The sequence below is a fragment of the Ramlibacter sp. genome (genome assembly GCF_036383835.1).
GTDB lineage: Bacteria > Pseudomonadota > Gammaproteobacteria > Burkholderiales > Burkholderiaceae_C > Ramlibacter.
Window position 1 is genome coordinate 1 of record NZ_DASVNN010000021.1, and the last position, 56,513, is coordinate 56,513.

The 56,513-nt window shown below is 67.9% G+C and carries 52 protein-coding genes and 1 tRNA gene (1 of these 53 running past the window's edge); 32 read left to right on the forward strand and 21 right to left on the reverse strand.

All coding sequences use genetic code 11. The features are described from left to right. From VF522_RS04100 to VF522_RS04125, 6 genes are all read left to right on the forward strand, one after another. On the forward strand, positions 1-352 hold a 352-nt coding region (locus VF522_RS04100; protein WP_330906952.1), incomplete at its 5' end, for a VOC family protein. Between the two features lie 132 nt (positions 353-484). Continuing rightward, entirely contained in the window at positions 485-2,374 is a 1,890-nt protein-coding gene (locus VF522_RS04105; protein ID WP_330906953.1) for an EAL domain-containing protein, read from the forward strand. Positions 2,375-2,513: 139 nt separating this feature from the next. Next, positions 2,514-4,349, forward strand: coding sequence for an FAD-dependent oxidoreductase (locus VF522_RS04110; protein WP_330906954.1), 1,836 nt, complete (start codon positions 2,514-2,516; stop codon positions 4,347-4,349). Then, positions 4,346-6,166 carry a 2-oxoacid:acceptor oxidoreductase subunit alpha gene (locus VF522_RS04115; RefSeq protein ID WP_330906955.1) on the forward strand — a complete coding sequence of 607 codons (1,821 nt, stop codon included), beginning with the start codon at positions 4,346-4,348 and terminating at the stop codon, positions 6,164-6,166. Before VF522_RS04110 ends, VF522_RS04115 begins: the two co-directional genes overlap by 4 nt. Next, on the forward strand, positions 6,163-7,218 hold the full coding sequence (locus VF522_RS04120; protein ID WP_330906956.1) for a 2-oxoacid:ferredoxin oxidoreductase subunit beta: 1,056 nt from the start codon (positions 6,163-6,165) through the stop codon (positions 7,216-7,218). Before VF522_RS04115 ends, VF522_RS04120 begins: the two co-directional genes overlap by 4 nt. A 68-nt stretch (positions 7,219-7,286) precedes the next feature. Beyond that, positions 7,287-7,727, forward strand: a complete 441-nt coding sequence (locus VF522_RS04125; RefSeq protein WP_330906957.1) for a cyclic nucleotide-binding/CBS domain-containing protein — start codon at positions 7,287-7,289, stop codon at positions 7,725-7,727. Here the strand turns inward: VF522_RS04125 and VF522_RS04130 are convergent. After that, a complete protein-coding gene (locus tag VF522_RS04130; RefSeq protein WP_330906958.1) occupies positions 7,724-7,999 on the reverse strand; it encodes a DUF2277 domain-containing protein in 276 nt (91 codons plus the stop codon). The two genes, VF522_RS04125 and VF522_RS04130, sit on opposite strands and share 4 nt — an antisense overlap. Before the next feature lie 39 nt (positions 8,000-8,038). Between VF522_RS04130 and VF522_RS04135 the strand changes: the two genes are divergently transcribed. After that, complete coding sequence (locus VF522_RS04135; protein WP_330906959.1) at positions 8,039-8,437, forward strand: VOC family protein; 399 nt, start codon at positions 8,039-8,041, stop codon at positions 8,435-8,437. Here VF522_RS04135 and rsxB read toward each other — a convergent pair. Beyond that, complete coding sequence (rsxB, locus tag VF522_RS04140) at positions 8,434-9,090, reverse strand: electron transport complex subunit RsxB (protein WP_330906960.1); 657 nt, start codon at positions 9,088-9,090, stop codon at positions 8,434-8,436. The genes VF522_RS04135 and rsxB overlap by 4 nt on opposite strands. Continuing rightward, positions 9,087-10,457, reverse strand: a complete 1,371-nt coding sequence (locus tag VF522_RS04145; protein WP_330906961.1) for a polyhydroxyalkanoate depolymerase — start codon at positions 10,455-10,457, stop codon at positions 9,087-9,089. The genes rsxB and VF522_RS04145 overlap by 4 nt, the downstream gene beginning before the upstream one ends. 185 nt (positions 10,458-10,642) lie before the next feature. On the opposite strand from VF522_RS04145, the gene ygiD reads away from it, so the two are divergent. Continuing rightward, entirely contained in the window at positions 10,643-11,488 is an 846-nt protein-coding gene (ygiD, locus tag VF522_RS04150; protein WP_330907016.1) for a 4,5-DOPA dioxygenase extradiol, read from the forward strand. Between the two features lie 65 nt (positions 11,489-11,553). On the opposite strand, the gene VF522_RS04155 is transcribed toward ygiD, so the two are convergent. Next, entirely contained in the window at positions 11,554-12,750 is a 1,197-nt protein-coding gene (locus VF522_RS04155) for an amino acid aminotransferase (RefSeq protein ID WP_330906962.1), read from the reverse strand. Positions 12,751-12,845: 95 nt separating this feature from the next. On the opposite strand from VF522_RS04155, the gene uvrB reads away from it, so the two are divergent. The 9 genes from uvrB (at position 12,846) to fdx (ending at position 20,999) form a co-directional block, all read left to right on the forward strand. Further along, complete coding sequence (gene uvrB, locus VF522_RS04160; protein WP_330906963.1) at positions 12,846-14,957, forward strand: excinuclease ABC subunit UvrB; 2,112 nt, start codon at positions 12,846-12,848, stop codon at positions 14,955-14,957. Between the two features lie 35 nt (positions 14,958-14,992). Next, on the forward strand, positions 14,993-15,475 hold the full coding sequence (locus tag VF522_RS04165; RefSeq protein WP_330906965.1) for a low molecular weight protein-tyrosine-phosphatase: 483 nt from the start codon (positions 14,993-14,995) through the stop codon (positions 15,473-15,475). Between the two features lie 223 nt (positions 15,476-15,698). After that, positions 15,699-16,235, forward strand: coding sequence for a Fe-S cluster assembly transcriptional regulator IscR (gene iscR / locus VF522_RS04170; RefSeq protein WP_330906966.1), 537 nt, complete (start codon positions 15,699-15,701; stop codon positions 16,233-16,235). A 31-nt stretch (positions 16,236-16,266) separates the two neighbouring features. After that, on the forward strand, positions 16,267-17,487 hold the full coding sequence (locus VF522_RS04175; protein WP_330906967.1) for an IscS subfamily cysteine desulfurase: 1,221 nt from the start codon (positions 16,267-16,269) through the stop codon (positions 17,485-17,487). 28 nt (positions 17,488-17,515) lie between these two features. Beyond that, positions 17,516-17,932 (forward strand): Fe-S cluster assembly scaffold IscU, encoded by a 417-nt coding sequence (gene iscU / locus VF522_RS04180; RefSeq protein WP_330906968.1) that lies wholly within the window; start codon positions 17,516-17,518, stop codon positions 17,930-17,932. A gap of 7 nt (positions 17,933-17,939) precedes the next feature. Beyond that, positions 17,940-18,263 (forward strand): iron-sulfur cluster assembly protein IscA, encoded by a 324-nt coding sequence (gene iscA / locus VF522_RS04185; RefSeq protein ID WP_330906969.1) that lies wholly within the window; start codon positions 17,940-17,942, stop codon positions 18,261-18,263. Positions 18,264-18,267: 4 nt separating this feature from the next. Continuing rightward, positions 18,268-18,786: a Fe-S protein assembly co-chaperone HscB gene (gene hscB, locus VF522_RS04190; protein ID WP_330906970.1), complete on the forward strand. Its 519-nt coding sequence runs from the start codon at positions 18,268-18,270 to the stop codon at positions 18,784-18,786. Between the two features lie 10 nt (positions 18,787-18,796). Next, positions 18,797-20,656 carry a Fe-S protein assembly chaperone HscA gene (gene hscA, locus VF522_RS04195; RefSeq protein WP_330906972.1) on the forward strand — a complete coding sequence of 620 codons (1,860 nt, stop codon included), beginning with the start codon at positions 18,797-18,799 and terminating at the stop codon, positions 20,654-20,656. A 4-nt stretch (positions 20,657-20,660) separates the two neighbouring features. Further along, positions 20,661-20,999 (forward strand): ISC system 2Fe-2S type ferredoxin, encoded by a 339-nt coding sequence (gene fdx / locus VF522_RS04200; protein ID WP_330906973.1) that lies wholly within the window; start codon positions 20,661-20,663, stop codon positions 20,997-20,999. A gap of 115 nt (positions 21,000-21,114) precedes the next feature. Here fdx and VF522_RS04205 read toward each other — a convergent pair whose 3' ends face one another. After that, on the reverse strand, positions 21,115-21,870 hold the full coding sequence (locus VF522_RS04205) for a glucose 1-dehydrogenase (protein ID WP_330906974.1): 756 nt from the start codon (positions 21,868-21,870) through the stop codon (positions 21,115-21,117). A 22-nt stretch (positions 21,871-21,892) separates the two neighbouring features. Here VF522_RS04205 and dnaQ point away from each other — a divergent pair, with 22 nt between their 5' ends. Together dnaQ and VF522_RS04215 are read left to right on the forward strand one after the other, a co-directional pair. Continuing rightward, positions 21,893-22,609 carry a DNA polymerase III subunit epsilon gene (dnaQ, locus tag VF522_RS04210; protein ID WP_330906975.1) on the forward strand — a complete coding sequence of 239 codons (717 nt, stop codon included), beginning with the start codon at positions 21,893-21,895 and terminating at the stop codon, positions 22,607-22,609. A 23-nt stretch (positions 22,610-22,632) separates the two neighbouring features. Further along, positions 22,633-22,707 (forward strand) — tRNA-Val (locus VF522_RS04215). A gap of 253 nt (positions 22,708-22,960) precedes the next feature. Here VF522_RS04215 and VF522_RS04220 read toward each other — a convergent pair. The 6 genes from VF522_RS04220 to VF522_RS04245 form a co-directional block, all read right to left on the reverse strand. After that, complete coding sequence (locus VF522_RS04220; RefSeq protein ID WP_330906976.1) at positions 22,961-23,782, reverse strand: hypothetical protein; 822 nt, start codon at positions 23,780-23,782, stop codon at positions 22,961-22,963. Positions 23,783-24,045: 263 nt separating this feature from the next. After that, positions 24,046-24,966 (reverse strand): patatin-like phospholipase family protein, encoded by a 921-nt coding sequence (locus VF522_RS04225; RefSeq protein ID WP_330906977.1) that lies wholly within the window; start codon positions 24,964-24,966, stop codon positions 24,046-24,048. A 13-nt stretch (positions 24,967-24,979) separates the two neighbouring features. Further along, positions 24,980-25,702: an FAD-dependent oxidoreductase gene (locus VF522_RS04230; protein ID WP_330906978.1), complete on the reverse strand. Its 723-nt coding sequence runs from the start codon at positions 25,700-25,702 to the stop codon at positions 24,980-24,982. A gap of 136 nt (positions 25,703-25,838) precedes the next feature. Next, positions 25,839-28,313: a calcium-binding protein gene (locus VF522_RS04235; RefSeq protein ID WP_330906979.1), complete on the reverse strand. Its 2,475-nt coding sequence runs from the start codon at positions 28,311-28,313 to the stop codon at positions 25,839-25,841. A 227-nt stretch (positions 28,314-28,540) separates the two neighbouring features. Continuing rightward, complete coding sequence (locus tag VF522_RS04240; protein ID WP_330906980.1) at positions 28,541-29,377, reverse strand: hypothetical protein; 837 nt, start codon at positions 29,375-29,377, stop codon at positions 28,541-28,543. A 202-nt stretch (positions 29,378-29,579) separates the two neighbouring features. Beyond that, positions 29,580-30,971 carry a D-alanyl-D-alanine carboxypeptidase family protein gene (locus VF522_RS04245; protein ID WP_330906981.1) on the reverse strand — a complete coding sequence of 464 codons (1,392 nt, stop codon included), beginning with the start codon at positions 30,969-30,971 and terminating at the stop codon, positions 29,580-29,582. Between the two features lie 129 nt (positions 30,972-31,100). Here VF522_RS04245 and VF522_RS04250 point away from each other — a divergent pair, with 129 nt between their 5' ends. The 6 genes from VF522_RS04250 to VF522_RS04275 all read left to right on the forward strand — a co-directional run bounded on the left by VF522_RS04250 (position 31,101) and on the right by VF522_RS04275 (position 37,049). Continuing rightward, complete coding sequence (locus tag VF522_RS04250) at positions 31,101-32,267, forward strand: MFS transporter (RefSeq protein WP_330906982.1); 1,167 nt, start codon at positions 31,101-31,103, stop codon at positions 32,265-32,267. 62 nt (positions 32,268-32,329) lie between these two features. Further along, the gene (locus VF522_RS04255; protein WP_330906983.1) at positions 32,330-33,358 is read left to right on the forward strand and encodes a uroporphyrinogen decarboxylase family protein; all 1,029 of its coding nucleotides are present in this window, start codon (positions 32,330-32,332) and stop codon (positions 33,356-33,358) included. A 36-nt stretch (positions 33,359-33,394) separates the two neighbouring features. Continuing rightward, on the forward strand, positions 33,395-34,246 hold the full coding sequence (locus VF522_RS04260) for an N-formylglutamate amidohydrolase (RefSeq protein ID WP_330906984.1): 852 nt from the start codon (positions 33,395-33,397) through the stop codon (positions 34,244-34,246). Then, entirely contained in the window at positions 34,246-35,373 is a 1,128-nt protein-coding gene (locus VF522_RS04265) for an NAD(P)/FAD-dependent oxidoreductase (protein WP_330906985.1), read from the forward strand. The genes VF522_RS04260 and VF522_RS04265 overlap by 1 nt, the downstream gene beginning before the upstream one ends. A 75-nt stretch (positions 35,374-35,448) precedes the next feature. Next, positions 35,449-36,729, forward strand: a complete 1,281-nt coding sequence (locus VF522_RS04270; protein WP_330906986.1) for a PQQ-dependent sugar dehydrogenase — start codon at positions 35,449-35,451, stop codon at positions 36,727-36,729. Then, positions 36,726-37,049: a c-type cytochrome gene (locus VF522_RS04275; RefSeq protein WP_330906987.1), complete on the forward strand. Its 324-nt coding sequence runs from the start codon at positions 36,726-36,728 to the stop codon at positions 37,047-37,049. The genes VF522_RS04270 and VF522_RS04275 overlap by 4 nt, the downstream gene beginning before the upstream one ends. Here the strand turns inward: VF522_RS04275 and VF522_RS04280 are convergent. Beyond that, the gene (locus VF522_RS04280) at positions 37,024-38,088 is read right to left on the reverse strand and encodes a quinone-dependent dihydroorotate dehydrogenase (protein ID WP_330906988.1); all 1,065 of its coding nucleotides are present in this window, start codon (positions 38,086-38,088) and stop codon (positions 37,024-37,026) included. The genes VF522_RS04275 and VF522_RS04280 overlap by 26 nt on opposite strands. 39 nt (positions 38,089-38,127) lie before the next feature. Here VF522_RS04280 and rpiA point away from each other — a divergent pair, with 39 nt between their 5' ends. Next, positions 38,128-38,799 (forward strand): ribose-5-phosphate isomerase RpiA, encoded by a 672-nt coding sequence (rpiA, locus tag VF522_RS04285; RefSeq protein WP_330906989.1) that lies wholly within the window; start codon positions 38,128-38,130, stop codon positions 38,797-38,799. A gap of 6 nt (positions 38,800-38,805) precedes the next feature. Here the strand turns inward: rpiA and VF522_RS04290 are convergent, their stop codons facing one another. Together VF522_RS04290 and VF522_RS04295 are read right to left on the reverse strand one after the other, a co-directional pair. Continuing rightward, the gene (locus VF522_RS04290) at positions 38,806-39,453 is read right to left on the reverse strand and encodes a DUF4124 domain-containing protein (protein WP_330906990.1); all 648 of its coding nucleotides are present in this window, start codon (positions 39,451-39,453) and stop codon (positions 38,806-38,808) included. Between the two features lie 32 nt (positions 39,454-39,485). Continuing rightward, positions 39,486-41,507 carry a M3 family metallopeptidase gene (locus tag VF522_RS04295; RefSeq protein WP_330906991.1) on the reverse strand — a complete coding sequence of 674 codons (2,022 nt, stop codon included), beginning with the start codon at positions 41,505-41,507 and terminating at the stop codon, positions 39,486-39,488. Between the two features lie 137 nt (positions 41,508-41,644). On the opposite strand from VF522_RS04295, the gene VF522_RS04300 reads away from it, so the two are divergent. Continuing rightward, a complete protein-coding gene (locus VF522_RS04300) occupies positions 41,645-41,848 on the forward strand; it encodes a hypothetical protein (protein ID WP_330906992.1) in 204 nt (67 codons plus the stop codon). On the opposite strand, the gene folD is transcribed toward VF522_RS04300, so the two are convergent. From folD to VF522_RS04315, 3 genes are all read right to left on the reverse strand, one after another. Then, positions 41,845-42,696, reverse strand: coding sequence for a bifunctional methylenetetrahydrofolate dehydrogenase/methenyltetrahydrofolate cyclohydrolase FolD (gene folD, locus VF522_RS04305; protein ID WP_330906993.1), 852 nt, complete (start codon positions 42,694-42,696; stop codon positions 41,845-41,847). The two genes, VF522_RS04300 and folD, sit on opposite strands and share 4 nt — an antisense overlap. A gap of 75 nt (positions 42,697-42,771) precedes the next feature. Continuing rightward, positions 42,772-43,398, reverse strand: a complete 627-nt coding sequence (locus VF522_RS04310) for a response regulator transcription factor (protein WP_330906994.1) — start codon at positions 43,396-43,398, stop codon at positions 42,772-42,774. Further along, the gene (locus VF522_RS04315; protein WP_330906995.1) at positions 43,395-45,932 is read right to left on the reverse strand and encodes a PAS domain S-box protein; all 2,538 of its coding nucleotides are present in this window, start codon (positions 45,930-45,932) and stop codon (positions 43,395-43,397) included. The genes VF522_RS04310 and VF522_RS04315 overlap by 4 nt, the downstream gene beginning before the upstream one ends. A gap of 183 nt (positions 45,933-46,115) precedes the next feature. Here VF522_RS04315 and aceE point away from each other — a divergent pair, with 183 nt between their 5' ends. From aceE to lpdA, 4 genes are read left to right on the forward strand one after another with little or no spacing between them, the layout of a single operon-like run. Continuing rightward, the gene (gene aceE, locus VF522_RS04320; protein WP_330906996.1) at positions 46,116-48,821 is read left to right on the forward strand and encodes a pyruvate dehydrogenase (acetyl-transferring), homodimeric type; all 2,706 of its coding nucleotides are present in this window, start codon (positions 46,116-46,118) and stop codon (positions 48,819-48,821) included. 53 nt (positions 48,822-48,874) lie between these two features. Continuing rightward, complete coding sequence (gene aceF, locus VF522_RS04325; RefSeq protein WP_330906997.1) at positions 48,875-50,536, forward strand: dihydrolipoyllysine-residue acetyltransferase; 1,662 nt, start codon at positions 48,875-48,877, stop codon at positions 50,534-50,536. A gap of 18 nt (positions 50,537-50,554) precedes the next feature. Beyond that, entirely contained in the window at positions 50,555-51,145 is a 591-nt protein-coding gene (locus VF522_RS04330; RefSeq protein WP_330906998.1) for an MFS transporter, read from the forward strand. Beyond that, the gene (lpdA, locus tag VF522_RS04335; RefSeq protein WP_330906999.1) at positions 51,146-52,930 is read left to right on the forward strand and encodes a dihydrolipoyl dehydrogenase; all 1,785 of its coding nucleotides are present in this window, start codon (positions 51,146-51,148) and stop codon (positions 52,928-52,930) included. Here the strand turns inward: lpdA and VF522_RS04340 are convergent, their stop codons facing one another. Both VF522_RS04340 and VF522_RS04345 read right to left on the reverse strand, forming a co-directional pair. Further along, complete coding sequence (locus VF522_RS04340) at positions 52,931-53,407, reverse strand: pilin (protein WP_330907000.1); 477 nt, start codon at positions 53,405-53,407, stop codon at positions 52,931-52,933. Beyond that, positions 53,404-54,006 (reverse strand): C40 family peptidase, encoded by a 603-nt coding sequence (locus VF522_RS04345; protein WP_330907001.1) that lies wholly within the window; start codon positions 54,004-54,006, stop codon positions 53,404-53,406. Before VF522_RS04345 ends, VF522_RS04340 begins: the two co-directional genes overlap by 4 nt. A gap of 136 nt (positions 54,007-54,142) precedes the next feature. Between VF522_RS04345 and VF522_RS04350 the strand changes: the two genes are divergently transcribed. Then, entirely contained in the window at positions 54,143-55,282 is a 1,140-nt protein-coding gene (locus tag VF522_RS04350; RefSeq protein ID WP_330907002.1) for a PQQ-dependent sugar dehydrogenase, read from the forward strand. A 98-nt stretch (positions 55,283-55,380) separates the two neighbouring features. On the opposite strand, the gene VF522_RS04355 is transcribed toward VF522_RS04350, so the two are convergent. Together VF522_RS04355 and VF522_RS04360 are read right to left on the reverse strand one after the other, a co-directional pair. Continuing rightward, a complete protein-coding gene (locus VF522_RS04355; RefSeq protein ID WP_330907003.1) occupies positions 55,381-56,034 on the reverse strand; it encodes a response regulator transcription factor in 654 nt (217 codons plus the stop codon). 24 nt (positions 56,035-56,058) lie between these two features. Continuing rightward, positions 56,059-56,513, reverse strand: the 3' end of a protein-coding gene (locus VF522_RS04360; protein ID WP_330907004.1) for a hybrid sensor histidine kinase/response regulator. Its footprint extends 643 nt past the window's final position; the window shows 455 of its 1,098 coding nt (coding positions 644-1,098); its start codon lies beyond the right edge, outside the window — the gene reads right to left on this strand; the stop codon is at positions 56,059-56,061.

Below are 56,513 nucleotides of genomic sequence, written 5' to 3' on the forward strand. Positions count from 1 at the left end.
CGAGAACGTCGACGAGGACATCTGCGCCATGGGGCAGGGGCCGCTGAGGGTGGAAGTGGACCTGATGCAGCCGCTGGACCCGGAGAAGAAGCCGGCGGTGCACGCCACGCCGCTGAACCATGTGGGCCTCTGGATCGACGACCTGCCCAAGGCCGTGGAATGGCTGTCGGCGCAGGGCCTGCGCTTCGCGCCCGGAGGCATTCGCAAGGGTGCGGCCGGCTTCGACATCTGCTTCGTCCATCCCAGGGGCAACGAGGACTTCCCGGTGGGTGGCGAGGGCGTGCTGATCGAGCTGGTGCAGGCTCCGCCGGAAGTCGTTCGCGCCTTCGACGCCCTCGCGGCACGCGATTAGCGCACATTCGCCGCCGTTGGTTCCATCCCGGGTGCCGCCGGGAGGTTGGCGCGCGTGTCCTCTCGTCCGAGCCCGACAATGATCTGGATGTAACAAGGGGTGCGCGCGGGAATGAAGGGGGCACATCCGGTGATGGAGGGTCTGCGGCGGGGCGGCATCGAGCACGAAGGCGCGGCGCCCGTGGACGTGCCGCTGCTGCAGGCGGGATGGTCCTCCCTGTCCGACGCGGAATCGCGGGCGCTGTCGCCCGACGACATGCCCTGGGCCCATCGCTCTGCCTCGGTGCTTGCGGACTCCCCCCTCTTGCTCCTGGACAACCGCGGCCCCGACCTGGACGCCGCGAGCAGCTTCCTCGGCGCGCTCGGCTATCGCTGCCTGGCACACGTCCACGATCCGGTGGAAGCGCTGGCCGCGGTCCGGCGCGAGGCGCCCTGCCTGATCGTGCTCGTCATGCGAGCCCCGGTCCTCGCCGGCATGACCGTCCTTTCGGCGTTGCGGGAGGATCCCGTGCTCCGCCACGTGCCCACCGTGGTGCTCGACGCGACCGGCCACCCGCAGGCCATGCAGCGCTCCCTGGCAAGTGGCGCCGCGGATTGCCTCGAATGTCCCGTGGCCGCATCGGAGCTCGCGCTGCGCGTCCGCAACCTTCTCGCGGCGCACGCCTATCGCGAATACCTGGGCCAGCACGACGTGCTGACCGGGCTGTCCACCAGGGCGGCCTACCGCCAGGCTGCCGCCAACGTGCTCGCCGAATCCAGCGCTGGCGCGCTGCTGCTGGTCGGCGCCGACGGGCTCGCCGACGTGAACGACGCGCTGGGCCAGGGCGTGGGCGACCAGCTGCTGCAGCGGATCGCCAAGCGCCTCGGCAGCTGCGTGCAGACGGAAGCGGGCGGCGAGCTGAGTTCCGAACGGCACGACCCCATGCTGTTCCGCATGGATGGCGACGAGTTCGCGATCCTCGTTCCCCACATGGAAGGGGGGCACAGCACCGCCGCCTTCATCAACAAGGTGCTCGAAGACGGCACGGCGACCCTCCATCCGCACGGCCGGCCCGAGCTGTTCGTGACCTGCAGCATCGGCGTGTCGGTGTTCCCGCGGGACGGGGACGACCCCGAGACCTTGCTCCGCCACGCGAGCGTCGCCCTGCGGCAGGCGAAGGAGGCAGGAGCCCATCGCTACGAGTTCTACGCGCCGGACTTCGGCGAACTGGCGCAACGCCGCCTCGACCTGAGCGCCGAGCTGCGTCACGCCGTGCGCCGGGACCAGATCGAACTGCTGTACGCACCGGTGGTCGACCTGGCGAGCGGCCGGCTGGCGGAGGCGCAGACGATCGTCGCGTGGCGCCACGCCTCGGGCCGCGTGATCGCCGGCGACGAGCTGATGGACCTTGCGGGGCGGTCCGAGATGGACGTCACGCTCACGGAATGGATGGTGGAGCAGGCCCGCAAGCACATCCGCAACTGGCGTGCCGCGGGATTGCAGCCCGTGCCGCTGGGACTGAAGGCCTCCCTGGCGCACATGCAGGTGCGCGACCTCGTGCACCTGGTGCAGGCCGCGACCTCCTCGGGCATCGAGCCGCAGCTGCTGCACCTGCAGTTGCAGCAGCTCGGGAACCTGGCCGCGCCATCACCCAAGGACGCATCGGCCCTGGTCGCCCTGCGCAAGAAGGGCGTGCACCTGGCGCTGGATCGCTTCGGCGCCTGCGGCACCGTGGGCGATCTGCGGCGCCTGCCGTACGACGAACTGAAAGTCGACGGCTCGCTGTTCGACGACGTGGAGCGCGACGGATTCCAGCAGGCCATGCTGCTTGGCATCAACGACCTCGCGAAGCGGTTGCGCCTCTCTTCCGTCGCCTGCGGGATCGACACGCCGCGCAAGCTCGACTTCGTGCGCAAGCACGGCTGGGACCGGGCGCAGGGCACGCTGTTCGGCGAGCCGCTGGAAGGGCTCGCGTTCGCGGCCCGGTGGCTCACGCGCAGCGGCAAGCCGCAGCGCGTCTCGATCCCCGGCGAGCTCGCCTGACGGCCGCTGGCGCGGCGCGCATCGGCTGCGCCCGCCAAGTCCTCGCGCTAGTGGAATCCACCGAGTAGGCAGCCGCGCCGGTCGAGGCGTAGACTGGACCGCGGCCCCGCATCCGGGGCCGCCCGTTCAGGAGGCCTTCTTGCTGCCGACGAACATCGCCAACCCGGCGTACTTCCACAAGGTGGTGGACTGCCAGTGGGCGTGCCCCGCGCACACCCCGGTGCCCGAGTACATCCGCCTGATCGCCCAGGGCCGCTACGGCGACGCCTACATGGTCAACTGGGTCTCCAACGTGTTCCCCGGCATCCTCGGCCGCACTTGCGACCGCCCCTGCGAGCCAGCCTGCCGCCGCGGGCGGGTGGAGCAGAGCAACACGGGAGATCCGGAACCGGTCGCGATCTGCCGCCTGAAGCGCGTGGCGGCCGACATGAAAGAAGACATCCGCCACCGCCTGCCGCAGCCCGCCCCGCACAAGAACGGCAAGCGCATCGCGTGCATCGGCGCTGGACCGGCTTCGCTCACCGTGGCGCGCGACCTCGCCCCGCTGGGCTACGAGGTGACGATCTTCGACGGCGAGCGCAAGCCCGGCGGCTTCATGCGCACGCAGGTGCCACGGTTTCGCCTGCCGGAGGAAGTGATCGACGAGGAGACCGGCTACATCCTGGAGCTCGGCGTCCGGTTCGCCGGCGACCAGCGCATCGATTCGATGAAGTCGCTGATGGGGCAGGGCTACGATGCCATCTTCGTGGGCTGCGGCGCGCCGCGCGGGCGCGACCTCGAGATCCCCGGCCGGCGCGAAGCCGCGGCGCAGGTCCACATCGGCATCGACTGGCTGGCTTCTGTGTCCTTCGGCCACGTCACCTCCGTCGGCAAGCGCGTCATCGTGCTCGGCGGCGGCAACACGGCGATGGACTGCTGCCGTTCGGCACGGCGCCTGGGCGGCACCGACGTGAAGGTGATCGTGCGCAGCGGCTTCGAGGAGATGAAGGCCTCGCCCTGGGAGAAGGAGGATGCCATGCACGAAGGCATCCCGATCCTCAATTTCCACGTGCCCAAGGCTTTCGTGCACGAGGGCGGGCGTCTGGCCGGCATGCGCTTCGAGGTGGTGCGGGCCGAGTACGACGCGCAGGGCCGCCGCACGCTGGTGCCCACCGGCGAGCCCGATCCCTTCTTCCCCTGCGACGAGGTGCTGATCGCCGTCGGCCAGGAAAACGCCTTCCCGTGGATCGAGCGCGACTGCGGCATCGCCTTCGACCGCTGGGGGCTGCCGCAGCTGGATGCGGTGACCTTCCAGTCCACGGTGCCCAACGTGCTGTTCGGCGGCGACGCAGCGCTGGGCCCCAAGAACATCATCACCGCGGTGGCCCATGGCCACGAGGCGGCGATCTCGATCGACCTCCTGCTGCACGGCGGCGATGCACGGGCGCGGCCCGCGCCCACCGTCAACCTGATGTCGCAGAAGATGGGCATCCACGAGTGGAGCTACGACAACGCCACCTCGCTCGACGCCCGCTTCAAGGTGCCCTGGGCCCAGGCCGAAAAGGCGCTGGCCAGCATCCGCGTGGAAGTCGAGCTGGGCTTCGACGTGCCCACCGCCTTGCGCGAAGCGCAGCGCTGCCTCAACTGCGACGTGCAGACGGTGTTCAACCAGAACACCTGCATCGAATGCGACGCCTGCGTGGACATCTGCCCGATGGACTGCATCAGCTTCACGGCCGACGGCGAGGAGCCCGACTTGCGGCAGCGGCTGAAGGCGCCTGCGCTCAATCTCGCGCAGGACCTCTATGTTTCCGGCGAACTGAAAACGGGACGCGTGATGGTGAAGGACGAGGACGTCTGCCTGCACTGCGGCCTCTGCGCCGAGCGCTGCCCCACCGGCGCCTGGGACATGCAGAAGTTCCTGTTCAAGTCGGCGATGGCGGGCGGGGGCTGCCGCGATCACGCGTCGCACCGGTCTGCGGAGGTTGCAGCATGAACCGCATCGAAGCCGTCAACGACTTCGTCGTCAAGTTTGCGAACGTCAACGGCTCCGGTTCGGCCTCCGCCAACGAGCTGTTCGCCAAGGCCATCCTGCGCATGGGCGTGCCGGTGAGCCCGCGCAACATCTTCCCCAGCAACATCCAGGGCCTGCCCACGTGGTACGAGGTGCGGGTCAACGAGCAGGGCTGGCTCGGACGCCGCGGCGGCGTCGACATGATGGTGGCGATGAACCCGCAGACCTGGGACGGCGACGTCGCGGAGCTGTCGCCGGGCGGCTACCTCTTCTACGACAACACGCGGCCCTTGCCGCCCGCGGCGTTCCGGCCCGATATCAACGTGATCGGCATGCCGCTCACCGAGATCTGCAACGCGGTCTATTCCGATCCGCGCCAGCGCCAGCTGTTCAAGAACATCGTGTACGTGGGCGCGCTGTCGGTGCTGCTGGAGATCGACCCGGCGGAGATCGAGAAGCTGTTCGGCGAGCAGTACAAGGGCAAGGAGAAGCTGCTGGCGTCCAACGTGCAGGCGCTCCAGCTGGGGCGCGAATTCGCGCAGGAGCACCTGCAGCATCCGCTGGGCATCCGCGTGCGCCGCGCCGATCGCGTGGGCCGACGCATCTTCGTCGACGGCAACAGTGCGGCGGCTTTGGGCTGCGTCTACGGCGGCGCGACGGTCGCGGCCTGGTACCCGATCACGCCGTCGTCCTCGGTCGCCGAAGCCTTCCAGCGCTATTGCGGCCGGCTGCGGGTCGATCCCGACACCGGCCAGAACCGCTACGCGATCGTGCAGGCGGAAGACGAGATCGCCTCCATCGGCATGGTGGTGGGGGCAGGGTGGAACGGCGCGCGCGCCTTCACCGCGACGTCGGGCCCGGGCATCTCGCTGATGACCGAGTTCATCGGCCTGGCGTACTTCGCCGAGATCCCGGTGACCATCATCAACGTGCAGCGCGGCGGGCCTTCCACCGGCATGCCGACACGCACCCAGCAGGCGGACATCCTGGCCTGCGCGCATGCCTCGCACGGCGACACCAAGCACGTGCTGCTGTTCCCGGAGGACCCGCACGAGTGCTTCGAGCACGCGGCGCGCGCGCTCGACCTCGCCGACCGCCTGCAGACGCCGGTGTTCGTGATGACCGACCTCGACATCGGCATGAACCAGCGGCTGTGCGAGCCTTTCGAGTGGAAGGACGCCGTGCCCTACGACCGCGGCAAGGTGATGAGCGCGGCGGAACTGGAGGCGGGCAAGGACTTCGGCCGCTACAAGGACGTCGACGGCGACGGCGTGCCCTGGCGCACTCTGCCGGGAACGCACCCCACCAAGGGCTCCTATTTCACGCGCGGCACCACGCGCGACCCGTACGCCCGCTATTCCGAGCGCGGGCCGGACTACGTCTACAACATGGAAAGGCTGCTGCGGAAATTCCGCACGGCGGCCGGCCTGGTGCCGCAGCCGCTGGTGCGCCGCGCGAATGTCGAAACGCCGCTGGGCGTCCTCTACTTCGGCTCGACCAGCCCGGCGATGCAGGAAGCGCTGGAGGTGCTCGCCGCCGAAGGCATCCACCTCGACGCGATGCGGCTGCGCGCCTATCCCTTCCCCGACAGCGTGGCGGAATTCATCGCGCGCCACGAGCGGGTGTTCGTGGTCGAACAGAACCGCGACGCGCAGATGCGCACGCTCCTGATCAACGAGCTGGAGTTCGGGCCGGACCGGCTGGTGAAGGTGCTGCACTACGACGGCACGCCCATCACCGCCCGCTTCATCACCGAAGCCATCGGCGCGCACGTGGCTGCGCGGGAGAACGTCGGATGACCTACATCGCCAAGCCGCCGCTGCATCATCCGACGCTGGAGAAGAACCGCGTCGGCTACACGCGCCGCGACTACGAGGGCAAGATCTCGACGCTGTGCGCCGGCTGCGGCCACGACTCGATCTCGGCGGCGATCATCCAGGCCTGCTGGGAGCTGGACATCGAGCCGCACCGCGTGGCCAAGCTGTCCGGCATCGGTTGCAGTTCCAAGACGCCCGACTACTTCCTGGGCGCCTCGCACGGCTTCAACACCGTGCACGGCCGCATGCCCTCGGTGCTCACCGGAGCGAACCTCGCCAACCGCGACCTGCTGTACCTGGGCGTGTCGGGCGACGGCGATTCGGCGTCGATCGGCCTCGGTCAGTTCGCGCATGCCATCCGGCGCGGCGTCAACATGGCCTACATCGTCGAGAACAACGGCGTGTACGGCCTCACCAAGGGCCAGTTCTCGGCCACCGCCGACAGCGGCTCCAAGAGCAAGAAGGGCGTGGTCAACAGCGACAGCCCGGTGGACCTGGTGGCGATGGCGCTGCAGCTCGGCGCGACCTACGTGGCCCGCGGCTTCTCGGGCAACAAGGCGCAGCTGGTGCCGCTGATCAAGGGCGCGATGACGCATGGCGGCGCGGCCTTCATCGACGTGATCAGTCCCTGCGTGGCCTTCAACAACCACCCGGGCAGCACCAAGAGCTACGACTACGTGCGCGAGCACAACGAGGCGGTGAGCCGCATCGACTTCATCACCGGACGCGAGGAGATCACGGCCGAGGCCGCGCCCGGCGAAGTGGTGGACGTGCGCCAGCACGACGGCGCGCTGCTGCGGCTGCGCAGCCTGCATCCGGACTACGATCCGACTGACCGTTATGCCGCCATGGCTTTCATGCAGGCCCACCAGGCACGTGGTGAAATCGCAACCGGGCTGCTGTACGTGGACCCGCTCGCCACCGACCTGCATACCGCGCTGAACACCACCGCGCGGGCGCTCAACACGCTGGAGGCGCCGGAGCTTTGTCCCGGCGGTTCCGTGCTGGACAGGATCAACGCGTCCCTGCGCTGACCTTCGCAACGCGGCCCCTTCGTGCCGGGCTGCCTGTGCCTTGCAGTACACCTCGAGAGGAGGATGCCATGGCCGAACGCACCGTCTTCCAGTCCATTCCCAAGCGGCACGTGCTGAGCCTGGGCCCGCACGCCAACGTGTGGGAGGCCGCCTGCGCGATGACGCGGGCCAATTGCGGCAGCATCCTGGTGATGGAGCCGCCGGACAAGCTGGCCGGCATCGTCACCGAGCGCGACCTGATGACGCGCGTGCTGGCGCGTGCGCTCGACCCGAAGCTGACGACGCTGGCGCAGGTGATGACGCCGCATCCGCAGTGCGTGCCGCCGGAGACGAAGGTGTCGGACGCCGTGCTGATCATGCTGGAGCGCGGCTTCCGCCACCTGCCCATCGTGGACGCCGACCGCAAGATCCTCGGCGTGTTCTCGATCCGCGACGCGCTGCCGCGCGAGATCGGCGCGGCGCTCAACGAGGCGGAGTTCAACGAGCAGGTGAACGACGTCCTGGGTTAGCGTTCGACGGCGAAGCGGATCGCCGTTTTCGCCTTCGCCTTGGCGGCCTCGACTTCACGGTTGCGCGGCGGCGCCTGCGTGACCAGTGCCTCCATGAGCCGCCTCGCCGAGCCTGCCACTTCCTCGACGGCCCGATCGAAGGCTTCCGCGTTGGCTTTCGACGGCACGCTGAAGCCGCTGAGCTTGCGCACGAACTGCAGGGACGCATCGCGGATCTCGAGCTCGGTCGCCGGCGGCTCGAAATTGAAGAGGGTCTTGATGTTGCGGCACATGCGGGTCATGGTACCTTTTGCCGCTCGAAGGAGTGCATCGTGAAGCTGGATGCCCTGATGGTTCGATACATCGTCGACGACGTCGATGCGGCGATCGCCTTCTACACGCAGCACCTGGGGTTCCGGGCGCAGGCCCAGTCGGGCCCGTACTTCGCGATCCTCGAGCGCGAGAACCTGCAGGTGGTGCTGAGCCCGCCGCACGGGCCCGGCGGCGGATCGCAGCCGATGCCCGATGGCACGCGGCCCGCGCCCGGCGGATGGAACCGGATCATCGTGAAGACCGCGCGCCTGGACGCCGACGTGGCAACCCTGAGGAAGGCCGGCGTCAAGTTCCGCAACGACATCGTGTCCGGTCCCGGCGGACGTCAGATCCTGCTGGAGGACCCTTCGGGCAACCTGGTGGAGCTGTTCGAGCCCGCGGATCCGGCTGCCGGCTAGGACCCGGCGCGTTTCGCCCGCGCGCGCGCCAGCGCCGCCTCGATCACCGCCTTCTTGCGCGCGAGCTCCTCGCCTTCGGCGTTCTTGGTGAGCGCTGGCAGGTCAGCGAGCTTGGCGCGCGCCTTCGCTTCCATGCGCTCCGCGTGCTCGGCTTCTTCACGCACCTTGCGCGCCTGTCGCGTCTCGTAGCGCGCAAGGGCCTCGTCGGCCTGTTGCTGCGACCAGGCGTCCCAGCCGGTCCGCTCGCCGGTGATGTTCTCCAGCGTGATGCAGTCGACCGGGCAGACCGGCACGCACAGCTCGCAGCCGGTGCAGTAGGGCTCGATCACGGTGTGCATGCGCTTGTTGCCGCCGAGGATCGCGTCGGTGGGACAGGCCTCCAGGCACAGCGTGCAGCCGATGCACCAGTTCTCGTCGATCACCGCCATCTGGCGCGGACCTTCGACGCCGTTCTCCGGGTTCAGGGGCAAGGCCGTGCGTCCGCCGATCTGCGCGAGCCGCACGATGCCCTGCGCGCCGCCCGGCGGGCATTGGTTGATCTCCGCGTCCCCGCTCGCGATCGCCTCGGCGTAGCCGGCGCAATCCGGATAGCCGCAGCGCGTGCACTGGGTCTGGGGCAGGGCGGCGTGCAGCCGCGCCGCCAGCGCGTTCACTTGCGGCGGGCGCGTGCCGTGCTGGTGGCCCGCGCCTGGACCGGAGCCTTGCGCGCCGCGGCCACGGCCGCCTTGCGCGCCGGCTTGCCTTCGCCGGCGGCCGGCTCGTTGAATTTCAGGATGAAGTCGCGCACCTGCGGGTACACCACCTCGCGCCAGCGGCGGCCGCTGAAGATGCCGTAGTGGCCCGCGCCCTTCACCTCCAGGTGCTTCTGGCGCGCCTTGGGCACGTTGAAGCACAGGTGGTGCGCGGCCTCGGTCTGGCCGGCGCCGGAGATGTCGTCCAGCTCGCCTTCGATGGTGAAGTGCGCCGTCGTCGCGATGTCCTCGGGACGCACGCGCTCGAGCTTGCCTTCGGCATTGCGCACGTCCCAGGTGCCGTGCACCAGCCGGAACTCCTGGAACACCACCTCGATGGTCTCGAGGTAGTAGTCCGCGTCCATGTCGAGCACCGCGTTGTATTCGTCGTAGAACTTGCGGTGCGCTTCCGCGCTGGCCTCGTCGCCGACGATCAGGTGCTTGAAGTAGTCGTAGTGGCTCGAGAGGTGCCGGTCGGGGTTCATCGCCACGAAGCCGGAGTGCTGCATGAAGCCGGGGTACACGCGGCGGCCGGCGCCCGGGAAACTGGTCGGAACGCGGTAGATCACGTTGTTCTCGAACCATTCGTAGCTCTTGTTCATCGCCAGGTTGTTCACCGCGGTCGGCGATTTGCGGGCGTCGATCGGGCCGCCCATCATGGTCATCGTCAGCGGCGTGGTCTCGCCGCGCGAGGCCATCAGCGACACCGCGGCGAGCACCGGCACGGTCGGCTGGCACACGCTGATCACGTGGCAGTTGCCGTACTGCGCCTGGAGGTGGCGGATGAACTCCTGCACGTAGTTGACGTAGTCGTCGAGGTGGAAGGGCCCCGCTTCCAGCGGCACCATGCGGGCGTTGCGCCAGTCGGTGATGTAGACCTTGTGGTCGCGCAGCATCGCGCGCACGGTGTCGCGCAGCAGCGTGGCGTAGTGGCCCGACAGCGGCGCGACGATCAGCACGGCCGGCTGGCCCTTGAGCCTGTTGAGGGTGTCGGAATCGTCGGAGAAGCGCTTGAAGCGCCGCAGCTCGCAGAAGGGCTTGTCGATCTCGACCTTCTCGTGGATCGCGATGTCGACGCCGTCGATGGACAGGGTGTTGATGCCGAACTCGGGCTTCTCGTAGTCCTTGCCGAGGCGATAGATCAGGTCGTACGCGGCCGCCATGCGCTGCGCGAACGGGTTCTGCCCGAAGGGCGAGATCGGATTGCTGTAAAGCTTGGACGCCGCCTGCGCAAAATCGGCAAAGGGCTCCATCAGGGAGCGCTGTGCCTCGTAGATCTGGTAGAGCATGGGGAGTCCTGTTGTTGCAGTGCAATATACCAGTGGCGGAACAAGGCCGCACAAGGTAAAACTACGGATGAGTGGGATCCTGGACCGTTCGTCAGGCTCCTACAAGCTCGTCCGGGACAGTAGAGGAAGAAACGTTGAACAGGCGCAACTGGATCGCCGCCGCGGGCGCGGCGATCGCGGGGGGAATGCCCCTCATGGAATCGGCAGCGGCGGCGGCCGGGCTGCAATCGCTGGCGAAGAGCCCGCGCATGCCGGTGCTCTTCGTGGGGCACGGCAGCCCGATGAACGCCATCACGGACAACGAGTTCCGGCGCGCCTGGCAGGCGCTCGGGGCGGAGTTCGGGCGAACCCTGCCGAGACCGCAGCTCGTCCTGTGCGTGTCGGCGCATTGGTTCACCAAGGGCTGGTACCTCACCGGCATGCAGGAGCCCAGGACGATCCACGACTTCGGCGGTTTCCCCAAGGAGCTGTTCGCGCAGCAGTTCGCGGCCCCCGGCGCACCGGCCGTGGCCCGGCAGATCGCCGCCGGGATCGCCGAGCCCGAAGTGCGGCTGGACAAGAAGGAATGGGGTTACGACCACGGCACCTGGTCGGTGCTCAAGCCGATGTTCCCGGCGGCGGACATCCCCGTGCTGCAGCTCAGCATGGACTATTCGCGGCCGCCGGCGGAGCACTTCGCGCTGGGACGGCAATTGCGGGCGCTGCGCGATCGCGGCGTGCTGATCGTGGGCAGCGGCAACATCGTGCACAACCTGCAGGCCACGCGGCGCGAAGCGGGACCCATGCAGGCCTATGACTGGGCGTACCAGTTCGATGCGGTGATCGCGAAAGCGATCGAGCAGGGCGCCTTGAAGGAGCTCGTCGATTTCCAGAAGCTCGGATCGGTGGCGCAGATGGCGCATCCGACCTATGACCACTACCTGCCGCTGCTGCATGCGGCCGGAGCGGTGGAGGCCGGGGAGAAGATGCGCTTCTTCAACGACCGCTTCCAGTCGGGGTCGATCTCGATGCGGTCGGTGGTGTGGGGATGAAAAAAGCGGCCAGTGGCCGCTTCCTCCGATGCCCTGGGCCCCCGCCTGCGCGGGGGTGACGGGTCTTAAACCACCTTCGAAATCGACTCGACCACGTAGTCGATGTTCTTGCTGTTCAGCGCCGCCACGCAGATGCGGCCGCTCTCGATGCCGTACACGCCGAACTCGTTGCGCAGCCGGAGCATCTGGTCCTTGTTCAGGCCCGAGTAGCTGAACATGCCGACCTGCTGGGCGATGAAGCCGAAGTCGCGCTTCACGCCCTTGGCCTTGAGCTTTTCCACCAGGGCCAGGCGCATTTCCTTGATGCGGATGCGCATCGCGGCCAGTTCCTTTTCCCACAGGGCGCGCAGTTCCGGCGTGTTGAGGATGGTGGCCGCGACCTGGCCGCCGTGCGTGGGCGGGTTGCTGTAGTTGGTACGGATCACGATCTTCAGCTGCGACAGCACGCGGGTCGCTTCTTCCTTGTTCTGGCACAGCACCGACAGGGCGCCGACGCGCTCGCCGTAGAGGCTCAGGCTCTTGGAGAAGGATGTGGAGACGAAGAAGTCCTCGCCGGAAGCCACGAACTTCTGCACGGCCAGGCCGTCTTCGGCGATGCCCTGCGCGAAGCCCTGGTAGGCCATGTCGAGGAAGGCGACCAGCTTGCGCGCCTTCACGGCGGCCACCACCTGGTCCCATTGCGCCGGGGTCATGTCGTAGCCGGTGGGGTTGTGGCAGCAGGCATGCAGCACGACGACGGTGCCGGCGGCCGCGGCGTTCAGCGCGGTCAGCATGGCATCGAAGTCGATGCCGCGCTTCTCGGCGTCGTAGTACGGGTACGTGCCGACCTCGAAGCCGGCGTCGCGGAAGATGCCGCGGTGGTTTTCCCAGCTCGGGTCGCTGATCAGGGCCTTGGCCTTGGGGTTGAGCTTGTGCAGGAAGTCGGCGCCGATCTTCAGGCCGCCGGTGCCGCCCAGGGCCTGCACGGTCGCGACGCGGCCGGCCTTGACGGGCTCGGATTCGGCCCCAAATACCAGTGTCTTGATGGCCGCGTCGTATGCCGCGATGCCGTCGATGGGCAGGTAGCCGCGCGCTGCGTGGGCCGCCATCATCTTCTCTTCGGCCTTCTGCACGCACTCCAGCAGCGGCAGCTTGCCGTTGTCGTCGTAGTAGACGCCGACGCCGAGGTTCACCTTCTTCGGGTTGGTATCGGCAACGAACTGCTCGGTGAGACCCAGGATCGGGTCACGGGGCGCCATTTCGACGGCGTTGAAGAGAGACATGGGGTTCCTTGGGATGCGGTGGCAAGAACTCCCGGCCTGTTGTACTCTGGCCGGCTGCCCGCAATTTTAATGGGTCGATTTCAGTACTTTCCCGAATGAGCGCAATTCCCGAGGCCGGCGAGGCCCAGCAGGACGAAAAAAAGGGCCGGTTCGTCACCTTTCCCGATTCCCCGTTCGAGCTGTTCGAACCCTATCCGCCCGCCGGCGACCAGCCGCAGGCCATCGAGAAGCTGGTCGAAGGGGTGAACGACGGCGAGGTCTTCCAGACCCTCCTGGGCGTGACGGGCTCCGGCAAGACCTACACCATGGCCAACGTGATCGCTCGGCTGGGCCGGCCCGCGATCGTATTCGCGCCGAACAAGACGCTGGCGGCGCAGCTGTACTCCGAGTTCCGCGAGTTCTTCCCGAAGAACGCGGTGGAGTACTTCGTGAGCTACTACGACTACTACCAGCCGGAAGCCTACGTCCCGCAGCGCGACCTGTTCATCGAGAAGGACAGCTCGATCAACGAGCACATCGAGCAGATGCGGCTGTCGGCCACCAAGAGCGTGCTGGAGCGGCGCGACACCGTGATCGTGGCCACCGTGTCCGCCATCTACGGCATCGGCGCCCCCGAGGACTACACGCAGATGCGTTTCATCGTGCGGGTGGGCGACAAGATCGGCCAGCGCGACGTCATCGGCCAGCTCATTCGGATGCAGTACAACCGCAACGAGCAGGACTTCTCCCGCGGCACCTTCCGCGTGCGCGGCGACACGATCGACATCTTCCCGGCGGAACACAGCGAGCTCGCGATCCGCGTCGAGCTGTTCGACGACGAGATCGAGACGCTGCAGCTGTTCGACCCGCTCACCGGCCGCATCCGGCAGAAGGTGCCGCGCTTCACGGTCTATCCGTCCAGCCACTACGTGACGCCGCGCGAGAAGGTCGTGTCCGCGGTGGAGTCGATCAAGCTGGAACTGAAGGACCGGCTCGACTTCTTCGTGTCGCAGGGCAAGCTGGTGGAGGCGCAGCGGCTCGAACAGCGCACCCGATTCGACCTGGAGATGCTCGCCGAACTGGGGCACTGCAAGGGCATCGAGAACTACACGCGGCACCTGTCCGGCGCGCCGCCGGGAGCGCCGCCGTCGACGCTGACGGACTACCTGCCCAAGGACGCGATGATGTTCCTGGACGAGAGCCACCAGATGATCGGCCAGCTCAATGGCATGTACGCCGGCGACCGCGCGCGCAAGGAGACCCTGGTGGAGTACGGCTTCCGGCTGCCCTCCGCGATGGACAACCGGCCGCTGAAGTTCGCGGAATTCGAGACGCGCATGCGCCAGGTGGTCTTCGTCTCGGCGACACCGGCGGACTACGAGAAGACGCACGCGGGCAACGTGGTGGAGCAGCTGGTGCGTCCCACCGGCCTGATCGACCCCGAGGTGGAAGTGCGGCCGGCCACCCACCAGGTCGACGACGTGCTGCAGGAGATCCGCCTGCGGGCGGACAAGAGCGAGCGCGTGCTGGTCACGACGCTCACCAAGCGCATGGCGGAACAGCTCACCGACTACCTCAGCGAGAACGGCGTGAAGGTGCGCTACCTGCACAGCGACATCGACACCGTGGAGCGGGTGGAGATCATCCGCGACCTGCGGCTGGGCCAGTTCGACGTGCTGGTGGGCATCAACCTGCTGCGCGAGGGCCTGGACATCCCCGAGGTGTCGCTGGTGGCGATCCTGGACGCCGACAAGGAAGGCTTCCTGCGCGCCGAGCGCTCCCTGATCCAGACGATCGGCCGCGCCGCGCGCAACCTGAACGGCAAGGCGATCCTGTACGCGGACCGGATGACCGACTCGATGAAGAGGGCCATCGACGAGACGGAGCGCCGCCGGGCCAAGCAGGTCGCGCACAACGAGGCGCACGGCATCACGCCGCGCAGCATCCAGAAGCAGATCCGCGACCTGATCGACGGCGTCTACAGCGAGAAGGCGAGCAAGGAACAGGAGAAGCAGGAACTGCAGCGCGCGATGGTCGAGGACATGTCCGAGAAGGACATCTCCAGGAAGATCAAGCAGCTGGAAAAGCAGATGCTGGAGCACGCCCGCAATCTCGAGTTCGAGAAGGCCGCGCGGGTGCGCGACCAGCTCGCGTTGCTCAAGGAACAGGCCTTCGGCGGGTCCGCGCACGACAATGTCGTGCCGATCGACGCTGCGAAGAAGAAATAGACTTCGTCATTCCCGCGAAGGCGGGAATCCAGAGCATGAAACGCTTTGCTGTCTTGTTCTGCTGCATGGGCAACATCTGCCGCAGCCCCACGGCCGAGGGCGTGTTCCGTCACGTCGTCCGCGAAGCCGGCCTCGCGGACCGCATCCACATCGACTCGGCCGGCACGCACGGCTACCACGTTGGTTCACCGCCGGACGAGCGCAGCAAGCATCACGCGAGCCTCCGCGGGTACGACCTGTCCCAGCTGCGCGCGCGGCAGGTCGCGGCCCCGGACTTCGAGCGCTTCGACCTGCTGCTGGCGATGGATTGGGAAAACCTCTCCCTGCTGGAAGAGGCGTGCCCGCCCGAACACAGGCATAAGCTCAGGCGATTGATGGAGTTCGCCCCGGAGGGACTCAGCGACGTGGTGGCCGATCCGTACTACGGCGGGAAGCAGGGCTTCGAGACCGTGCTCGATCACATCGAGGCCGCGAGCGAAGGCCTGTTGCGGCACATCCGCCGCGAGGCCGGCATCTGAGACAATGGTGCACCGCAGAAAAACCTGAGTACCCGAGAGAGGCACTGGGGTTTTCTGGTATACTTGACCGAAACAGTCAGGAACCCAAGAGAAAGTCAAGAACCGCCGGCGCGAGGTTGCCGGCCGAGGGCCGGCAACCAAGCCGGAGCATGGGTGGAGACGGCCTGTCGTGGCAGGGTGCCCGGCAGGCAAAGGAACAGCAAGCCAGCAAAAGGAGCTAGCGATGCGTCTCACTACCAAAGGCCGCTTTGCGGTCACCGCGATGATCGATCTGGCGCTGCGCCAGAACAATGGTCCCGTCACCCTGGCGGCGATCAGCCAGCGCCAGCAGATCTCGCTGTCGTACCTGGAGCAGCTTTTCGGCAAGTTGCGCCGGCACGAACTCGTCGAGTCCACCCGGGGCCCGGGCGGCGGCTACACGCTGGGCCGCAAGGCTGCGGAGATCACCGTGGCCGACATCATCGTGTCCGTCGACGAACCGATCGACGCCACCCAGTGCGGTGGCAAGGAAAACTGCCAGGGCGACGGCGGCCGCTGCATGACGCACGAGCTGTGGGCCGCGCTGAACCAGCGCATGGTGGAGTTCCTGGATTCGATCACCCTGCAGAAGCTGGTGGACGACCAGCTCGCCAAGGGCGTGCAGATCGAGGACAAGCCGCAGACCAAGCGCGCGATCTCCAGCGCGCCGGTGGTCAAGCCCATTCGCGTGAACGCGCCGAACTCGGTGTTCGCGCTGGGCAATACCTTCGCCAAGCAATAACGCAACGCCTGCCAGCAGAAGAACGCCAGCAATGGACATGACGCCCCATTTCCCGATCTACATGGACTACGGCGCGACGACGCCGGTCGACCCCCGCGTGGTCGACGCCATGATCCCCTGGTTGCGCGAGCACTTCGGCAACCCGGCTTCGCGCAGCCACGCCTGGGGCTGGGAGGCCGAGGAAGCCGTGGAGAAGGCGCGCCAGCAGGTGGCCGACCTGATCGGGGCCGACCCGCGCGAGATCGTCTGGACCTCCGGCGCGACCGAGTCCAACAACCTCGCGCTCAAGGGGGCGGCCCACTTCTACAAGACCAAGGGCAAGCACCTGATCACGGTGAAGACCGAGCACAAGGCCGTGCTCGACACCATGCGGGAGCTGGAGCGCCAGGGCTTCGAGGTGACCTACCTCGAGGTGCAGGAAGACGGCATGCTGGACCTGGAGGCGTTCAAGGCGGCCATCCGCCCGGACACCATCCTGGCCTCGGTCATGTTCGTGAACAACGAGATCGGCGTGATCCAGGACATCCCGGCGCTCGGCGCGATCTGCCGCGAGAAGGGCGTTCTGTTCCACGTCGATGCCGCGCAGGCCACGGGCAAGGTCGACATCGACGTGACGAAGCTGCCGGTCGACCTGATGAGCCTGGCTTCCCACAAGACCTACGGTCCCAAGGGCATCGGCGCGCTGTACGTGCGCCGCAAGCCGCGCGTGCGCCTGGAAGCGCAGATGCACGGCGGCGGTCACGAGCGCGGCATGCGTTCGGGCACGCTGCCCACGCACCAGATCGTGGGCATGGGCGAGGCCTTCCGCCTCGCCAAGGAAGAGATGCACAAGGACCTGGACCACGCCCGCAAGCTGCAGCAACGGCTGCTCAGTGGCCTGAAGGACGTGGAGCAGGTGTTCATCAACGGCAACCTGGAGCACCGGGTGCCGCACAACCTGAACATGAGCTTCAACTTCGTCGAGGGCGAGTCGCTGATCATGGGCATCAAGGGCCTGGCGGTGTCTTCCGGATCCGCTTGCACCTCGGCTTCGCTGGAGCCCAGCTACGTGCTGCGCGCCCTGGGCCGCAGCGACGAACTGGCGCACAGCAGCCTGCGCATGACGATCGGCCGCTTCACGACCGAAGAAGAAATCGACTACGCGATCACGACGATCAAGCAGAACGTCACGAAGCTGCGCGAGCTGAGCCCGCTGTGGGAGATGTACCAGGACGGCATCGACATCAGCACGATCCAGTGGACCGCCCACTAAGAGACAAGAGAGATCCAGGAGTACAGACATGGCCTATTCGCAGAAAGTCGTCGAGCACTACGAGAACCCGCGCAACGTCGGTTCTTTCGCCAAGGGCGACGAGTCGGTCGGCACCGGCATGGTGGGTGCGCCCGCCTGCGGCGACGTGATGAAGCTGCAGATCAAGGTGAACCCGTCCACCGGCGTGATCGAGGACGCGCGCTTCAAGACCTACGGCTGCGGTTCCGCCATCGCTTCCAGCTCGCTCGTGACCGAGTGGGTCAAGGGCAAGACGCTGGACGAGGCCGCATCGATCAAGAACGCGCAGATCGCCGAGGAGCTCGCGCTGCCGCCGGTGAAGATCCACTGCTCGATCCTCGCCGAGGACGCCATCAAGGCGGCCGTCGAGGACTACAAGAAGAAGCACCCCGTCGCGGCCGCCGCCGGCGCCGCGCAGGAGGCCTGACCGAGCGATGACTGTGACGCTGACCGAAGCCGCGGCGCGGCACGTCAACCGCTACCTTGCCAAGCGCGGCAAGGGCGTGGGCGTGCGCCTCGGCGTCAAGACCACGGGCTGCTCGGGCCTCGCGTACAAGCTCGAGTACGTCGACGAAGTGGCGCCGGAGGACATCGTGTTCGAGAACCACGGCGTGAAGCTGCTGGTGGACCCGAAGAGCCTGGCCTACATCGACGGCACCGAACTCGATTTCGTGCGCGAGGGCCTCAACGAGGGCTTCCGGTTCAACAACCCGAACGAACGCGACCGCTGCGGCTGCGGAGAGTCTTTCCGCGTCTGAGCCGGTGAACCTGCACTACAGCGATTTCGAGTTGTTCGGCCTGCCTCAGCGGTTCGCCCAGGACCAGGGAGCGATAGCCGAGCGATGGAAACAGCTGCAGCGCGAAGCGCATCCGGACAGGTTTGCCGCCCAGGGCGCCAGCGCCCAGCGGGCGGCGCTGCAGTGGTCCGTGCGCATCAACGAGGCCTACCAGCGCCTGAAGGACCCGCTGAAGCGGGCCAGCTACCTCTGCGAGCTGCTCGGCGCGCCGATCGAAGCCCACAGCAACACCGCCATGCCGCCCGACTTCCTCATGGAGCAGATCGAGTGGCGCGAGGCATTGGACGAAGCGCAGGCGGAAGACGAGCTCGAGGAGCTGTCGGAGCGCGTCACGCAGCGCCGGCGCGAGATGCTGGCGCAGATCGGCCAGCTGCTGGACCTGGAGGCGGACCCTCCCGCCGCGGCGCAGCAGGTGAGAGCCCTCATGTTCATCGAGCGCTTTGCGCACGACATCGAGTCCCGGCTCGCACAGCTGGGACAATAGCGGGCTGACCATGTCCCTGCTGCAGATTTCCGAACCCGGCGCCTCGCCGGACCCCCACCAGCGCCGCATCGCCGTCGGCATCGACCTCGGCACGACGCATTCGCTGGTGGCTGCCGTGCGCAACGGCGTCTCCGAATGCCTTCCCGATGGCGATGGCCGCGTGCTCCTGCCCTCCGTGGTGCGCTACCTCGGCGAGGGCCGCCGCCAGATCGGCCACGACGCGCAGGCCGCGCAGGCCGAGGACCCCGAAAACGCCATCGCTTCGGTGAAGCGCTTCATGGGCCGCGGCCTGGCGGACATCGCCAACCGCGAGAAGCTGCCGTACCGCTTCGCCGAACATCCCGGCATGGTCACGCTGCACACGCGCGAAGGCGAGAAGTCCCCGGTGGAAGTCAGCGCCGAGATCCTCGCCACGCTGCGCTACCGCGCCGAGGACACCTTCAACGACGACCTGTACGGCGCGGTGATCACCGTCCCCGCCTATTTCGACGAAGCGCAGCGCCAGGCCACCAAGGATGCCGCGCAGCTTGCGGGCCTGAACGTGCTGCGCCTGATCAACGAGCCCACCGCCGCCGCGATCGCCTACGGCCTGGACAACGGCAGCGAAGGCATCTACGCGGTGTACGACCTCGGCGGCGGCACCTTCGACATCTCCATCCTGCGCCTGTCGCAGGGCGTATTCGAAGTGGTGTCCACCGGCGGCGATTCCGCCCTGGGCGGCGACGACTACGACCGCGCGCTGGCCGACTGGCTGCTGCATCGCGCCAGCCTGCAGGCCGAGACGCCCGCGGAAAAGGCCACGATCAAGATGCTGGCGCGCCAGGTGAAGGAGCGCCTGTCGGACGAGGAGGCCATCACCGTGCCGGTGCAATTGGGTGGCCGCTCGGTCGAAGTGCGCGTGTCGCGCAACGACTTCGAGCTGGAAACGCGCGACCTCACGGCCCGCACCATGGGCGCGGTGCGCAAGGCCTTGCGCGACGCGAAGCTGGCGAAGGACGAAGTGCAGGGCGTGGTGCTGGTGGGCGGTTCCACCCGCATGCCGCAGGTGCGCCGCGCCGTCGCGGAGTTCTTCGGCCGCGATCCGCTGGTCAATCTGAACCCCGACGAGGTCGTGGCCCTGGGCGCCGCGATCCAGGCCAACCAGCTCGCCGGCAACAACCCGCAAGGCGACCTGCTGCTGCTGGACGTCATCCCGCTGTCGCTGGGCATCGAGACCATGGGCGGGCTGGTCGAGCGCATCGTGCCGCGCAACGAGACCATCCCGACCGCCAAGGCGCAGGACTTCACCACCTTCAAGGACGGCCAGACCGCGATGGCGATCCACGTGGTGCAGGGCGAGCGCGACCTGGTGGCCGACTGCCGCAGCCTGGCGCGCTTCGAGCTGCGCGGCATCCCCCCGATGGCGGCGGGCGCGGCGCGCATCCGCGTGACCTTCACCGTCGATGCCGACGGCCTGCTGAAGGTGTCGGCGCGCGAGCAGAGCACCGGCGTCGAGGCGCAGATCGCCGTGAAGCCGTCCTATGGACTGTCCGACGAGCAGATCGCGAAGATGCTGAGGGAAAGCTTCGCCACCGCCGAAGCGGACATGAAGGCGAGGGCGCTGACCGAGGCCCGCGTCGATTCCGAACGCATGCTGCTGGCCACGCAGAGCGCGCTGGATGCCGACGGCGACCTCCTGGAGCCGGAAGAGCGCCGCGCCATCGAGCAGCTCGTGGCGAGCCTGCGCGAGACCGTGAAGCACAGCGAGGATGCCGCCGTCGTCGAAGCTGCCGTCCAGGCGCTCGCCAAGGGCACGGAAGCCTTCGCCGCGCAGCGCATGAACGAGGGCATCCGCAAGGCCCTGGCCGGCAAGAATCTCGAAGCCATCTGATCCCATGCCCGTCATCAAGATCCTGCCCCATCCCGAGTACGCCCCGAACGGCGCGGAAGTGAAAGCGCCTGCGGGCACCTCGATCTGCGAGGCGCTGCTGGACAACGGCATCGAGATCGAGCACGCCTGCGACATGAGCTGCGCGTGCACCACCTGCCACGTGATCGTCCGCGAAGGGTTCCCCTCGCTCAACGAGATGGACGAAAACGAGGAAGACCTGCTCGATCGGGCGTGGGGGCTCGAGCCGAATTCGCGGCTGTCGTGCCAGGCGATCCTGGACCACAAGGACCTGGTGGTGGAGATCCCGAAGTACTCCATCAACCACGCGAAAGAGAAGCACTGAGTCTTCGGTCATCCCCGCGCAGGCGGGGAGCCAGGGCTTCCGGGGGAAAGCGGCCGCAGGCCGCTTTTTCAATGCCCTGGGTTCCCGCCTTCGCGGGAATGACGGCTTGGGTGGCTCAAGCCACCGAATACCCTCCATCCACCGGGATCGCCGTCCCGGTGACGAAATCGCTCGCCCTGCTGGCGAGGAACACCGCGATACCCGCCAGGTCCTCCGGCCGGCCCCACCGTGCCGCCGGCGTGCGCGCCAGAACGCGCTCGTTCAGTCCCGCGACCTGCGCCCGCGCCCCCACGGTGAGGTCGGTATCGATCCATCCGGGCAGCACCGCATTGGCCTGGATGTTGTCCTTGGCCCAGGCCAGCGCGATCGACTTGGTGAACTGCACGATCCCGCCCTTGCTCGCGCAGTAGGCCGGCGCGTAGGGGGCGCCGAAGATCGACAGGATCGAGGCGATGTTGACGATCTTGCCCGCGCCTGCCTCCAGCATCAGCGGATGCGCCGCGCGGCAGCACAGGAACATGCTCGTGAGGTTCACGTCCATCACCTGGTGCCATTCGGCCAGCGTGAAGTCCTGCGGCAGCTTGCGCACCGTGCTCCCCGCGTTGTTCACGAGGATGTCGAGGCGGCCATGCCTCGCGCGTACCTGGGCGAACAGGTCCTGCACCGCGGCTTCGTCGGTCACGTCGCAGGCGAGCGACTCGGCGCGCACGCCCAGCGACTGCAGTTCGCGCAACGCCGCCGCGGATTTTTCCGCGTTCCGGCCGACGACGATCACCGTCGCGCCGGCCTGTCCCAGGCCCCGTGCCATCCCGAGGCCGATGCCGCCATTGCCCCCGGTGACGAGGGCGATCCTGTCGGTGAGGTCGAACATGCGCTCAAGCATAATCCCGGCGATGCGCCAGATCGTCCTCGACACCGAAACCACGGGTTTGTCCGCAGAAGGCGGCGACCGCATCATCGAGATCGGCTGCGTCGAACTGGTCGCGCGCAAGCTCACCGGCAACAACAAGCATTGGTACCTGAACCCCGAGCGCGACTCGCACGAGGACGCCCTCAAGGTCCACGGCATCAGCAACGAGTTCCTGCGCGACAAGCCCAAGTTCGCCGTCATCGCCGACGAACTGATGGAGTACTGCGCGGGCGCCGAGATCATCATCCACAACGCCGCCTTCGACATCGGCTTCCTGAACAAGGAACTCGATCTCCTGAAGCGCAAGCCCTTCACGGGGCACGTGGCGAAGGTGATCGACAGCCTGGCCATGGCCAAGGAGATGTTCCCCGGCAAGCGCAACAGCCTCGACGCGCTGTGCGACCGCCTGGAGGTGGACAACTCCGGCCGCACGCTGCACGGCGCGCTGCTGGACGCGGAACTGCTGGCCGACGTCTACATCAACATGACGCGCGGCCAGGACGCGCTCCTGATCGACGACTCGGACGCCGGCGCGGTGGGTGCGATCGTCACGCGCGTCGACCTGCGCCAGTTCACGCTGCCCGTGCTGCTCGCGAACGACCAGGAGGCCGCCGCGCACGAGGAAGTCCTCAAGCAGTTGGACAAGGCCTCGGGCGGCAAGACAGTGTGGCGTCAGGCGCCCATTTCAGCTGTGGCATAATCGCGGTCTTGCCAAACGGCAACGGGTGATTAGCTCAGCGGTAGAGCACTGCCTTCACACGGCAGGGGTCGCAGGTTCAAACCCTGCATCACCCACCAATTTGAAAAACGCCACCTCCGGGTGGCGTTTTGTCTTTCATTTCCAGCCCCCGTTCGAGCCGGTGGAGTGCGGGGCTGCTTGGGTTTAGCGAAGCCAACCCATTAACCCGGCAATGAACGCCGCCACCGCAACGATGACTAGCTTCCAAAGCATGTAATCGGTGAATTCCACAAGTGGACTCCAGAAGCAGCCCGTCTCGCTCGCACAGAAGCGAAGGTAGGCAGAGACCTTGCCGCAACCGCACAGGGGAGCCTAGTACGGCATCTCGAAATGCTGCTCATGTGTGACGTCACGGATTCGCCGATCTTCTGGGGGGACAAGCTTCAGGCCGCGCTCTGTAGCTAGCTTGCGAATCTCGGAGCTCCAGCTCGATGCTCGCACACAATCGGCGCCAAAAATTCGTTGGTTCAGATATTCGATCTGTCGGTGAGTCAGCGGATGATCCAACCCGTACACGCCTCCTATCATGACGCGCTGCTGCGGGTGCTTCTGACGAATCGCTTCGGCAACCGGCCGCGGCAGGCGGACCAGCAGCCGCCAGAGCAGACCGTTGGGCCGGACCCGGTAATTCAGCCCTCTGAGGATGAAACTGTTCGCACTATGACTGGTGCGCGAATTGAACACGACCACGTCCCCGATCTCGACAGCGGGTGAGACATGTGTGCCGACTCTGTAGTTCGGAAAGAAGTGCGAGCCCTCCAGAATATCCAGTCCTTCCGGGAGCTCTCCGTGAGGTTGGCAATAGAGACAAAACTGGATCACTGGGTATCGATCCGTTTGCCAGTCTGGCGCGGCAGCCACGTAACGGTCTGAGTTGTCCTTGTGAAAGCCGCCAATCCTGTCGATTCCCACCACGGAGTAGGAATTGCAGAAGTACAGGGGCTGCCCTCCAAGGATCTCGCGGATTACGTGCAGCAGGCCAGGATGCAGGACCACCTCGGAAAGGACGGGATCGGACAGCAGGTCGGCTTTGCTATTCCGTTCAAGCGCGCGTTGACGCCACCTCTGGACCTCTTCGCGAGTGAAGAGGCCCTTCACCACCGTGTAGCCGTCGCGCCAGAACTGTTCCTGCATTCGTTTTCTCCGTGCTTCTCGTCTGACGCAGAGCGTCACCTGCGCGCGTGGCGGAACCCCGCGCGCGCAAGCATGTTGGTCCAAGTTGGACTGCAGTAGTGTTCGTCAATCGATCGATCCTCCTCAATTTGAAGGAGACCCAATCGCCTTCGAGATCGCGTGCCTCGTCGGAAAGGAGGATCAATGAAGCAGACAGTTGTTGCAGCCAGGTGGCGCGCGTCATTTCCATCCAACCGTCCTGCGGCCTTTTCGCCGCATTCGCTTCACGAATGCGGGACTACCGCTTGCTCCGATGCATCGCAGGCTTCGGCAACCCGCGGATCGTCGACGTGCGGGCGGAGCGCGCCCGGAATGCGCTGCTGCTCGAGTCCTCCGCTTTCGAGCCAGCGCCGCGTGCCCTGCGCGGCGCGCTCGATCAGCTCGTGTGCGCGGGAGAAGTCGTAGGCGGAGACTTCGAGCGGGCACAAAGGGGGCACCGTCGCGACTTCGACGAGGCCGGACAGCTGCTCCAGGTCGCGTACCAGCTGTCGGGCGACCAGCAGGTTCAGTGCGTGGAAAGCACTCGCGAGCGCTCCCGTCGGCGCCGTACTCAGGGCGCATGCGAACCCGGTGGGCAGGACCACCAGGCGCGTGCACCCGAGCGCCAGCGCCGCCATCACCGGCGTGTTGCTGGCGACGGCGCCGTCGATCAGGTAGCGGTCACCGATGCGCACCGGCGGGAAGGCGCCGGGAATCGCGCAGCTGGCCAGGACGGCGTCGTCGGCGGCGCCGGACGAGAGCAGCACCGAAGCACCCGTGAGCAGGTCGGTCGCCACGACGTGCACCGGGATGACGGTGTCTTCCAGCTGCTGCCGGGAAAGGTGGCGCGCAACCAGGCCGCGCAGCCCGCTCGGATCGATGAACGAGGCCGCTCCAGTGAAGACGCCGAGCAGGTGGCGCGGCGACAGGGGAAACACGTCGCTGCGCCGCAGCCCGCACCAGACCGCCTCCAGGTGTGCCACGCCGTCGGGAGTGGGATCGCAGCAGAAGGAGATGCCGTTCAGGGCGCCGACCGAGGCGCCGACGACCAGGTCCGGCACCACGCCGCAGGCCACGAGCTCGCGCAGCATGCCCACCTGGATGGCCCCGAAGCTGCCGCCTCCGGCGAGTACGAAGCCTGTCTTCTTCCCGACGCTGCCGGCCATGGCCATCCCCCCGTCAATAGCCGTAGAACTCCTCGCTGCGGATGTCGTCGCCGTCGACGCCCGCACGTTCCAATGTCTCCCGCAGGGCACCCACCATGGCCGGCGGACCGGCGACGTAGTAGACGGGATGTGCCAGCTCCGCGGCCATCCGTTTCACGAGAGCTTCGTCGATCGGGCCCGTTGCACCCCTCCACGGCAGGCGCGACTCTCCCAATCGCGTCATGGTGGCCACCAGCCGGAAGTTCCGGTTCTCGCCTTCCAGCCGCTGCAATTCGGACAGGAACGCGCTGTCCTCGGGCCGCCGATTCGAATACAGCAGGAGCAGCCGCTGCTGCAGGGCGTTGTTCGTTGCGTGCCGCAGCATGCTCATGAAAGGCGTGATGCCGATGCCGCCGGCGATGAACACGGCAGCGCGGTCCAGCTTGTTGTGCAGGGTCAGCGAGCCGAACGGACCTTCGACCTGGACGGGCGCACCGATGGGCAGCCGCGCCAGGGCGTTCTTGAAATCGCTGTTCCGCATGCGCGTGGCGATCGCCAGCTCGCCCTCGTGCGGTGCGCTGACGATGGAAAACGCATGGCGTGCGCTCTCCGTCCCGGAGCCGGCCGGATCCGCGAGGATCAGGTCGATGGCCTGGCCCGGCCTGAAGCTGAAACCGGCAGGCTTGTCGAAGTGAAATGCCATCGTGCCATGGGCAACTTCCTCCCGCTGCCGGAGGTGGACTGTCATGCCGGTCATGATGCTGCTCCTGGGCCTTCCTGTTCATTGGACGCCCGAGCCATGCGAAAGTGACAAGCCCCTGCATGGGTCATGGTGGCACACCCCACCAGGTCCGGAAAACGGCACCTCCGGGCGCCGTTTTCCGCGGCTTCGTTCAGGCGAAGATGAAGTCCGCCTTGCTGATGGTGACCGGCGCGTCGAAGCTCTCGAAGATCGTGATCTGTCCGAATTGCGAGGTGATCGTGGTCTGGAAGTCCTCGTTCACGACCGTCAGGTCCTGGAACTTCAGGCCGCTGCCGCGCAGGTCGAACTTGTCCACGCCGTCCTCGAAGTCGAAGACGACGTCCCCGAAGAAGCTGCCTTCCGCGCTCCAGCGCCCCGTGCCCGTGTAGACGAACAGGTCCTGTGCGCCGTCGAGAGCGAAGTTCACGTCGCGCCCTCCGCTCATCTGGTCGTCGGATGCACCGCTCACCAGGCGGTCCGCGCCGGACCCGCCGTCCATGGTCGTGCCGACGGCACCGGCCCGCAGCACGTCGTTGCCCGCATCTCCCCGCAGGTTGTTGTCGAAGTTGCTGAAGGACGCATCGCTGCCGATCAGCGTGTCGTTGCCGTCGCCCCCTTCGGCCGTTCCGCCGATGTCGCTGCTCGCCAGCGTCACCGTGTCGTCGCCGGCGTCGCCGAACAGGTTCTCGAAACCCGCCCCGCCGTCCACGAAATCGTTGCCGGCGCCGCCGTGGATCTCGTCGTTGCCGCCAAGGCCCGTGATGTGGTCGTCGCCGCCCAGGCCGTACATGATGTCGTCGTTCGCCGTGCCGACCAGCGTGTCGTTCCCGTCGGTGCCGAAGATCACGAACTGCGCGTTGTCGAAATCGGCCTCGTTGAAGTTGTGGACGCCCGTGAACTGGATGGCGGTGTCGTTGGCATCGAGCAGGCCGTCGTCGTTGATGTCGCCGATCACCCAGGTGTTGCCCCCGGAGACGGTGTACATCAGGTCGTGCAGGCCGTTGCCGCCGCCAGGCAGTACGGCGCCCGCCACCAGGCTGATGGCCTGCGCGCCGCGCCAGGCGATGTGTCCGCCCTGGTTGTACTCGATCACGTCGCCGCCCACCGCTCCGGCGCCCTGGAAGTCCTGCACCAGGTCCGATACCGCGAAGGTGGAACTCGGGTTGAACGTGCCCTGGAAGAACACGAACGCGTCGGCATCCGCACCGCCCTGCAGCTGGTCCGAGCCTCCTTCGCCGGCGACCTCGTCGATGCCGCTGCCGCCGGACACGACGTCATTGCCGTCGCCGCCGAACATGCTGTCGTTGCCCGCCTCGCCCGACATCGTGTCGTTGCCGTCGCCGCCGAAGAAGTCGTCGTTGCCGGCGCCACCGGTCATCACGTCGTTGCCGTCGTCGCCGTCGAGGACGTCGTCGCCATTGCCGCCGTTCACTTCGTCGTTCCCGGCGCCGCCTGCGACGCGGTCAGCGTCCGCGTCGCCGAAGAGCCGGTCGTCCCCGGCGTCGCCGCGGACGAAGTCGAGCCCGTTGCCGCCGTGGATCACGTCGTTGCCGTTGCCGCCGAGAAGCCCGGTGGCAATGCGGTCGTTGCCTTCGCCGCCGTTGATCACGTCGTCGCCGTCGCCGCCGCGGATGCCGTCGTCGCCGGCGTCGCCGTTGAGCGTGTCGATGCCGGCGCCGCCGTCGATGCGATCACTTCCCGCGCCGCCGTTGACCAGGTCGTTGCCGTCGCCGCCGGCGAGGACGTCGTTGCCGTTGCCGCCATTGATCGTGTCGTTGCCGCCGCCGCCGTCGATCGTGTCGTTCCCGTCGCCGCCATTGAGCGTGTCGTTCCCGAGCAGGCCGAGGATGGTGTCGTCGCCCGCGGTGCCGGTGATGTTGTCGTTTCCGTTCGTGCCGACGATCGCGAAGCTGGTGTCGGCGAAGTCGGCCTGCGTGAAGTTCTGGACGCCGGTGAAGCGCACCGTGAAGTCGCCGGCATCGAGCAGCCCGTCATCGTTGGAATCCGCGAGCAGGAAGGTCTCGCCTCCCTGCACCGCGTAGAAGACGTCCGTGGCGCCGTTGGCACCGCCTGCGAGTGCCCCACCCAGCGCCGGCATCGCGGCGAGCGCGCCCTTCCACACGAAGGGACGGTCGCCCGGCGGGCGAGCGAGGGTCAAGGTGTCGCCGCCGACGGCGCCGGCGCCTTCGAAGTCCAGCACCAGGTGCTGCGACGAGAAGGTCGATTCGGCCCCGGAGAAGAAGGTTGCGGCGAGCGACCAGATGAAGTTGTCGTTGCCCGCGCCACCCCGCAGCCTGTCGAGGCCCGTGCCGCCGCGGAGGATGTCGTTGCCGTCGCCGCCGAAAAGCTGGTCGTCGCCCTCGTTGCCGCTCACGAGGTCGTCGCCGGCACCGCCGTCGATGACGTCGTTGCCCAGGTCGCCGATGATCCCGTCGTTGCCGAGACCTCCGAAGATCTGGTCGTCGCCGGCGCCGCCGGCGAGCGAATCGTCGCCTTCGCCGCCGTCGATGACGTCATTGCCGCCCTGGCCGAACAGGGAATCGTTGCCACCGAGGCCGGAGATGTTGTCCGCTTCTTCGGTGCCGAAGAAGAAATCGTCGCCCGCAGTGCCGATGAAGATCGCCATGCGTTGTCTCCTGACATTGGGAGATGGGGAACGGGCACCGGGACCCTCTCCCCGGGCCGCGCGTGCGGAGGCCCGCGAAGCGCCGGACCTCCGACGCGGATTGTTCGCGCCGTCTCTGTCAGGGGAAGCACCTTTACCTCCTGATACCCGCTATGGGGCCAGGAGCAATGTTTTTCAGGCGAGCGACAAGGGCGGTGCCTGGGGCCCGCCCAAAGCAGAGCGCGCTCTCAAACGTCCAGCTTGCCGGCCAGTTCCGTGGCTTCCGCCGCGCCGGCGCGCACGTTGCGGATGTGGCGCTGCGTCTCGACGGGCAGGGCCGCCGTGTTGGTGCCGTCCCACTTGTTGCGGCCCTTGACGGACAGGTTGTAGTAGATCGACACGCCCTCGCGCAGCTTCAGCGCGCGCTGCTCCGGCGTGAGCGTGAGATGGTCGATCCTGTCCTCCGCCCATTCCGCGCCGTGCTTGATGTTCAGTGCAGCGGCGAACACGGCCTGCACCGGGTCGTTGGGGTTCTTCAGGCCCAGGCCCTTGGCCGTGCGCGGCTCGAACTGCGCCAGGCCGTGGCTGGTCACGCCGTTGCGGCCCATGCCGGTGCGCGGGATCCAGGAGGTCTCGGCTTCGATGACGCCGTACACGTCTTCGAAGGTCAGGCCGACATCGTTCAGGCCCGCGTGTTCGGCGGCGGCCTGCACCAGCAGCAGGCGCGACTCGTCGTCCAGCGTCTTGATCTGCTTGCCGGCATAGCGCACCGTGTCGAACTTGATCTGCGCACGCACCGCTTCCTGCGAAACGATCTTCACGGCGGCCTTGGCGACCGGGGCGGCGGCGAATGCGATGGCGGCCGGGGCGGCGTGGCTGGTCGCGGCCACGGCGGCCGCGGCGGTCACGCTCTTCACGGCAGGACCCGCGACTTCCGCGGCGGCGTGCGCCGTGGCACTCACGGCGGCGGCCACGGGGCCCGATGCGGAGCCGTTCGAAACCTGGCTCGACAGGGCGCCGAACGCGCCGACCACGGCGACGGTGACGGTGGCCCAGGCGGGGAAGGTGTTCTTGGTGCTTTGCATTGTGTCCTGTAGGTCTTGCGCTACGAAGCTGTAGGAGGCTTCTGATAGACCTGTAGGACACGGTGGAGTTCTTCTCCAGCCCGTGAGTATTCCCGCATTCAGCGCCGGGTTGGGCGCAGATGAGCGAATTTTCGGGGAAGTAGCGCGACAGCAGCGCCCGCGGAGGCCCGGGGCGCTGTGCGCAGGGAGCGGCCCGGCAGGGCTAGCTCTTGGTGGATTCCTTGCCGGCCGCGAAGGTCTGCTTCACGCGGTCCTTCTTCCGCTCCGATGATCTGGCGGAGGCCTTCTTGCCGGAATCCTTGTCGCCGTCCTTGCGGTCGGCCACCACCGTCTTTTTCTTCTTGCCGCCATCCTTGCCGCGGCTGGCGGCGCTCTTCTTGGCGTCGTCGTCATCATCGTCCTTGCCGGCGACGACTTTCTTCTGCTTTTTCTCCGACGCGGCGTGTCGCGTTTCGTTCCGCTCCTTGCGCGCCGCGGCCTTGCGCGCCGCGGATTTTTCCGCATCGAGCGCCGCCAGCGCCTCGGGCCCGCCGATCTGCGCGACCGCGAAGCGCCGCAGCTTCTCGGCATCGCTCAGCCGGGTGCCGTTGCTCTCGGAATCCAGCAGCACCATGATGAGGTGGCGGCCCGCCACTTCGGTCGACATGGTGAGGCAGCGGCCGGCCTCGACGATGTAGCCGGTCTTCTGCAGCGCGATGTCCCAGCCCGCCTTGTGATTGCGCACCAGCCGGTTGGAGTTGATGTACTGCATGCTCTTGCCGCCCAGCGAGGCGACGTGCTGCGGCGTGGTCGAAAACGCCGCGATCGTCGGATTCTGGGCGGCGGTCCGCACCAGCAGCGCCAGGTCGCGCGCCGTCGACTTGTTGGAGTTCGACAGGCCGGTCGGGTCGACGAAGCTGCTGTTCTTCATGCCGAGCTGCGCGGCCTTCGCATTCATGGCTTCCACCATGCGCGGCAGGCCGCCGGGATAGGTGCGGCCGAGCGCGTGCGCCGCGCGGTTCTCGCTGGACATCAGCGCCAGCTGCAGCGCTTCCTCCCGGGTGAGCGTGGTGCCCACCCGCAGGCGCGAGCGGCTGTGGCGCTCGTTGTCCACGTCCTCCTCGGTGATGGTCAGCACTTCGTCCTTCGGCTGGCTCGCCTCCAGCACGACCAGGCTGGTCATGAGCTTGGTGAGCGACGCGATCGGCAGCACCGCCTGGTCGTTCTTGCGCACCAGCACTTCGCCGCTGGCCTGGTCCACCACCAGGGCGGCGCTGGAGTTCAGCCTGAGCGGGTCGGGCGTCTGGTGCAGGCCCTGCGCGCGGCCGAAGGACAGCGTCGGGCCGGCGGGCGACGCGGACGCGGGGCCGCGGTCGCTCTCCGATTCCTCCGGCGGCACGACCTCGGTGCCCGGAGGCGCAGGCGGCACGGCCTCTGCGTCGGATTCGGCGGCCGCGCCGGGTGCAGGCACGGGCGCCGCCGCGACCTGGTCCTGCCGCATCGAGGCCTCGCGGCGCTGCCAGGCGTCGTAGGTGAGCGTGCCCAGGAAGCCGGCGGCGAAGAGCGCGGCGAGCATGGCGGCGAGGCTGAGGTTTTTCTTGGTGGAAGAGCGCATGGGCGTGTCCTTCGGGGGTGACTCTACCCAGCGGCTGCGCGGCGTCGCGGCGCAAAGGGAGCAAGCTTGTGTAGTCCGCCGACGACGGGGGCTGCGGGGACGTTAACATCGCCGCAGTCCCATTCGCGGGTGCGGTCCCGTCCTTCAGAAATTCCTGCTGCTGCCACTCCCCTGCGGCTGATCCTGCTGCTGACGGTCGCCCACACCAGTTTCGGCGGCGCGCGCCTCGCCATCTCGCTGCAAGCCCTGCACCTGCAAGCCTCGCCGATGCTGGTGGGGCTGCTGATGAGCCTGATCATGCTGGTCCCCACGTTCGTCGCGGTGCACGTCGGGCGCTGGGTCGATCGCGCCGGCTACCGGCGTCCGACCGTCATCGCGCTGGCAGGCATCGCACTCGGCGCGGCGGTCGCTGCCTTGCTGCCTTCGCTGCCGGGCCTCGCGCTCACCAGCCTGCTGGTGGGCACGTCCTTCATGCAGGCCCACGTGGCCGTGAACAACGCGATCGGGCACATCGCCGGCGCCGCGGGCCGCACGCGCGCGTTCGGCTTGATGGCCGTGGGCTTCTCCCTTTCCGCCCTGGCTGGTCCGATGATCGCCGGCGCCGCGATCGACCTGGTGGGGTATCGCTGGGCGTTCGCCTTGCTGGCGGTGCTGCCGCTCGCCGCCGGCTGGCTGCTGCGCGATGCGCCGGCGATGCCGCAGCCCGAGCGGCCGGCGCAGGCCGGGTCGCAAGGCGTGCTGGACCTGCTGCGGCTGCCGCCGCTGCGCGCCGTGCTGCTGGTGAGCGCGATGGTCTCGGCGGGCTGGGACCTGTTCACTTTCCTGGTGCCGCTGCACGGCGCGCAAAGCGGCCTCTCGGCCACCGCGATCGGCGTCGTCGCCGGCGCCTTCGGCGTGGGCAGCGCCACCGTGCGCGTCGCGTTGCCGTGGATCATGCGCCGCGTGCCGGAGTGGAGGCTGATCGGTGCGGCGCTCGTGCTATCGGGCCTCGGCTACTTCCTGTTCCCGTTCTGCGTGACGGTGGGGACGATGCTGCCGCTGGCGCTCGTGCTGGGCCTCGTGCTCGGATGCGGCCAGCCCGTCGTCATGAGCCTGCTGCACGTGACGGCGCCGGCCGAACGCACCGGCGAGGCCGTGGGCCTGCGCGCGGCGATCACCAGCCTGGGCCAGACGGTCTTGCCGCTTGCTTTCGGCGCATTCGGCACGGCGCTGGGCATGCTGCCGCTCTTCTGGGCCGCGGCCGCGCTGCTCGGATGCGGCGGCGGCTTCGCCGCGACCCGCCGGCGCCTCCACTAGCAATCACCATTGCGTGGAGCAGGGTGGCTGTGCCAGATTGGCGCACCACCGAAGGAGACCGCATGCTGTTTCCCACCACCATCGTCGGCAGCTTTCCGCAGCCCGAATGGCTGATCGACCGCGCCAAGCTCGCCGGCCGTTTCCCGCCGCGCGTGCGCGCCCGCGAGCTGTGGCGATTGCAGGAGCCTTACCTGGCGCTGGCGCAGGACGACGCGACGCTGCTGGCGATCAAGGCGCAGGAAGAGGCGGGCCTGGACATCGTGTCCGACGGCGAGATCCGCCGCGAGAGCTATTCGAACCGCTTCGCCACCGCGCTGGACGGCGTGGACCTCGACAACCCCGGCTCGGCGCTCGACCGCTCCGGCCACCCCAACCCGGTGCCGCGCATCGTCGGCCGCATCCGTCGCCGCCATGCGGTGGAAGTGGACGACCTGAAGTTCCTGAGGGCGAACACCACGCGCAGGACCAAGATCACCGTGCCGGGCCCGTTCACGATGCTGCAGCAGGCGCAGAACGACTTCTACGCCAGCGAGGAAGAAGCCGCGATGGATTACGCGGAGGCGGTGAACGCGGAGATCCGGGACCTGTTCGCCGCCGGCGCGGACGTCGTGCAGATCGACGAGCCGTACATGCAGGCGCGGCCGGAGAAGGCCCGCCAGTACGGGCTGGCGGCCCTCAACCGCGCGCTGGAGGGCGTGAAGGGGACCACCTGCGTGCACATCTGCTTCGGCTACGCAGCCGTCATCCACACGCGGCCGAGCGGCTATTCCTTCCTGCCGGAGCTCGCGGGCTGCAGTTGCAAGCAGGTCTCGATCGAGACGGCGCAGTCGCACCTCGACACGAAAGTACTGCGCGAGCTGAAGGGCAAGCAGATCCTGGTGGGCTGCCTGGACCTGTCGGACATGGACGTGGAGACGCCGGAAACGGTGGCCGAGCGCATCCGCCGCGCACTGGAACACGTCGCGCCCGAGCAGGTGATCCTGGCGCCCGACTGCGGCATGAAGTACCTGCCGCGCGAAGTGGCGCAAGGCAAGCTGCAGGCCATGGTGCGGGCGGCGCAGCAGCTGCGCAAGGAATACGGGGAGGCCTAGGCCCCGCGCCCGCGCGCGGTGCGCGACAATCGGTGGATGGAATCGCTGATCCGATACATCCCCGGCAGCGCCCCCCTGGTGCTCGATTCGCCGCACAGCGGCGTGACCTATCCCGACGACTTCCGTTCCGTCGTGGACCTCGCCGTGCTGCGGCGCGCCGAGGACACGCACGTCGAGAAGCTCTACGACTTCGCGCCCGGCCTGGGCATCGCCTGGATCGAGGCGCTGTTCCCGCGCAGCTATCTCGACGCCAACCGCGACCTCACGGAACTGGACGTCTCGCTGCTCGAGGACGCCTGGACCGAGCCGCTGTCCGACGACCCGGTGTTCCTCGCCAAGGTGCGCCTGGGCAAGGGACTGATCTGGCGCTGCACCGACGAGGGCCTGGACATCTACGACCGCAAGCTCACCGCCGACGAGGTGCGCGGGCGCATCGCGCGCTGCTGGCAGCCGTACCACGCAGCGGTGCAGCAGGCCATCGAAGCCGCGCATGCGCGGCACGGCTACAGCATCCACCTGAACTGCCATTCGATGCCGGCCATCTCCGCCAGCCACGCCACCGATTTCCCCGGCCTCGTGCATGCGGACTTCGTGATCGGCGACCGCGACGGCAGCACGGCGTCGCCGGCGCTCTCGGGGCTGGTGTGCGACACGCTGCGAGGTTTCGGCTACGACGTGTCGTACAACCATCCGTACAAGGGCGTGGAGCTGGTGCGCCGCTACGGCGACCCGTCCTCGCAGCGCCACAGCATCCAGGTCGAAGTCAACCGCAAGCTGTACATGGACGAGGATTCGCTGCAGCAGCACGCCGGCTTCGAGCGGCTGAAGTCGCACTTGCGCCAGATGGTGGAACGCTTGCTCGCGACCGACCCACGGGACCTGCGCTGATGGACCGCGTCGAAGCGGTGGTGATCGGCGGCGGCGTCGTCGGACTCGCCGTCGGCCGCGCACTGGCGCAGGCCGGCCGCGAAACCATCGTCGTGGAGGCGCAGGACGGCATCGGGCAGGGCGTCAGTTCGCGCAACAGCGAGGTGATCCACGCGGGCCTGTACTACACGCCGGGGTCGCTGAAGGCGCGCCTGTGCGTGCGCGGCAAGGAACTGCTGTATGCGCTGTGCGCGTCGCACGGCGTGGAGCATCGGCGCTGCGGCAAGCTCACGGTGGCCAACAGCCCGGACGAAGTGCAGGCGCTGCGCGGCCTGCAGGACCGCGCGGCGGCCAACGGCGTGCCGGTGGAATGGCTGGACGAAGCGCAGGCGAAGGCCCTGGAGCCGGCCCTGCGCTGCATCGCCGCCCTGCATTCGCCGACGACAGGCATCGTCGACAGCCATGGCTTCATGCTGGCCCTGCAGGGCGACATGGAACGTGCGGGCGGCATGGTGGCCTTCGGAGCGCAGGTGGGGTCGGCGCGCCTGTCGCAGCGCGCGGGCGAGCCGCACGTGCTGCGCTTCGCCGACGGCAGCGAACTTGCATGCGAGCTGCTGGTGAATGCCGCGGCGCTGCATGCCTGCTCGCTCGCGCGCCAGTTCGAAGGACTCGATGCGCGCTTCGTTCCGAGCGAATCCTTCGCCAAGGGCAACTATTACGCGCTCGCCGGCCGCGCGCCGTTCACCCACCTGATCTACCCGGCGCCGGGCGATGCGCATCTCGGCACGCACCTCACGCTGGACCTCGGCGGGCAGGCCAAGTTCGGGCCCGACATCGAATGGCTGGACGTTCGGGCGCCCGAGGAGATCGACTACCGCGTCGACCCGGCGCGCGCCGAAGGCTTCTATGCCGAGGTGCGGCGCTACTGGCCCGGCCTGCCCGACGGTGCGCTCGCCCCGAGCTACAGCGGCGTGCGGCCCAAGATCCACGCACCGCACGAGAAGGCGCCGGACTTCCGGATCGACGGGCCGGCGCTGCACGGCGTGGCCGGGCTGGTGAACCTGTTCGGCATCGAGTCGCCGGGACTGACCAGCGCGATGGCGATCGCCGAGGACGTGACTGCCGCGATGGTCGGCGAGCTCTTGTAGGCAAACCACTTACGTCCGCTGCCTCCTGTTGCGCTTCAATCGGCGCAAGCAGGTTCCACCACCCAGGAGGCAGCGATGAAAAGAGCAGTCGTCCTCGCCGTGGCAGCAGCCATCGGCGGCCTGTCGTTCGCAACGCTCGCGCAGAGCGGCCGCGACAACCTCGGCGCACTCAAGCAGATGCGGGTCTCGGGCACCGACCTGAACATCCCCACCGTGCCGCAGGAGGGGCGCAACGCGGAGGCGATCCGCGCCAACCTCAAGCGCGTGAAGCTTCCGCCGGGCTTCCGGATCGACCTGTTCGCCATCGTGCCCGATGCGCGCCACATGGCGGTGGCGCCCTCGACCAACATGCTGTTCGTGGGCACGCGCAAGACGACGGTGTGGGCCGTGACGGACCGCAACGGCGACGGCGTCGCCGACGAGGTGAAGCCCTTCGCGCCGTCGCTGAACTTCAAGGTGCCCAATGGCGTGTGCTGGACCAAGGACGGCTTCCTGATCGTCGTGGAGCACAACCGCATCCTGAATTTCCCCGCAGCGGAGTTCTTCTACGAAGGTCCCGACGTCGCGGTGATCGAGGTGGTGGCCCAGGGCAGCCTGATCCCCGTCGACGAGGAGTCGTACAACCACGGCGCGCGCACCTGCCGCGTGGCCGACGACGGCAAGCTGTACGTCACGCTCGGCCAGCCGCACAACGTGCAGCCGCTGATGAAGTTCAGCACCTACGACAAGGTCGGCATCGGCGGCATCGTGCGCATGGACCCGTTCGACGGCTCCAAGCGCGAAGTGGTCGCGCTGGGCGTGCGCAATTCGGTGGGGATGGACTTCAACCCGCGCGACAAGACCCTCTGGTTCACCGACAACCAGACCGACGGCCTCGGCGACGAGAACCCGCCCGGCGAACTCAATCGCCTCACGCGCGCCGGCCAGCACTTCGGCTATCCCTACTGGGGCGGCAAGTTCAAGGTGGCCGGCACCTCCGCCGCGCCCGAACTGAAGGACATGAAGGAGCCGCCGAATGCGGTGTTCCCGCAGGTGGAGTTCCCCGCGCACCAGGCGCAGCTGGGGATGACCTTCTACAACGCGCAGCAGTTCCCGGCCAAGTACCGTGGCGGCATCTTCGTGGCGGCGCACGGTTCCTGGAACCGCACCAAGCCCACGGGCGCGCTGATCAACTTCGTGCCGACGAATGCCGACGGCACCGCGGGCCGCGCCGAGGTCTTCGCCGACGGCTGGCTCGACGACGCGACCGGCACGTACCGCGGTCGCCCGGTGGACGTCGCGGTGATGAAGGACGGCTCGCTGCTGGTGTCCGACGATTACGCGGGCGCGATCTACCGGATCTCGTACCAGCCTTGATCCGCCCGCTGTCGCTGTCGCTGGCCTGCCTGCTCGCCTGCGGGGCCCCTGCTTCGCAGGCGGCCGACCGGGCGGCGGGCAAGGCGAAGGCGGCGGCCTGCGCCGTATGCCACGGTCCGCTGGGCCTGTCGATGTTGCCCAACGCCCCGCACCTGGCGGGCCAGCCGGAGATCTACCTCGCGGAGCAGTTGCGCGCATATCGCAGCGGAAAGCGCGCGCACGAGGTGATGGGCGTGATCGCGAAACCGCTCGGCGACGCGGACATCGACGACCTGGCCGCGTGGTACGGATCGATCAGGATCGAGGCGAGGGAGCCGTGACGCGGTCGTTGCGGAACGCCCGCGCGATCTCGTCGACCAGCGCCGGGCCCTTGTAGATCAGCCCCGTGTAGATCTGCACCACGTCCGCCCCGGCACGCAGCTTGGCCAGCGCGTCTTCGGCGCTCAGCACGCCCCCCACGCCGATGATCGGATAGCCGCTCCCCAGCGTCGCGCGCAGTTGCGAGATCACGCGGTTGCTCGCCTCCAGCACCGGGCTGCCGCTCAGTCCCCCGGTCTCCTCCGCATGGGGCAGGCCTTGGACCTTGTCGCGCGCGATCGTCGTGTTGGTGGCGATGACGCCGTCCATGCCGTGGCGGCGCAGGGTCGCGGCAATCACGTCCACCTGCGCTTCGTCGAGGTCGGGTGCGATCTTCACGAACAGCGGCACGCCGCGGCCGTGCTCGCGCGCGAGTTCCTCGCGGCGCGCGGCGATCGCGGAAAGCAGGGCGTCGAGTGCCTCGTCGCTCTGCAGCGCCCGCAGGTTCTTCGTGTTGGGGCTGGAGATGTTGACCGTCACGTAGTCGGCGTGCGGATACACGCCCGCGAGGCAGGCGAGGTAGTCGCTCGTGGCCTCTTCGATGGGCGTGGCGGCGTTCTTGCCGATGTTGAGACCGAGCAGCCGCCCCTGCTGGCGGAACTGCGAGCGCCGCACGTTCGCGACGAAGGCGTCCAGCCCCTCGTTGTTGAAGCCCAGGCGGTTGATCAGCGCGTTGGCCTCCGGCAGCCGGAACATCCGTGGCCGCGGATTGCCCGGCTGGCCCTTGGGCGTGACGGTGCCCACCTCGACGAAGCCGAAGCCCATGGCGCCCAGCGCGTCGATGCAGCGCGCGTTCTTGTCCAGGCCCGCGGCCAGGCCCACGCGGTTGGGGAAGCGCAGCCCGGCCAGCTCGATCGCATCCGGCACGAAGCCGTTGCAGTAGGCCCAGCGCAGCGGCGTGCCCTGCAGGCGGGCGAGCGATCCCAGGGTCAGCTCGTGCGCGGTTTCGGGGTCGAGCCCGAACAGGAAGGGACGGGCGAGGGCGTAGGGCAGGAGGGACATCCGATAATTCCGGCTTCGAATCAAACCGGGGATTGTCGCGTGACGCAGGATGAACTCAAGGCGCTGGTCGGCCAGGCGGCGCTGAAGTACGTGGTGCCGGGCGAGATCGTGGGGGTCGGCACCGGCTCCACGGTCAACAAGTTCATCGAGGCGCTGGCCACGATGAAGGACCGCGTGCCGGGCGCGGTGTCCAGCTCCGTCGCCTCGACGGAGCGGCTGCGCGCGATCGGCATCCGCGTGTTCGACGCCAACGAGGTCGGCGAGCTGGCCGTCTACATCGACGGCGCCGACGAGATCGACGGCCGCGGCCACATGGTCAAGGGCGGCGGCGCGGCGCTCACGCGCGAGAAGATCGTGGCCGCGCAGTCGCGCCGCTTCGTCTGCATCGCCGACGATTCCAAGCGCGTCGAGGTGCTGGGCCGCTTCCCGCTGCCGGTGGAGGTGATCCCCATGGCCACGCAGCGCGTCGTGCGGCAGTTCCAGCAAATGGGCGGGACGGCCAAGGTCCGCCTGAAGGACGGCCAGCCGCTGGTGAGCGACAACGGCCAGCACATCCTCGACGTCACCGGCCTGAAGATCCGCGATCCGCTCGGCTTCGAGAGCGAAGTGAACCAGTGGCCGGGCGTGGTGACGGTGGGGGTGTTCGCCCACCAGAAGGCGCAGGTCTGCCTGCTCGCCACGGCGAGCGGCGTTCAAACGCTCGAGTTCTAGGGCGCCTTAGAAGCGGATCCCCGCCGGATTCGACGGCGACGGGTCGCTCGGCCGCGGCGACTCGGCCGGCGCTTGCTGCGCGGCCGGCTGCTGCGGGCGATTCGCCGCGGCCGGCGCGGCCTGCACCGCCACCAGCGGGGTGGGCGCCGGATTGCGCCAGCTGGCCGGCAGCTGCGAGGTCGCGGGATAGCCCGCGGCGTCCAGGTACGAGGACCATTCGGACTGGGAGAAGCCGCGCACGTGCTGGCCGCCGATGGTGGCGAAAGGCAGGCGCAGTTCGCCGGAGAGGCTCTGCAGCGCCTTGGCGTCGTCCTGCGTCACCACCGACTTCTCGGTGTACGGGACGCCGCGCGAGGCGAGGAAGTTGCGCGCCGTCAGGCAGGGCGCGCAATCGGCCCCGCTGTACAGCGTGACGGGGAAGCGGTTGGCCGCGGCGCGCAGTTCGGCGGGGAGGGCGGCCGTGGAGCTGCCGCCGCCGCTCGCGACCGGCGCGCCGGCCGCCTGCGTGGCCTTGCCGTCCGGCGGCGGGCGGTCGCTATAGGTCACCTTGCCGTCGGGACCGACGATCCGGTACACCTGGGCCAGCGAGGCCGTGCCCCACAGCGAAGCGAAGCCCACCAGCGCGGCCACGGCCGCGAGACGCACGGAAACCATAGATCCCCCTCGAAACGACTCGGTCGATTGTGTCAGGCCATTCCCTGGTGGCGCAACAAGGCGTCCAGCGTCGGCTCGCGGCCGCGGAAGGCCTTCCACGACTCCATCGCGGGACGGCTGCCGCCGGCTTCCAGGATGGCCTCGCGGTATTTTCTCCCGGTTTTCACGCTGGGCATACCGTCGTCGCCCGCCGTCTCCTCGAACGCGGCATAGGCGTCGGCGCTGAGGACCTCGGCCCACTTGTAGCTGTAGTAGCCCGCCGCGTAGCCGCCCGCGAAGATGTGGCTGAAAGTGTGCGCCATGCGGTTGAATGCCGGCGGTTGAAGCACGGAGACCTCGTCGCGGACCTGCTGCAACAGCGGCATGAAATCGGCCTCGGGGCTGTGTTCTGAATGCAACAGCATGTCGAACAGGGCGAACTCGATCTGCCGCAGGGTGGCCAGGCCGCTCTGGAAATTCTTGGCCGCCAGCATCTTGTCGAACAGCTCCCGGGGCAGCGGTTCGCCGGTGTCGACGTGGGCCGTCATGTGCTTCAGCACGCCCCATTCCCAGCAGAAGTTCTCCATGAACTGGCTGGGAAGCTCCACCGCGTCCCACTCCACGCCGCTGATGCCCGAGACGTCGCGCTCGTTCACCTGGGTGAGCATGTGGTGCAGGCCGTGGCCCGATTCGTGGAACAGCGTGATCACGTCGTCGTGCGTCAGCAGCGGCGGCTTGCCGTCCACGCCTTCGGCGAAGTTGCACACCAGGTGCGCGATGGGCGTCTGCAGCTTGCTGTCGTCCGGGCGCAGCCAGCGGGCGCGGACGTCGTCCATCCAGGCGCCGCCACGCTTGCCCGTGCGGGCGGCGGGATCGAGGTAGAACTGGCCGACCAGCACGCCGCCGCGCTCGATGCGGTAGAACTCGACGCCCGGGTTCCAGGCCGGGGCGAAGTCGCGGCGGATCTCCACCTCGAACAGTGTCTCGACGATCTTGAACAGGCCCGCGAGCACCTTCGGGGCGGTGAAGTACTGCTTGACCTCCTGCTCGCTGAACGAATACCGGGCTTCCTTCAGCTTCTCGCCGACGAACGCCCAGTCCCAGGCCTGCGGGTCCTCGATGCCCAGCGCCTCGTTCGCGAAGCTGCGCATGTCCTGCACGTCCTTCATCGCATGTGCCCGCGCACGGTGCGCGAGGTCGCGCAGGAACTGCACCACCTGCTTCGGCGACTCGGCCATCTTGGGCACGACCGAGACCTCGGCGAAGTTCGCATAGCCCAGGAGCTTCGCTTCCTCCTGGCGCAGCGCCAGGATCTCGCGGATCAGCGCCGAGTTGTCGAACTTGGGATCGCCCTGGTCGCTGGCGCGCGTGACATAGGCGCGGTACAGGCGCTCGCGCAGGGTGCGGCTGGTGCCGAACTGCATCACCGGCAGGTAGCTGGGCATCTTCAGCGTGAGCTTGCAGCCCTGCTTGCCCTCCGCTTCCGCCGCCGCGCGGGCGGCATGCACGACGTCCGGCGGCACCCCATCGAGCTCGTTTTCCGCGGCGTAGTAGGCGAAGCAGTCGGTGGAATCGAGCGCGTTCTCGCTGAACTTCTGGCTCAGTTCGGCCATGCGCTCCTGGATCTGCGCGAAGCGGTCCTTGGCGGCGCCGGTGAGTTCGGCGCCCGACAGCACGAAGTTGCGCAAGGCGTTCTTGTGGGCCTGCTTCTGTTCCCGCGTGAGCTGCGCCGCGTCCACCGCCTTGTACTTGGCGTAGAGCTTCTCGTCCGCGCCCAGGCGGGTCCAGAACTCGGTCACGCGCGGCAGCGCCTCGTTGTAGGCGGCGCGCAGCTCGGGGGTATCGGCGACCGCGTTGAGGTGGCCGACCATGCCCCAGGCGCGGCCCAGCCGCTCGGTGGCGACGTCGAGCACCTTCGCGATCCCGTTCCAGTCCGCCGGGAAGTCCGGTTGCGTGACGGCGGCCAGCGCCCGGTCCGCCTGGCCCAGCAGTTCGTCCACGGCCGGTGCGACGTGCTCCGGCCGCACCTGGTCGAAAAGGGGAAGGTCCTGGAAGTCGAGGAGGGGATTGCTCATGCCACCATTTTGCGGCAGCTCGCCGCCGCACAAGGGCGGCCGGCCATTGGCAATGCCGATGGCCGCCATTGGCGCATGCCGTTCAGGGGATGTTCATGGGCCCCGGCGTACCGTGGAATCCTGAAAGCGAGGAATCCATGAACCTGATGCGCAAGCTGGCCTGTATCGCGCCGCTGCTCACCTCCGGGCCGGGCGGCGCGTCGGATGCGCCGCGCGCTGCATCGGGTCCCGCTGCCGAAACCCGCGAGCTGCCTGCCCCCGGGCCCTGGCTCATCGAGGACGACGACGAGTTCGAGGGCGAGGGCTGGGCCTTCTGGCCGCTGGAGCGTTCGAAGCGCTAGCCGGCGGTGCGCTCGGCGGCTTCGATCGTGTTGACCAGCAGCATCGCGCGCGTCATCGGTCCGACGCCGCCCGGCACCGGGGTGATCCAGCCGGCCACCTCCTTCACGCCGGCGAAGTCGACGTCGCCGCAGAGCTTGCCCTCGTCGTTGCGGTTCATGCCGACGTCGATCACCACCGCGCCCGGCTTCACCATGTCGGCCGTCAGCACGTCGCGCCTGCCGACCGCTGCGACGACGACGTCGGCCTGCCGCGTCATCGCGCCGAGGTCCTGGGTGCGGCTGTGGCAGACGGTCACCGTCGCGTCGCGCCCCAGCAGCATCATGGCCATCGGCTTGCCGACGATGTTGCTGCGGCCGATCACCACCGCGTGCTTGCCGCGCAGGTCGTAGCCGATCGAATCCAGCATCTTCAGGCAGCCGTAGGGCGTGCAGGGCCAGAAGCCGGGCTGGCCCACCATCAGGGCGCCGGCGCTGGCGACGTGGAAGCCGTCGACGTCCTTGGCCGGCGAGATCGTCTCGATGACCTTGTGGCTGTCCATGTGCTTCGGCAGGGGCAGCTGCACCAGGATGCCGTGCACCGAGGCGTCGGCGTTGAGTGCGCGGATGCGGTCCAGGAGCTGCGCTTCGGTGAGGCTCGCGGGATGGCGCTCCAGCGTGGCCTTCAGGCCGGTCTGCTCGCTGTCGGCCACCTTGTGCTTCACGTAGACCTGGCTGGCGGGATCCTCGCCCACGAGGACGATGGCCAGGTGCGGCTGGACGCCCTTGGCCTTGAGGGCCTGGGTGCGGCCGGCGACTTCCTCGCGGATCTTCCTGGCGAGGGCGTTGCCGTCGATGAGTTGTGCGGTCATGGGGGGTTCAGCGTTGGGAGTTGAGCGTTCAGCGTCTTTACGCTCAACGCCGAACGCTGAACGCTGAACCGGGCGTCAGCCCTTCGGGGGCGTCTGCCCCAATGCGATCTTCAGAAGGTCGGCCACCGTGTTGGCGTTCAGCTTCTCCATGATGTTGGCGCGGTGCGCCTCCACCGTCTTGATGCTGATGCCCAGGTCGTCGGCGATCTGCTTGTTCAGGCGGCCGGCCACGATGCGTTCCAGCACCTGCGCCTCGCGCGAGGTGAGCTTGGACAGCAGCGCGTCGCGGCTGGCGGCGCTCTGGTATTCGGCGAAGGTGTCCTTGGCGCGCTCCAGCATGCGCTCGACCAGGCTCACCAGTTCGTCTTCCTTGAAGGGCTTCTGGATGAAATCCATCGCGCCCTTCTTCATGGTGTTCACCGCCATCGGGACGTCGCCGTGGCCGGTGATGAAGACCACGGGCAGCGGAGACTTGCGCTCCACCAGGCGGTCCTGCAGTTCCAGGCCCGTCATGCCGCCCATGCGGATGTCGACGATCAGGCAGGCAACCTCGCGCGGGTCGTAGCGGGCGAGGAAGGATTCGGCGGAATCGAAGCAGCGGACCCGGTAGTCCTTGCCTTCGAGCAGCCATTGAAGGGAATCGCGCACCGCCTCGTCGTCGTCGACCACATAGACGGTACCCTTCTTGGGAATCAAACTCATGCTGTTGTCACCCCCGCGTCCTTGACCACTATCGGACTTGTAGCACCGGAGACCGGAATCCAGAAGGAGAACCGGCACCCCGCGACTTCGCTGCCATTGTAGATGTTCTCCGCCTCCATCCTTCCCTGGTGCGACTCCACGATGGAGCGGCACAGGTTCAGGCCGATGCCCATGCCTTCCGGCTTGGTGGAGAAGAAGGCTTCGTACAGGCGTTCCAGCACTTCGGGCGCGAGGCCGGGTCCGGAGTCCAGCACGGAGAATTCGACGACGTGCAGCGTGTCCACCTGCTTCGGCACCACGCGCAGTTCGACGCTGCGCCGGCCGGCGGGGCGTTTCGCCTGCTCGATGGCTTCGGCGGCGTTGCGCAGCAGGTTGACCAGCACCTGCTCGATCAGGATCGGGTCGACCATGATCTGCGGCAGGCGGGCTGCGATGTAGTGCGTCATGCGCACGTTGCGCCGCCGCAGTTCGATCTCGGCGAGTTCCATCGCCTCGCTGACGATCGCGCTCACGTCGGAAGGCGTGCGGTTCGGCTCGCTGCGTTTCACGAAGGTGCGGATGCGCTGGATGATCTGGCCCGCGCGCTGCGCCTGGCGCGCCGTCTTGTCCAGGGCGGCCAGCATGTCGTCCTCGCTGATCTGCCTGCCGCGGATGCGCGACATCAGGCCGTTGCAGTAGTTGGAGATGGCCGTCAGCGGCTGGTTCAGTTCGTGCGCCACGCTGGAGGCCATCTCGCCCATCGTGATCAGGCGGCTGGCGGACTGCGCGCGTTCGGCCTGCGCCGCGGCCTGATCCTCGGCATTGCGGCGGGACGTGATGTCGGTCGCGATCACCATCTGCGCGAGGCGGCCGTCGACCCAGTTCAGGTAGCGCGAACGCACTTCCAGCCACTTGCCCAGTTCGGGCACGAAGATCTCCGCGTTCTCGGAGACCGCGCCTTCCAGCGTGTTGGTCGGCAGGCCGGCGAAGTGGTCGACGTCGTCGATCGTCGCGTCGGCCGTGCGCGGCGTGTCGCTCATGCCGGCCTGCGCCACCATGCCCAGGTGGCCGGCCGCGCGGCCGCCGAACCAGAGGCGGTACAGCTTGTTGGCGAACAGCAGTTCCTCGCTGCCGAGCGGTGCCACGGACACCGACGCGTCGAGCGCTTCCAGCACCGTGGTGAAGCGCTCGTGCGAGGCCTGCAGCTGCTCGCGGATGCGCGTCGGCTCGGTGATGTCGGTCATCGACGTCATCCAGCCGGTCTGGTGGCCCTTGGCGTCCACCAGGGGCGACACGTACAGGCGCGCGTCGAACAGGCTGCCGTCCTTGCGCTTCACGCGGACCTGGAAGCCGCCCTGGATGGTGCGGCCGCGCAGTTCGTCGTCCAGGCGCGCCATCAGCAGGTCGCGGTCCTCTTCCGGCCAGTAGGGAAAGGGCGGGGTGCGGCCGACCAGTTCGGCTTCGCTCCAGCCGGTCATCTGGCAGAAGGCGGCGTTCACGTAGGTGATGCGGCCGTGCATGTCGAGCGCCCGCATGCCGGTGAGCATGGAGTTCTCCATCGCGCGCCGGAAGTTGGTCTCGGACATCAGCGCCTGCTGCGCCTGCATGCGGCGGCGGGTATGGCGCCAGTTGGCGATCAGCATCCAGGCGGTCATCGCCGACAGCGCGCCGACCAGCCAGAACAGGCCGCTGCCGATCACGCCGAGTCCGGTGCGATAGGCCTGCGCGCGCAGGATCAGTCCGTTGCCCACGGGCGAGACCGGCACCTCGTATTCGTTGGGATGCGCGGCCCAGGGCAGGAACTGCGTGGCCGGATTGCGCGGCGGCACGGCGGTGCCCGCCAGCACGCGGTTCTTGCCATCGAGCAGGGCCACGGCGTACTTGGCCGAGATCTCGGACGGCACGCCGTAGCGCATCAGGCCGTCGATGGAGTATTCGCCCAGGATCACGCCGCCGAACTTGCCCTGGTCCGCCAGCGGCACGTGCAGCTGCAGCAGGCCGGAGCTGTCGGGGCCCGCGACGGGCTGCGAGTACACCGGCTGCTGCAGGTCGCGCGCCAGGCTGTACATGGTCTCGGTCTCGCCGGGCCGCAGCACTTCGCCGGCGACGCGCACCTGCGTGTTGGCGAGGCTCGGCGCCGCATAGCTCGCGGTGACGCGGCGGCGCTCGTCGAGCCAGGTGAGCATCAGCAGTTCGGGATACTGCGCGATCATCGACTCCGCGCGGCCGACGAATTCCTCCGCGTCCACCTCCTTGTTGGAGATGTCGCGGGCGATGCGCATCAGCTGTTCCTGCCGCTCCAGCAGGCGCAGGCGCATGCGCTGCTGACCGTATTCGACGTCGCGCCGGACCGCTTCCTGCTCGCGGTCCATCTCCTCCAGCCGCAGGTACCAGAAGGCGGAGACGATCGCGGCGAGGAACAGCAGCACGGCCGCCAGCGGCGCGAGCATCGCGTAGCGGTCCTGGCGGGTCGGCGTCTGCCGGCGCCACCAGTGGCGCCACCAGTTGGGGATCGGGACTTCGGACTGGAATTCCGAAGGCGGGTGGTCATGCATGAGTTGCGTAGTTTAGGGGCGCGCCTTATTGGGACCAACGCGGACCGCAAAGGTGCCGTGGACAATAATCCGCATTATGAAACGGCTATGCGCGATTTGAAATAGCAACCGGTTTATGCGACACTCCCCGCCGCGTGCGGCAAGCCCGTACTAAATTCACACTCGCCTTCAAGGAGACAAGAAATGTCCGCTCAGCCCGATCGCCTGTTCGGAGCCGCCGCCAACGACGCTGACGCGCAGGAGACGCGGGAATGGGTGGATGCCCTCTCCGCCGTCATCGCCGCCGAGGGCAAGGAGCGCGGCCACTTCCTCATCGAGCAGCTGCTGGAGGAAGCGCGCCAGCAGGGCATCGACCTGCCGTTCTCCGCCACCACCGGCTACGTGAACACGATCGAGCCCGAGAACGAGGAACGCTGCCCCGGCAACCTCGAAGTCGAGGAGCGCCTGCGCGCCTACATGCGCTGGAACGCGATGGCGATGGTGGTGAAGGCCAACCGCCTGCATCCGGAAGACGGCGGCGACCTCGGCGGCCACATCAGCTCCTTCGCCTCGCTCGCGACCATGCTCGGCGCGGGCTTCAATCATTTCTGGAAGGCCGAAACTCCGGAGCAGGGCGGCGACTGCCTCTACATCCAGGGCCACAGCGCGCCCGGCATCTACGCGCGGGCCTTCATGGAAGGCCGCATCACCGAGGAGCAGCTGCTGAACTTCCGCCAGGAAGTCGACGGCAAGGGCCTGTCCAGCTACCCGCATCCGAAGCTGATGCCGGACTTCTGGCAGTTCCCGACGGTGTCGATGGGCCTGGGCCCGCTGATGGCGATCTACCAGGCGCGCTTCCTGAAGTACCTGCACGCCCGCGGCATCGCCAACACCGAGAACCGCAAGGTCTGGGCCTTCCTGGGCGACGGCGAGATGGACGAGGTCGAATCGCTGGGCGCGATCGGCGTGGCGGCGCGTGAAGGCCTGGACAACCTGATCTTCGTGGTGAACTGCAACCTGCAGCGTCTCGACGGCCCGGTGCGCGGCACCGGCAAGATCATCCAGGAACTCGAAGGCGAGTTCCGCGGCGCGGGCTGGAACGTCATCAAGCTGATCTGGGGCAGCTACTGGGACCCGCTGCTCGCCCGCGACAAGGAAGGCATCCTGCGCAAGGTGATGATGGAAGTCGTGGACGGCGACTACCAGGCGATGAAGGCCAACGACGGCGCCTTCGTGCGCAAGAATTTCTTCGGCCGCGATCCCAAGCTGCTGGAGATGGTCGCGAAGATGAGCGACGAGGACATCTGGCGCCTCAACCGCGGCGGCCACGACCCGCAGAAGGTGTACGCGGCCTTCCACAAGGCTGCCAACACCAAGGGCCAGCCCACCGTGCTGCTGGTGAAGACCGTGAAGGGCTTCGGCATGGGCAAGGCCGGCGAAGGCCGCAACATCGCGCACCAGGCCAAGAAGCTGGGCGACGACGACATCCGCACCTTCCGCGACCGCTTCAGCATCCCGATCCCCGACGAGAAGCTGGCCGACATCCCCTTCTACAAGCCCGAGGAGCACACGCCGGAGATGCAGTACCTGCACGCACGGCGCAAGGCGCTGGGCGGCTACCTGCCGGCGCGCCGCGCGAAGGCCGACGAGCAGCTGAAGGTGCCGGGCCTGGACGCCTTCAAGGCGGTGACCGACCCGACCGCGGAAGGCCGCGAGATCTCCACGACGCAGGCCTACGTGCGCTTCCTGACCGCGCTGCTGCGCGACAAGGAGCTCGGCCCGCGCGTGGTGCCCATCCTCGTCGACGAGGCGCGCACCTTCGGCATGGAAGGCCTGTTCCGCCAGATCGGGATCTACAACCACCAGGGCCAGAAGTACACCCCGCAGGACCGCGACCAGGTCTCCTACTACAAGGAAGACCAGTCCGGCCAGATCCTGCAGGAGGGCATCAACGAGGCCGGCGGCATGGCCAGCTGGGTGGCGGCGGCGACGTCGTACAGCACCAGCAACCGCGTGATGATCCCGTTCTACATCTACTACTCGATGTTCGGGCTGCAGCGCGTGGGCGACCTGTGCTGGGCGGCGGGCGACATGCAGGCGCGCGGCTTCCTGCTGGGCGGCACCTCGGGCCGCACGACGCTCAACGGCGAGGGCCTGCAGCACGAGGACGGCCACAGCCACATCCTCGCGCAGACCATCCCCAACTGCGTGAGCTACGACCCGACCTTCGCGCACGAAGTGGCGGTGATCATGCAGCACGGCCTGAAGCGCATGGTGGAGAAGCAGGACAACGTCTTCTACTACATCACCCTGCTCAACGAGAACTACCCGATGCCCGGCCTGCAGCCCGGCACCGAGGAACAGATCGTCAAGGGCATGTACCTGTGCAAGCCGGGCGCTGCCGGCAAGGTGCGCGTGCAGCTGCTGGGCAGCGGCACCATCCTGCGCGAGTCGCTGGCCGCGCAGGAGCTGCTGGCCAAGGACTGGGGCGTGCATGCCGACGTGTGGAGCTGCCCGAGCTTCAACGAGCTGGCGCGCGACGGCCTCGACTGCGAGCGCCACAACCTGCTGCACCCCACGGACGCGCCCAAGGTGCCCTTCGTGACGCAGCAGCTCGACAAGCACGCCGGCCCGGTGGTCGCGTCGACCGACTACATGAAGATGTACGTCGACCAGATCCGCGCCTTCATGCCGAAGGGCCGCCACTACAAGGTGCTGGGCACCGACGGCTTCGGCCGCAGCGACTTCCGCACCAAGCTGCGCGAGCACTTCGAGGTCAATCGCCACTACATTGCAGTGGCGGCACTCAAGTCGCTGGCCGATGAAGGCAGCGTGCCGGTGGCGAAGGTGGCCGAGGCGATCCGCAAGTACGGCATCAAGGCCGACAAGATCAACCCCCTGTACGCCTGACGCGTTCCCCACAACGAGAAGGCCCGCGTCCGGGCCGCGGAGATAGAAGAAACATGGCTCTGGTCGAAGTGAAGGTCCCCGACATCGGGGACTTCGATGAAGTCGCCGTCATCGAGCTGCTGGCGAAGCCCGGGGACACCATCAAGGCGGAGCAGTCGCTGCTGACCGTGGAATCCGACAAGGCCTCCATGGAGATCCCCTCCAGCCACGCGGGTGTGCTGAAGGAGCTCAAGGTCAAGATGGGCGACAAGGTTTCCGAGGGGACAGCGATCGCGGTCATTGAAACGACCGCGACCGCCGCCCCTGCGGGGGCGACGGGCTCCCCCCCTCCCCAACCCTCCCCCTCGAAGGGGGAGGGCTCCGCCGCCCCGATAGTCGCCGCGCCCAGTTCGAGTGCCTCGAGCCCCGTTGAGGTCCGCGTCCCCGACATCGGCGACTTCAAGGACGTCGCCGTGATCGAGGTGCTGGTCAAGCCCGGCGATGCGGTGAAGGTGGAGCAGTCGCTCATCACCGTGGAGTCGGACAAGGCCTCGATGGAGATCCCGTCGTCGGCGGCCGGCAGGCTCAAGGAGCTGAAGGTCAAGGTCGGCGACATCGTCAACATCGGCGACTTGATTGCCGTGGTGCAGGGCAGCGGTGCCGCAGGCGCCGCGAGCCCCTCACCCCAGCCCTCTCCCCAGAGGGGAGAGGGGGCAGCAGCCCCGGCACAGGCAGCGGCTCCGGCGCCGGAACGCCAGGCACCCACTGCCGCACTGCCTCCGCACGAACCCACCGCGGCCACCGGCACCCTGCCGCATGCCTCGCCCTCCGTGCGCAAGTTCGCGCGCGAGCTCGGCGTGCCGCTGGAGGAGGTGAAGGGCACCGGTCCCAAGGGCCGCATCACGCAGGAGGACGTCCAGGCCTTCACCAAGCAGGTGATGGCGGGCGACGTGCGCACCAGGGCCGCGGCCGGCAAGGCGCCCGCGGGCGGCGGCGGCGAGGCGCTGGGCCTGCTGCCCTGGCCCAAGGTGGACTTCGCGAAGTTCGGGCCGGTGGAGCGCAAGCCGATCGCGCGCATCAAGAAGATCAGCGCGGCCAACCTGCACCGCAACTGGGTGATGATCCCGCACGTCACCAACCACGACGATGCCGACATCACGGACCTCGAAGCCTTCCGTGTCCAGCTGAACAAGGAGAACGAGAAGTCGGGCATGAAGCTCACCATGCTGGCCTTCCTGATGAAGGCCAGCGTCGCGGCGCTGAAGAAATTCCCCGACTTCAACAGCTCGCTCGACGGCGACGACCTGGTGCACAAGAACTACTGGCACATCGGCTTCGCGGCGGACACGCCCAACGGCCTGATGGTCCCGGTGATCAGGGACGCCGACAAGAAGGGCGTGTTCCAGATCGCCCAGGAAACGGCCGAGCTGGCGAAGAAGGCGCGCGACGGCAAGCTCAGCCCTGCCGACATGAGCGGGGCGACTTTCACCATTTCTTCACTCGGCGGTATCGGTGGAAGGTACTTCAGCCCGATCATCAACGCCCCGGAAGTCGCTATCCTCGGGGTGTCCAAGAGCCAGACGCAACCCGTCTGGGACGGCAAGCAGTTCCAGCCCCGGCTGATGCTGCCGCTGTCGCTGTCGTGGGATCATCGCGTCGTCGACGGCGCGTCGGCCGCCCGCTTCAATGCCTACCTTGGGCAGATCCTGGCGGATTTCCGCCGCGTCCTACTCTAAGAAACAGAACAAGAGCTGATGACAACAGTTGTGGTGGTGAAGAAAGCCGGACAGATCGCCATCGCTGCGGACACCCTGGTGACCTTCGGCGACACCCGTCTCGCGCACCGGTACGAGGACAACACCAAGATCTTCAAGGTCGACACCGACGACGGCGCCAGCTACATCGGCATGGCCGGCACGGTGGCGCACTTCCCGGTGTTGCGCAAGGCGATGGGGTCCATGCCGCGCGAGATCCTGAAGCTGGGAAGCAAGGACGAGGTGTTCGACACCTTCACCAAGCTGCACCCGTACCTGAAGGACAACTTCTTCCTGCAGACGAAGGAGGAGGACAGCGATCCTTACGAGTCCAGCCAGTTCAGCGTGGTGATCGCCAACGCCAGCGGGATCTATGGGCTCTACAGCTATCGCGAGGTGTTCGAGTTCAAGGAGTTCTGGGGCATCGGCTCCGGGCGCAGCTTCGCCCTGGGCGCGATGCACGCGGCCTACTCCCGGGCCAAGACCGCGCGTGAAATCGCGGAAGCGGGGATCGCCGCGGGTTGCGAGTTCGACCGCAACTCCGAGCTGCCCTGCGACATCTTCACTGTCAAAGCGAAAGAGGCAAAGTAAATGCCCGTGACGGAAGTGAAAGTCCCCGACATCGGGGACTTCGAGAGCGTGGCCGTGATCGAGGTGCTCGTGAAGCCTGGCGACACGATCAAGGCGGAACAATCCCTGGTGACGGTCGAGAGCGACAAGGCCTCCATGGAGATCCCTTCCTCCCACGCGGGCGTGGTGAAGGAAGTGAAGGTCAAGGTCGGCGACAACGTGTCCGAAGGAAGCGTGCTGCTGACGGTCGAGAGTTCAGCGTCGAGCGTTGAGCGTGAACAGCCGAAGGCTTCCGCTCCTGCCGCCGACCGCCCACCGCCCAACGCGCAATCCGCGCCGGCGCCGGCGCCGGCCGGCAGCTATTCCGGCGGCGTCGACCTCGAATGCGAGATGCTGGTGCTCGGCGCGGGCCCCGGCGGCTACTCCGCCGCCTTCCGCGCCGCCGACCTCGGCATGAAGACGGTCATCGTGGAGCGCTACGCCACCCTCGGCGGCGTCTGCCTGAACGTCGGCTGCATCCCGTCCAAGGCGCTGCTGCACGTCGCCGCGGTGATGGACGAAGTGAGCCACTTCGCCGACCTCGGCGTGTCCTACGGCAAGCCCAAGATCGACCGCGCCAAGCTCAAGGCGCACAAGGACAAGGTCACCGGCAAGCTGACCGGCGGCCTGGCGGCGATGGCCAAGATGCGCAAGGTCACCGTCGTGCGCGGCATCGGCACCTTCCTCGACCCGCACCACCTCGAGGTGCAGGAAACGGGCGGCGACGGCAAGGACACCACCGGCAAGAAGCAGGTGATCCGCTTCAGGAACGCGATCATCGCCGCGGGTTCGCAGGCCATGTCGCTGCCTTTCATGCCCAAGGACCCGCGCGTGGTGGACTCCACCGGCGCGCTGGAACTGGCGACCAACCCCAAGCGCATGCTGATCCTCGGCGGCGGCATCATCGGCCTGGAGATGGGCACGGTGTACTCCACGCTGGGTTCGCGCCTGGATGTGGTGGAGATGCTCGACGGCCTGATGCAGGGCGCCGACCGCGACCTGGTCCGCGTGTGGCAGAAGCTCAACGCGCCGCGCTTCGACAACATCATGCTGAAGACCAGGACCGTCGGCGCGGAAGCGACCAAGGACGGCATCCTGGTGCGCTTCGAAGGCGAGCAGGCGCCCAAGGAGCCGCAGCTCTATGACCTCGTGCTGCAGGCCGTCGGCCGTTCGCCCAACGGCGGGAAGATCGGCGCGGAGAAGGCGGGCGTGAGCGTCACGGACCGCGGCTTCATCCCGGTCGACATCCAGATGCGCACCAACGTGCCGCACATCTTCGCGATCGGCGACATCGTCGGCCAGCCGATGCTGGCGCACAAGGCGGTGCACGAGGCGCACGTCGCCGCCGAAGCGGCCGCGGGCGAGAAGAGCGCCTTCAACGCCCGCGTGATCCCGAGCGTGGCCTACACCGACCCCGAGGTCGCGTGGGTGGGCCTCACCGAGGAGCAGGCCAAGGCGCAGGGCATCGCGATCAAGAAGGGCCACTTCCCGTGGAGCGCTTCCGGCCGCGCGATCGCCAACACCCGCGACGAAGGCTTCACCAAGCTGCTGTTCGACGCCGAAACCCACCGCATCGTGGGAGGGGGCATCGTCGGCACGCATGCCGGCGACCTGATCAGCGAAGTGGCGCTGGCGATCGAGATGGGCGCCGACGAGGTCGACATCGGCAAGACGATCCATCCGCACCCGACGCTCGGCGAGAGCATCGGCATGGCGGCCGAGATCGCGCACGGCACGTGCACCGACGTGCCGCCGCAGCGCAAGTAGTCAGCGGCAGCGCAGGGGCAGCATCGCGGCCGCGACGGTCGTGCGGTCCTGACCCTGCGCCGTCATCTTCGCCGGCGCGGGGGCGTGGCCGCACAGCCAGGTGACCGGCACCACGCGGGCGTCTTCCTCCACGGCGGGCCGCAGCGTCAGGACCTTGCCCTGCAAGGTCCGGTTGGCGCGGTTGCCGAAGGTGAGGTGGATCGCGCCGTTCTCCAGCGCCACCGACTGGATCCATTCGCCGACGATCTGGTCCGCCACCGGCAGGCCGGCGGAGGCGTTGTCGACCGGCAGCGGCGTGCCACTGCGCCAGGCCGCTTCCACCGGCGGCTTCAGGATGTCCGCCAGCGGCAGCGCGTCGCGGATCTGCTCGCGCACGATGCGATCCAGGTAGCTGGGTAGCGCGATGAGCGCCAGGATGGCGATCACCGCGACGACCACCATCAGTTCGAGCAGGGTGAAGCCCTGCCTGCGCCTCACTGGGTCGCCAGGGTGCCGGTCTCGGGCAGCACCCGGCGGGCGCCGTCGAAGCGCGAGGACCAGTAGGGCACGCCCATGTCTTCCACGCGCACCTGCGCGCCGGGCTTGGGCGAGTGGATGAACTTGTTGTCGCCGACGTAGATGCCCACGTGGCTGAAGGTGCGCTTCAGGGTGTTGAAGAACACCAGGTCGCCCGGCTGCAGTTCGCGGCGGTCGATCTTCTGCGTGGCGGCGGCCTGTTCGTTGGCGCGGCGCGGCAGGATCAGGCCCACCGTCTGCTCGTACATCGCCTTGACGAAGCCGCTGCAGTCGAAGCCGGTCTCCACAGAATTGCCGCCGCGGCGATAGGGCACGCCGAGGAAGCCCATGGCGGTGACCACCAGGTCGGAGGCCCGGTGGGCGACGCGGTGCGCGCCTTCGCTGACGCGGCTGGCGCCTTCGGTCACGCGCTCGCCGACCTGCGTGCGCACTTCCTCGATGCGGTCCACCAGGCGCTTGTCCGTCATGAAGCGGCCGACGTCTTCCTCCGCGGATACGGGAGGAGCGGCGTGGGCGCCGGAGGCGGCGAGCACGAGCACCAGGCTCAGCCATGGGTTCATGGGGACGGAGTTTCGCTTCCGGCCACCCCGGAGGTCAAGCAGACGATTCATTCCAGGTTCTTGATGTGTCTCGAAAATCAGCCAGGCCCGCGAGGCGCCCGCTTTTCATCGCGGGTGGGGAACAATGGGTTCCACCATGCACTGCAACTTTCGAAGCTTCCGGCGCCGCGGCCTCTGGGGGCTGCCGGCGTCGGGCACGGCGGCCATTCTCGCAGCTTTGCTGCCGCTGTCGGGCCAGGCGCAGGCCGTCCGGGCCGAAACCGTCACGGAAGGCCTGGACCATCCCTGGGCCGTGGCCTTCCTGCCGCAAGGCCGCTTCCTCGTCACCGAGCGGCCGGGCCGCATGCGCGTCGTGACTGCGCAGGGCCGGGCCGGCGCACCGCTGGCGGGCGTGCCGCAGGTCGCGGCGGGCGGGCAGGGCGGGCTGCTGGACGTCGTCACCGATTCCGGCTTTGCGACGAATCGAACCATCTTTTTCTGTTTTTCCGAACCGGGACCCGGCGGCAACAGCACCGCGCTGGCCCGCGCGCGGCTGGCGGCCGACGACGCGCGCCTGGAAGACGTGCGCGTGATCTTCAGCGCCCGGCCCAAGGTGGCGAGCGGCATGCACTTCGGCTGCCGCATCGTGGAGGCGCGCGACGGCAACCTGTTCCTGGCCCTGGGCGAACGCAACTCGCGGCGCACCGACGCCCAGACCCTCGACACCCACCACGGCAAGGTGGTGCGCGTGAAGAAGGACGGCGGGGCGGCCGACGGCAATCCCTTCGCGGGCCGCGCGGGAGCGCTGCCCGAGATCTGGAGCTACGGCCACCGCAACCCGCAAGGTGCGACGCTGGCGCCGGACGGCACCTTCTGGATGCACGAACACGGCCCGCAGGGCGGCGACGAGATCAACCTGCCGCAGCCCGGTCGCAACTACGGCTGGCCGGTGATCACGTACGGCGAGAACTACGGCGGCGGCAAGTTGGGCGAGGGCACCGGGAAGGCCGGCATGGAGCAGCCGCTGCACTACTGGGTGCCGTCGATCGCGCCTTCGGGCATGGCCTTCCTCACCAGCGACCGCTATGGGGCGGGCTGGCGCGGCAACCTGTTCGTGGGTTCGCTGAAGTTCGACTACCTCGATCGCATCGAGCTCGCGGGCGGCAAGGTCGCGCGCGAGGAGAAGCTGCTGCAGGGGATCGGCCGCGTGCGCGACGTGCGCCAGGGGCCGGATGGGTTGCTGTATCTCGTGACGGACGAGGGGAACGGGAAGCTGGTGCGGGTGCTGCCGCCGTGACGGCGGGGTTCGGGCTTCGCCGCTCACCCCGCCCTACACCGACGTGTCCGAGTATTTCGTAGGTCGGGGTGAGCCCGAAGGCGAACCCCGACGCAAGATCACGCCTTCACGAGCCCCTTGCGCACCGCATACCGCGTCAGGCTCGCGATGTCGTTCAGCCGCAGCCGCTCCATGATGCGGGCGCGGTGCACGTCCACCGTCTTCGGGCTGAGGCCCAGCTCGAACGCGATCTCCTTGGCCGACTTGCCCTGCGCGATCAGCGTCAGGATCTCCACTTGCCGCGTCGTCAGTTCGTCGTCCACCGTCGGCTCCGACGGCTGCAGCAGCCGCTGTGCGACCGCGGCGCTGAAGTAGCTGCCGGTGGCCATCACGCTGCGCAGCGCCTGTTCCAGCTCGAAGGGCGGGGCGTCCTTCATGATGTAGCCGCAGGCGCCGTTGCCGACGGCGCGCTTCACGAAGTCCACGGTGTCGTACATCGACAGCACGATCACCCGCACTTCGGGGTAGCGGGTGTGGATCTCCGCGATGGCGGTGATGCCGTCCATGCCGGGCATCGAGATGTCGGTCATCACCACGTCCGGCTTGACCGACTCCAGCAGCTGCAGCAGCTCGTTGCCGTTGCGCGCTTCGGCGATCACCTGCACGCCGTCCACCGTGGACAGCAGCGCCTTGATGCCCGAGCGCACCAGGTCGTGGTCGTCGGCCAGCACGACCTGGATCGGCATGCCGTGGTGGTTCTGCGAGTGGATCATGCTCCCTCCAATCTTTCTTTCTGATTACAGCACCGCGCGGATCGCCACGCCGCGGCCTTCGCGGGTGCGCAGGTGCAGGCGTCCGCCGGCCAGTTCGGTTCGTTCGATCATGCCGTACAGGCCGATGTTCCTCTCGCTCTGCTGCCCGTCGAGGACGGCATGCTTGTCGAAGCCGTTGCCGTCGTCGAGCACCAGCAGGCCGATGCGGCCGTCGGGCAGGAAGCGCAGCCGCACGCGCACCATCGAGGCATGCGCATGGCGCACCGTGTTGGTGAGGGCCTCCTGCACCAGGCGCACCACCACGGCGGCGTTCTCTTCCAGCTTCTTCGGTTCCTCGCCGCGCGTCGTGACGTCCCAGTCCAGGCCGGCCGGCTCCGCGATGCGCTGCATGGCCGACTGCACCGCCGGCAGCAGGCCGAGCAGGTCGAGCTGGGCGGGCCGCAGCGAGAACGACAGCGTCTTCAACTGCTGCAGCGCGC

Bases quoted from the DNA above. Each gene is read 5' to 3' on its own strand.
- fdx (WP_330906973.1), top strand. From the start codon at position 20,661: ATGCCCGTCATCAAGATCCTGCCCCATCCCGAGTACGCCCCGAACGGC.
- VF522_RS04175 (WP_330906967.1), top strand. From the start codon at position 16,267: ATGGACATGACGCCCCATTTCCCGATCTACATGGACTACGGCGCGACG.
- VF522_RS04290 (WP_330906990.1), bottom strand. From the start codon at position 39,453: ATGGTTTCCGTGCGTCTCGCGGCCGTGGCCGCGCTGGTGGGCTTCGCT.
- VF522_RS04125 (WP_330906957.1), top strand. From the start codon at position 7,287: ATGGCCGAACGCACCGTCTTCCAGTCCATTCCCAAGCGGCACGTGCTG.
- VF522_RS04300 (WP_330906992.1), top strand. From the start codon at position 41,645: ATGAACCTGATGCGCAAGCTGGCCTGTATCGCGCCGCTGCTCACCTCC.
- VF522_RS04240 (WP_330906980.1), bottom strand. From the start codon at position 29,377: ATGCAAAGCACCAAGAACACCTTCCCCGCCTGGGCCACCGTCACCGTC.
- lpdA (WP_330906999.1), top strand. From the start codon at position 51,146: ATGCCCGTGACGGAAGTGAAAGTCCCCGACATCGGGGACTTCGAGAGC.
- VF522_RS04265 (WP_330906985.1), top strand. From the start codon at position 34,246: ATGGACCGCGTCGAAGCGGTGGTGATCGGCGGCGGCGTCGTCGGACTC.
- VF522_RS04205 (WP_330906974.1), bottom strand. From the start codon at position 21,870: ATGTTCGACCTCACCGACAGGATCGCCCTCGTCACCGGGGGCAATGGC.
- ygiD (WP_330907016.1), top strand. From the start codon at position 10,643: ATGCCCCTCATGGAATCGGCAGCGGCGGCGGCCGGGCTGCAATCGCTG.
- VF522_RS04155 (WP_330906962.1), bottom strand. From the start codon at position 12,750: ATGTCTCTCTTCAACGCCGTCGAAATGGCGCCCCGTGACCCGATCCTG.
- VF522_RS04355 (WP_330907003.1), bottom strand. From the start codon at position 56,034: ATGATCCACTCGCAGAACCACCACGGCATGCCGATCCAGGTCGTGCTG.
- VF522_RS04120 (WP_330906956.1), top strand. From the start codon at position 6,163: ATGACCTACATCGCCAAGCCGCCGCTGCATCATCCGACGCTGGAGAAG.
- VF522_RS04315 (WP_330906995.1), bottom strand. From the start codon at position 45,932: ATGCATGACCACCCGCCTTCGGAATTCCAGTCCGAAGTCCCGATCCCC.
- VF522_RS04220 (WP_330906976.1), bottom strand. From the start codon at position 23,782: ATGCAGGAACAGTTCTGGCGCGACGGCTACACGGTGGTGAAGGGCCTC.
- iscU (WP_330906968.1), top strand. From the start codon at position 17,516: ATGGCCTATTCGCAGAAAGTCGTCGAGCACTACGAGAACCCGCGCAAC.
- VF522_RS04345 (WP_330907001.1), bottom strand. From the start codon at position 54,006: ATGAACCCATGGCTGAGCCTGGTGCTCGTGCTCGCCGCCTCCGGCGCC.
- VF522_RS04295 (WP_330906991.1), bottom strand. From the start codon at position 41,507: ATGAGCAATCCCCTCCTCGACTTCCAGGACCTTCCCCTTTTCGACCAG.
- VF522_RS04165 (WP_330906965.1), top strand. From the start codon at position 14,993: ATGAAACGCTTTGCTGTCTTGTTCTGCTGCATGGGCAACATCTGCCGC.
- hscA (WP_330906972.1), top strand. From the start codon at position 18,797: ATGTCCCTGCTGCAGATTTCCGAACCCGGCGCCTCGCCGGACCCCCAC.
- VF522_RS04105 (WP_330906953.1), top strand. From the start codon at position 485: ATGGAGGGTCTGCGGCGGGGCGGCATCGAGCACGAAGGCGCGGCGCCC.
- VF522_RS04245 (WP_330906981.1), bottom strand. From the start codon at position 30,971: ATGCGCTCTTCCACCAAGAAAAACCTCAGCCTCGCCGCCATGCTCGCC.
- VF522_RS04280 (WP_330906988.1), bottom strand. From the start codon at position 38,088: ATGTCCCTCCTGCCCTACGCCCTCGCCCGTCCCTTCCTGTTCGGGCTC.
- aceE (WP_330906996.1), top strand. From the start codon at position 46,116: ATGTCCGCTCAGCCCGATCGCCTGTTCGGAGCCGCCGCCAACGACGCT.
- VF522_RS04350 (WP_330907002.1), top strand. From the start codon at position 54,143: ATGCACTGCAACTTTCGAAGCTTCCGGCGCCGCGGCCTCTGGGGGCTG.
- iscR (WP_330906966.1), top strand. From the start codon at position 15,699: ATGCGTCTCACTACCAAAGGCCGCTTTGCGGTCACCGCGATGATCGAT.
- folD (WP_330906993.1), bottom strand. From the start codon at position 42,696: ATGACCGCACAACTCATCGACGGCAACGCCCTCGCCAGGAAGATCCGC.
- VF522_RS04235 (WP_330906979.1), bottom strand. From the start codon at position 28,313: ATGGCGATCTTCATCGGCACTGCGGGCGACGATTTCTTCTTCGGCACC.
- VF522_RS04310 (WP_330906994.1), bottom strand. From the start codon at position 43,398: ATGAGTTTGATTCCCAAGAAGGGTACCGTCTATGTGGTCGACGACGAC.
- VF522_RS04270 (WP_330906986.1), top strand. From the start codon at position 35,449: ATGAAAAGAGCAGTCGTCCTCGCCGTGGCAGCAGCCATCGGCGGCCTG.
- VF522_RS04330 (WP_330906998.1), top strand. From the start codon at position 50,555: ATGACAACAGTTGTGGTGGTGAAGAAAGCCGGACAGATCGCCATCGCT.
- dnaQ (WP_330906975.1), top strand. From the start codon at position 21,893: ATGCGCCAGATCGTCCTCGACACCGAAACCACGGGTTTGTCCGCAGAA.
- VF522_RS04255 (WP_330906983.1), top strand. From the start codon at position 32,330: ATGCTGTTTCCCACCACCATCGTCGGCAGCTTTCCGCAGCCCGAATGG.
- VF522_RS04115 (WP_330906955.1), top strand. From the start codon at position 4,346: ATGAACCGCATCGAAGCCGTCAACGACTTCGTCGTCAAGTTTGCGAAC.
- VF522_RS04230 (WP_330906978.1), bottom strand. From the start codon at position 25,702: ATGACCGGCATGACAGTCCACCTCCGGCAGCGGGAGGAAGTTGCCCAT.
- VF522_RS04260 (WP_330906984.1), top strand. From the start codon at position 33,395: ATGGAATCGCTGATCCGATACATCCCCGGCAGCGCCCCCCTGGTGCTC.
- VF522_RS04145 (WP_330906961.1), bottom strand. From the start codon at position 10,457: ATGCTCTACCAGATCTACGAGGCACAGCGCTCCCTGATGGAGCCCTTT.
- aceF (WP_330906997.1), top strand. From the start codon at position 48,875: ATGGCTCTGGTCGAAGTGAAGGTCCCCGACATCGGGGACTTCGATGAA.
- VF522_RS04225 (WP_330906977.1), bottom strand. From the start codon at position 24,966: ATGGCCGGCAGCGTCGGGAAGAAGACAGGCTTCGTACTCGCCGGAGGC.
- iscA (WP_330906969.1), top strand. From the start codon at position 17,940: ATGACTGTGACGCTGACCGAAGCCGCGGCGCGGCACGTCAACCGCTAC.
- VF522_RS04130 (WP_330906958.1), bottom strand. From the start codon at position 7,999: ATGTGCCGCAACATCAAGACCCTCTTCAATTTCGAGCCGCCGGCGACC.
- uvrB (WP_330906963.1), top strand. From the start codon at position 12,846: ATGAGCGCAATTCCCGAGGCCGGCGAGGCCCAGCAGGACGAAAAAAAG.